A 57,671-nucleotide genomic window follows, 5' to 3' on the forward strand; every position below is an offset into this window, starting at 1 on the left:
CCTGCCAGTTAACAATCATTATTCTATGGGTGGCACTCATTTTTTGCAAACCGGTTATTTGTTACTTAACAGGAATGCTCCTTACTACTTTTTCCAAATAAATAAGATGATAAGAACTCTCTTCCAAATTCTTAGCTTTCATTATTAAGTACTTTCCAAATTGCTCTGTAATCGCTACCTGACATTCCTCGTTTATTTTCAGCGAATGCATCCCACTTATCCGATGATAATCCTTCAATCCATTGCCTGATTTCATAAGAAGACTGTTTGTAAACATTATCAAAGTCCTTTTTGTACTCAACTCCCATTTCTGCCGCCACACTTCTCGGCACATTATTCATACGCATCAAAATAGCTTCATCAGAATTAACTCCATAATAAATCATGGCCGGCAAATTAGCTGCCTTTTGCAATTCTTCTTCACTAAGACTGTCTTCATTAATACCTAACTTCTGAATCGTAGACAATCCCCATGTTGCGGAATTAACCAATTTACCATATATTGCTTGACAGCATTCAGTCATCGCATCTCTATCATCACCAAAATACTGACTCGCTAAGGTTTCTAGCTTTGTTCCATTTACCCAATCCGTTGTAAGACGTGCAATCATATCTCCTGATAAATTTCTATTTCCTTTTGCTATATCCTGCATATTTTTACTTATTTCGGGAATATTCATCATTATTCCAATTAAGTCTTTAAGTTGGCTATCATTACCAAACAAAGAAGACCCCTTTAAGTTATCTTGCCGAATTCCCAATTCCTTGATTCTATACGCAGTACGACCTAACGTCTCCATTGAAAATCCTGTTGAATCAGATAATTTTGCCAATCCCTTATTCTTATTTAACACCTCACCATATTCCTTAACAGCAGAAAGAAGTATTTTTTGTTTTCTTGGCTCAATATTGGAATATCCAAATGTCCTTCGCAAAAACAAATCTGTCTTTTCCTCAAACTCGCCTAAATCCTTACATTGATTAAACATATGCGTAATATACTGTAAAAATTGCGACCATTCTGGATTATAAAACTGATCTGTTAAAGAAAATTGTTCCCCAAACTCTATAGTTTTTTCTGCAATTTTTTGTAATTGAGAAACCAATTCTTCTGTTGACTTCTTTACATACCTAGTTAGTTTCGCCAACTCCTCCTGCTTTTGATTATCATTCCTAGCCCCAATTGTTATTCCAATCATTCCCACATCATTTTGTCCTGCCCTACCAGCTCTACCTACTAAATTCCAAAAATCACGTATTGGCATTTCTGACGTATATGGATATGCAATTGATGCCATTATAATTGTAGAAACAGGAAAATTTATTCCTTGAGCAATAGTCGTCGTAGCTACCAGTATATTTAGCTTACCTCTTTCCATCAGCCATTCTATTAGTACTCTCACTTCATCAGACAGTCCGGAATGATGCACAGCAATGCCCTTTGACAGTAACTTCACAAGTTCAAACTCTTCACCGTATTCCGCAGCCACATATTTCTTCACAAGTTCTACATCATTATCATTACATTCTAATTCTAACTCTTCATATAAAGCATGCGCAATATTCCAACAATCCTTTACATGCCCTCCAATAACTAAAACTCCTTTTCTATCAGCTAATCTTTTGGTTGAAGCTATAGCCAATTTCATTTTGTTTAAGTTACTTCTAGTCACGTCAATTAACGCTTCATCAGATAGAACCATCTTCTTTTCAAGCTGTATCTCTGCACTATTGGTTAATAACGTTTGATAAAATAATTTCCAATTTCTTCTATTACCCTCTGGATAAATGGCTCCTAATATTCTTTTATTCGGTTTCCAGTCTATTGCTAAACTAATTGACTTAGGGCTATCTGCATCCAACCATTTTGCTATTTCTTCACTATTTTTTATAAATGGAGTTAACAATAAGAAATTTGCCTTTGAACAATCATTTTTAATATTTGCCAAAAGGATTTCTAAATTGATTCCTCTACTCTCTTCTTCAATATTATGAGCCTCATCCACAACCGCTAAAGCTAATGGTCTTCCCATCTTAGTTTCAATGCCATCCCTAATCAACAAATTCATCTTTTCAGGTGTAACAACTAACACATCAAATCTATCTTCGCTATCAGTAAGCATATTACTCTCAAAAGAGTCTATTTCAATAGCCCCACTCATCTTTTCAACCTTTATTCCAATAGGTTCAAATTCTCTTTTCAGTTTTGCAGCCACTTGATTTACCAATGCTCGAGTAGGTGCAATATACACAACCCAACCATTATCCTCACTAAATTGATTTAACGCCTGGAGGATTCTAAATTGGGCAATTAAGGTTTTGCCACTAGAAGTAGGCATATTAACAACAATCGCTTTGTGTGCTGGATCCAATAACCCCTCTTCCAAAATAGCATGCTTTTGAGGATACATAAGTTCAAAGACTGCTTTGTCTTGTGTTGTTATATTTCTTACAAACTTTGTAACTCTAGAATTTACTCTTTGTGTAACCATCCACACAGAATTTGAAATCATCTTTTGAAGCATTCTTTGAAGCATTATCAGTATTAAATTAAGAGATACAATCCCTCCTTCTTCCGCTGCTTCAATAGCCTTTCCAAAATGCATTCCTATCTGCTCTCTAATATCCAGTATTTCTCCATTTATCATAAATGTAGCCATTATATCTACTATTTTTGCCAAATGGTACAAACTAATCAATTCATATGTAGCAAACATTTTATTACTAGGTGCTATAGAATTGATATAATACAATTCAAATTTTTTTTGGTCTTCTCTAAGTTCAGAAATCAATTGGCATGCCATTGTTAAATCCTTCCAATTTTCTTTCTTTACAAGTAAAAATAATGCATTACATATTTTTTTAAAAACACATATATTCCAATCATCTTTTTCTTCAACCAAAATATTTATATTATTTTCTATCAGATATCTTCTTCCACTTTCCCATTGTTCTCCAATATAAGAATACACTAATATTTTTAACACATGCTTTGCTTTCTCAATACTGTCTACTGGCATTGGCAAAGCAGACAATAACAAATAAATTTTTTGACTTACTTCGGCAACATCCTTCTCATTAACATCCTCTGACTTAAGAATATCCATTAAAGTCAGTTCTAAAATCTCCTGTACATGCTCTATTTTAGAATAATCGATTTCCTCTTCTTGATTTAGGACACAAGAAATAGACTTGCCATTTACCATATCAAATGCAAGTTCATATTCCTCTTGTGGTATTAAATTATATATCCAATTTTCAGACCAACTAGACATAAAATACCTCCTAAATCAACTTTTCCCATGCCCCATCTTTCATCTTATAGTTCGAATATACTGCCAATAACTGAACATTATGCTGACCGTTAATCCTTTTTTTCAAATCTATATATCGATTTTTTAAGTCCATCTCATTCGGATTTGTATCTCTTACCAAGACACCAATTAATTGTATGCTGCTTCTGTCTTTCACATAATGTTGCATCGCTTCTCTAATATACTTTTGTACCAACAAATCTTTATCTGAATTACACTTAATAAATATCCATTTCACCAAAGATTTTAGTTTATCAGAATTTGTCCCCAATTCTACTAATTGATCAATCATTCCAGTCGAACCATACATAACCCCTGGCGGATTTGTATGTTCCTCAGATGTTTTGACCTCTCCAAAAAGGAAATTAACTGCGCCATCTTCCATTTCAATGAATCCAACTAAGTCCGCACCTGTATTATTACTATTTGGATTTTTCAAATCTCTATCACTATTATATGTAAATTTTGCACTATATCTGCTCTCTACTATTTTTTCTGCTACTAATTCTCCAATTCTAAAGTTACTCACTTTAGGCATTGTGTCGAAAACAGCCTGCAAATTTTCCGAATCAAAGCCCGTCATATCAATAGCTACTTCTTTCATCTGAGCATTATAATCTTCATCTTTATATATCGGAGATATTGTTTGCTTCAAAAAAGCAGGAAATTTATCTTCCACAAACGAAATTCCTTCATACTCTAATTTTCCATTTTCATCTCGTTTTTCATACTCCAAATCTAATGAAATCTCGTTTGCTTCCACATTACCACCTCCATTTGAGCAAAAAATTTCTAATTTATTATACCATACTTTTCCCTAAATGCACCAAATAAATAGAAGCGCTACTTTTATTTACTATTAATTATTTGTGAATAAAACTTTACTCTACCAAAAAGTTATAAGCTATTTATTTCATATGCAAAAATGCACCCGTTTCCAGGTGCATCCTCTCATCTACTCATCTTCAGAATACAGCTCATCCAACATCTGCTCCAACGTTCCTTCCTTTGCATAAGGCAAAGCATCTAACTGTCTGAAATTATGCTTGATATCCTTTGTATCCGCATCAAAGCCCAATATGTAACTTGTCGCTATCTTATAGATAATTTCCGTCGGAGCTAATCCATACACCTGCTTTTCAAAGATGTGCTTCAAGCGTTCCTTATTGTCCGGGAATTGCTTTTTCATTTCGTCACTCTGATATAAACGCTTCACAATCTCTGTAATATACAGACCGGATTTCATATATAAATCAATAAACGTCTTATCCGGCATGTCAAAGCAGCCGGGATTCTCCTGCTCTAGCATGTCCACCATTTTCTTAACCATTGTCTTTGGTGTAAATATCTGATTGGTTTTCTGCGGTGGAATATAATCAAATATATCCTCTACGCTCTTTTCGTCAAAATAGTCAGCAAGCTTTTTCTTTAAGGCAAGAAATTCTTTTACAGAATCATCAAATACCACCGAATCAAATAGCTGTCCATCAAAGTGCTTGGTCTGTCCGGTTTCTTCCTCTACATAATCGCCACCATCACGCAGAAATTTGAACTGATCCAGTGTGATGCTTGTCACTTCAAGAAACACTTTATCTGGAATGATCGTATCAAAAGTCGCAAGTGTTACCGTATTATCTCCGTATGCCATAAGGAATGACGGGATTGTCCTTGAAAAACCACGCAGATGATCTCTGACACCATCTTCGATGGTTTCCTTTTCACGCTCCTTTTTCTTTGTTTCTATGGTCTTGACTGTTTCTTTTGTGGATTCTTTTGCAAAATCAGAAATAGCAGTTGTCAGTTCCTCATTGAATTTCTCCATAGCCACTTTCTGCTTCTGCTCAAATTCTTTATCAATCTGCTCTGATGTTTTACCGGTTTCATATCTTGCCTGCTGTTCAGCAACACGTTGATTTTCTATAACATTTCGCTCAATCTCATAATTGGTATGCAACTTATCAATCATCCGATCGGCTTCATGGTTCAATTTTGACTCAATCTGTCTTTTATCTGCTGCTTTCATATCAGAGCCATAAGTAGACTGCGCAGTATCCACAACAGCCTTGACTGCACTCTGTTTTACCGCTTCTTTCAGTTTGTCGATGGCTTTCTGCACCTTGTCCGGTGCCTGCTCCATCTGCGTCATTGTTTCCTGCACCTGAGATGTCACATCGTAAATTTTATCACCAAAAACATCTTTCGTTCTTCCAATCACAAATTCATCACTAAGAGCCACTTCCCCATTTTCATCCAGCGATAGGTCTTTCTGCTCTTCCTCCGTCAGATTTACCTTGCTCTTTGGTTCTTCTATTGGTTCAAACTTTGTGATAATATCAATGACTTCCTTTGGTGCCCCAAAGATGTTACTGATATTCTGAAACAGGAAATTGCTCATAAACCCACGCTTCACAACTTCAACAGAGCGGATTTTTCTTGGAATCGTCAGTACCTTTTCTGCATCCAGTTCTACCAATTCTCCCTGTTCATCCTCGCCGATTACTGGGAAGAAATTTAACAGTTCTTTCACATTTTCTTTGCGTTCCTCTGCGGTACCTCCACCTTTGGCAGTATTAGGATTCAGGTTATTGGCAAACTGCTCAAATATGGTAAGTGTTCTTGCCGGATCAAAGTCAAATACATAAGCATTTTCTTTTCTCTTGAAAGATGTCCCAACTTTAAACAGACAAGGATTCTGTGCCCGGAATGCCGCCTGCATATAAAGTGCCGGGGATCGCATATTACTAAGCATCAGCACTGCTGTCCATTCTGGAATTGTAATTCCTGTCGTAAGCTGTCCTACCGACAAAGTAATGGTCTTTTCATGCTGTGCAATAGCCGCAACCACTTTATCATAAGATTTCATTGTTTCCTCATCATCGTCTAGTTTGCCGTCGCCAGCAGCAAGAACAACTTCATATTCCTGGAATATTGGATGTTCCCTTAATTTTTTTGCCAGCGCCTTTGCACTGTCTACCCTATCGAGCAGCCAGAAGGTGTGCTTTAATTCATCTCGCAATTCTTCCGTAGAAAATGGAAATTTTGTCTGTCTTGTCAGGGCATCGAGAAATTTATCAACGGAAGATTCATGGTTAAACTTACCATTGGTAACCGCAAAAAACTCATTCAGATCAAATGCATATTCTTCTGTCTCTCCGTCAATTTCTATGCCCTGCTGAAGCTCATCCTTGATAATTTCTGACATCTGATAAGTATAGAGATTAAGTTGTGGCAATGTTGAATACGGATTTTCTTCCTCTGCTGAAACATCCCAGTCACGTTTTTTCTTCTGTTCATCTGCATAAGTCCAGTTATAGATAGCATCATCAGCAAATTTATTATTGGCAAGTGCTTTAAACGGTGTTCCCGACAAATGCAACGTAAATTTACGCTTAATACGATCAAATGCAACATCTGTTTTGTAGGTATCCACACCCTCATGTGCTTCGTCGATGACAAGGATATCCCACTCCATATTTGCGACCTCACCTAATTTATCATACTGACCTCCAAAATAAATGGAACCTTTCATATCCTGCAAGGATACAAATTCAATACATTTTACATTTTCACTGTCTTTTCCTAAGAGCAAATGTGTATATTCTTCTCTTGTCAATACCCCTCGTTTTCCTTTCAGTGCGTCAACTTCACTCACAAAAAGATAACCCGATTCACTGCCCAGAAATTTGGCATAATCTGAAAACCATGAATTTGCAATTGCCGGTCGGTTTGTCACGATCAGCACTTTTTCCGCTCCGGTTTTCTGCACAAAATCGTAGACAGATAATGTCTTTCCAAATCTAGGCTTGGCATTCCAAAGGAACTCTCCATCTTTATGAGTTGCCTGATAATCAACCGTCATTGTAACCGCACGCTGCTGTTCCTCACGCAATTTGTACGGAATCACTGCATCTGTGGTTTTTAGGATACCATGATCTTCCCTGAAATCACGAAACATCTGCTTTGATGTAGCACCATCCACATGAAACCACTCATTATTCTTGCCTTTTTCCTGCTCTATACCGGATTTCCGCAAATAAGCATGAAAGTCCTTATCTATAAATGTCTCTCCAGAACCATCATCAAAGGTAGCATTGCCTTTCCATTCAAGCTGCCATCTGATATCAGCAGTGTGTGTCTGTTGATTGATCCGGGTTTCTACATCCTGCTCTGTGTATCCTATCTTCGTCCAGCCATTATGTCGAACTACTTCCGGAGTGGAATAGCCATAAAGCATCGGAACTACCTGTTTGGTTGTTTGAATGTTAGGTTTATTCATGCTATTCCATCTCCTTTACATTAGTTTCGATAAATGCGATTTCCTCTTCGGAAAGCCCATATTTTTTATAGAGTTGCTTGTCAATGTTTGCTATGGATACAGACCAGTCGATATCGGATTTATCAGTGAAATCTTGACGAGGGACATATTTCCATACATCAGGCGTTAAATGCTGCGTAATTTTCAATACATTTAACATAGCTCTGGCAAACTTACTTTTTATATATTTCAACAGATTTGTTGCTTCAGCCTTGCTATCAAAGCATCCCACACTGATAAATGTTTCCGTAGATCCTATTCCCGGAATACCTAATACAGGTGCAGTAAGCGTTTCTCCAAAAACACCATTTCCATTTGCGCTTGGTAAAAAAATCTTATACTGAAACAAATTTTTAGGCTGATTAACATAATCGGAACGAATATACTTATATACTCTTTGAGAATTTTCTCTTCCCAAAATTCGAATATATTTATTACCGTCATTAGGTGCTTCATTAAAAAAGAACTGAGGAAGCCGATCAAATATATTCGTTGACATATCGTATGGATGTCCTTTGCTTAACTGATCCATCGCTTCCGTATGTTCTTGATGTAACTTTTCAGTTAAACGATAAGCGGTACGTGTAACTACAAGAGTATCCATCGGAACAAAATCAATCGTATTGTTTACTTTATGAAGAATATGATTGAGTGCTGGATATTTAGTAAATACAACAATGGGTTCATACTTAGCATCAGAAGTTCGATAAGTAATAGCTACTCCACCTTTAATATCCGTATTGGCAAATACCTTAGAAGCATCCTCCTCATAATGCATTACTTTAAAATGTGGATCATTTAGCATTTTTTCATTCCATGCCTTCGGAGTAGATCCAGCATTAAATAGAAATCTTGCCGGATGTATCATTTCCACAGAATCTGCTACCGCATAAGCCGCATCTAAAAATTTGTTATATACCGGTGGTGCATATGTATCATTTTCTCCTATGGCATTATCTTGATACGGCGGATTTCCAATCGCAAAATCAAACTTCATATCATCTACCTTCCTTCATGCTTTTGTATGTCAGTGACTTATCGCTACGCCAGTCATAGATCCGGCAGTACACTTCTTCCGGTTCTTCTGTATCCTGCTTTTCCGGCTCATCTGCTACCACAAAGTCAAATAAACTAAATTGATGGTATTCCTCTTTGGGCTTTCCAAAAGGGATTGTCCCGGATATTCCATCCATCTGCCACAGGTTCCAGACAATGACATTCACAATCTTTCGCAGTTCTGCATCTGTTGGAACTCTACCCCACCTGTCCTGCATATAGTCCACAAAAGTTATTAGCAGATTGATTCTTGCAATCAGAAGGCTGTCTCCCTGAAATTCATAACCATACACACTCTGATATGCCCGAAGCACCCATTTGAACCATTCTGTTTCATTGACTGTATTTTCATTTACCACACGTAGTTTTCTGTCTAAAATTCCTATCCGCTGCCTAATCTCAAGCAGTTCTCCGGTAGCTGCATCATAACGCGACACGATGTAGGGAGCTTCGCCACAGGTAATCTCAAGCCTTTTGGAATCGACATATTTTTTCCATCCATCCTCTGTGTCAAACCCCACTTTTTCTGTGTTTACTAGCCAACCCTGTTCCTGTTCAGTATTAAAAACATTCTTTCTTCCAAACCACTCCTCATCACAGTGGTTATTCATTTTGTTGCAAATCCATGAAGGCGTAAACACCTCTGCTTTGGCTTTGGTACGCTCCTGCTGTTGTTCCTTATTCTTTAGCACCCTCGGTTGTATCTCATACTGCGTAAATCCTTTTAAGATTTCCTCCGTCATTTGTTCCGTTTCCTTGATTGGAGTACCTTTGGAACTATATACCGAAGTTGCAAATATAATATTTTTCTTTGTTGTCTTATCCTTCAGCAATGCTTTAAGATTTTCACTGACCGGATAAGTATTCAGATTAATTAACTTATCCATTTTTATCCTCATTTCTAAAGCCAGCTATCCTTGATAGCCAGCTTGGAAAAAATGTATACTTTTTTTCATGAGAAAAATTTGGATTTGTAACTGTGAAATTTCACGAAGTTTTGACAGAAAATTACTGAATTTCGACTGATTTCGTGATACAATATGTAAGAATGGTTTTATGTATACGATTACTGGAAATGTATACCATTTCAGTTAGAACACATGAACTATTTAACTTGGATTTTTCATATTTTACTGCCTTGCTGTAAAACGTCTTAGGGCACATATTACAAGCCTTTGCTGCTTCTTCTATTGTGATTTTCCCTGCCCGCCAGTCTTTGTGCATCTGATAAAAGTTTTCTGGAATTGGTAATGGTGGTCTGCCGAACTTTACGCCCCTTGCTTTTGCCGCTGCAATTCCCTCCGCCTGTCTTTGCTTGATATTGGTACGTTCGTTTTCTGCGACATAGCTGAGCAATGCCAAAACAACATCGCTGATAAATGTTCCGAGCAGATTCTTTTCTCTGCGGGTATCTAGCAGTGGCATATCTATAACAACAATATCTGCTTTCTTCTCTTTCGTGATAATGCGCCATTGTTCATTCAATTCCCCGTAATTCCTGCCTAAGCGGTCAATCGACTTGATATACAGCACACTGTTTTCATTTAATTTTCGCAATAACCGCTTATATTGTGTTCTCTCAAAATCCTTACCCGACTGCTTATCCATATAAATGTTATTCTCAGGTACTCCCATCTCCGTTAATGCGATTTTCTGTCTATCCTCATTTTGCTCTTTGGATGACACTCGCATATATCCATAAATGTTTATTTCTTCCATGTATTTTTGCCTCCCATCCGCCAATTTTTCCTACTTAGGTCTAGTATTTGCATGCATATTGGTATATAACCAACAGAAAGCTGATTCGATAAAATCAACCTTCTGTTGTAGTGTGTAATCATCATTGTATTATTCTTGATAACCGCCATCTATCCCACCTCCTTATCCGTAGATAGCCCGTAGATTCGTTTCATAAAATACTGTGTACTGACACGTCCTTTTATTGTCACGAATCCATCACCCTCAAGTTCCGCATTCAGCCGTCGTATCAGTTTATAGGAATACGATAGTGATACTCCCAGCATTTCCATGACATCCTGTGCTGTCAAAAATCTCTTGTTCTCCATAAGTTAATACCTCCTCTCTTTTGTTTTTATTATTCAGTTCATTTCCGAACGGTTTTGATGCGTTTTATATTAGCAGTTCATTTTTGTACTGTCAATACTTTTCGGCAAAAAACATTTCATTTTTGCACTGTTAGTGATATAATGTACGCGAAGGCAAAGTGAGCATGGAGTTTGGACGATTGATATGCGAAGCATAAACAAGCGGCAAAGCACCATGAGAACGCGCCCGCGAACGAGGAAAACCGAAGGTTTTTCGAATTTTTGCCTTCGCAGAAAACATATTAAGTATTAATTTTATATGCATGTTTTGTACCTCGTGTCTTCGTGCATTCTACAACACTCATTCCACAAATAAGGAGCAGTTAAAATGGGCGAGAAATTCACCAGCCGAGTAGGCTATTTGATTCGAAATTTCAGAATTGCATCTGACATGACGCAAAAAGAATTAGCCGATAAATGTGGATTAAACGAATCCACTATCAGAAACTATGAACTTGGAAACAGATATCCGGATGAAGCCACTTTATTAAATATTGCAAACAATCTAGGTGTCAGCTTTTATGCGTTGTCCGACCCTGATGTAGCAAATATATTCAGTGCTCTTCATGTGCTGTTTGACATTGAATGGGCATACGGACTACGACCTACTATGAAAGATGGAGAAGTATGCTTCAAATTCGAAGAGCGGCTTCCAAGTGCCGGTCCCCGTCCACAGGAAGACCCTGTTAACTTCCGAAAGATGGTTGAGTATTGGGCACACTTACGAGACAAACTGGAAGATAACGAAATATCAGAAACGGAATATTACCTCAAAGAGGTGAAGTACCCAATGAACCCAACAGACCCAAATAAAGAGTATACTGTTTCGTTGAATCTTGACGATGACGACCAACTACTTGTTCAGAATATGGATGAAGATGACGATGCAGAAGAAACTGCTGAATTGTTAAAAGACCTATTTCCGGATTTCTCTTATGTGAAGAGGAAAAGGAAACCAAAGAGGGATTAAAAAACACATTTTATGGAGGTACTTATGGCAACAAATGATACGATATTAATTGACGGAATTTTAGATAATATAATTTCATCATACAATATGGAGAACACGCCTGAAAATCGCGGTAAAGCTTTTGAGGATTTTGCTATATCTGAACTTCTAAAGAATTATGATTTGACTCATGATCAAATTCTTGATGGCTTAGTTGATGGCGGAGACGACGGTGGAATTGATGGCCTTTATTTCTTTGTAAACGGCAACTATATAGCTGATAAATCAACCATTCTTCCTCGAACAAATGCCCATTTAGAAATATATGTTTTAACTTGCAAACATCATGATACCTATGAACTAAACCCTTTAGAAAGTGTCGACTCTTCTCTTTCCGAACTATTCGACATGACAATCAAAACAGATTCTCTAAATAGTAAATACAAGAGTGACATATTAGCTAAAAGAGAACTTCTGATATATTTATACAGGAAGCTTTCACCTGCGTTAATAAAAACAAACATATATATCCGTTATATTTCGAGAGGTACTTCTGAAAGTATTGCAGATAACATCAAATGCAAGGGAACAAAAATTGAAGCCACCTGCAATAAACTTTTTTCTATAACAACATCAGAAATGAAATTTATTGGTTCCAAGGAATTGCTTATATTATACCGCATTAAAAGAAATGGTACTGTTCAATTAAAAATCAAAAAAGGATTCCAAAGTGGAAAAGACTTTGTTGTTCTGGTTCAATTAGCGGATTATTACAATTTTATAACTGATAATGAACACCAGTTAAAACGCTACTTTTTTGAAGAAAATGTTCGTGATTACCTTGGAAACAACAGAACTAATACAGATATTATGAACACTTTAGAAGCGCAAGATGAGATTGATTTTTGGAATCTTAACAACGGAATAACTCTTCTGACTTCAAGCGCAACTCTATACGACGACACAATTGAAGCAGAAAACATACAGATAGTAAATGGATTACAAACTACCAATACTATATTCAACTATTTTTCGAATGGCGGAACCGATGGTGCAAAACGTTCAGTTTTAGTTAAAATAATTGTATCTACAGAACCAATAGTACGCAAAAACATTATACAAGCAACTAACAATCAATCAGTAATTCCTCTATACTCACTACATGCAACTGATAAAATACAAAAAGACATCGAAGAAATTTTATATAAACATAACATATATTATGAACGCAAAGATAAACTTTACCAAAATCGTGGAGTTCATATCGATGATATTGTAACTCCTCTATATCTCGCAGGAGGATATACAAGTTTAGTTTTAAAATTACCACATAGGGCTGTATCACTTAAATCAAAATTTATGAACAATCCAATTCAATATAACAAAATATTTAACGAACAGATTCCCATTTCTGTATGGATTAACATTGCCACAATCTTAAAAAGAGTAGATAAAATAACCCCTAACTACAAGGGAACCATTAAAACAAGCCAAGATAAATATTTAAGGTCTGTAAGACCAATTGTGTCTCTTATAGTAACTGCTAAAATAATTGGGAAATTAGGCTTTGGCACAAATGATATTATCAAGTTAAATCCGCAACTCATAACAAACGAACTCATAAGAGATGTAACACAGAACACTATAAAAGTCTTTAATAACAATAATTTAAAGTCTATTAGAAACTTGTCAAGCAGACAACAGACAAATTTAATAATTAAAGAATTAGCAACCCATTATCAACTTCCAGATTTTAATGCTATTGAAAGAAGAAGAGATTTCATATATGATGATTATCAAATTGATGAAGAATTTATTGAAACTGTAAAAGAAATGTTGCCTGCTCAACCTTGGCCAGTAGGAATACATAAAACTATTGCTTCTCAGCTTGGTTGCACAAATGCGAAAGTATCACGAACCATCGAAACACTCATAGATACTGGTGTTTTCAAAAAACAAATAAACGGACATGTTATAAGCAATGAACAAAATTTACCATAATAACTGCTCACCCAAACATTTCGAAATAATTATTGTCATTTGATTGTCACTCAACCAAAAACGAGCCAAGAAACGCCGTAAATTCGGCATTTCTTGGCTCATGTACATTATTCAAACTCTGCTCCCATTTCATATATCCACCATATTTTTCTACCATTTTTTATTTCTTTTTGCATGAAATTTATATCTTTTATCATCTTGTCTATATGGTTTCAAAACTTTTTAGAACCAGATTAGAACCACAATCATTCAGTAGAACCAGAGTTGATATCCGTTCAAGAATCTAATCTTCCAACATATCCAACAGCATCTGATAATGCCTCTGTCCAATATGTCGACCTGCTCTCTGCAAACCCGAAACACATTCCTTCACCTCATCCGAGGTAAGTTCATGTTCCTCATATACTGCCTGTGGTATAAGCACATTTTCAAATAGCTTTTTCAGCAAATCAAGTCTTTCTATTTTAAGCAATGATATTAATGGTGTTGTATCCGATACAACTATCATACCATTGCCCCCTTTTTCAGTTGGCGGTATGTTTCCAGTTCTGTATCCAGATCATCCATGGTCATATCAAAATAAGAATACCCCAGCTTATCGTAGATGTCGATAAGTTCTGATTTCCTTATCCCCAGAATTTCTGCTGCTCTTCCGTGGGAAATGGTCTGATTTGCTATATAAGGATATAATAAAAGTGCGTTTCTGGTGAGTTCTGTTTCTGTATTTGTATCAGCCAGGTACTTCTTCATTCCTGCCGGTACTCTAATGGTTATAGATTCCGTTGTTACCACGCAATCACATCCTTCCTGTCCCTATCTGTCAAAATCAATTTCAATTTTGTTACTTACACCTATATTATACTCATAAATCCCCTATTCATCAATCATTTTTCTGTTCTGGATAGAGTAAACTAACTGTCAGTTGGAGAGTCGCAGAAGATTCCCTGCTATGGACTTGCTCAGATCGCTTTTCCATAGTCTACTTCTCCTGCATCGTTTTTTGAAATACCTCCCATTTGCTCCCACATTGGTGCTGCTGGAAGCTATCAAGTCTGCACTTGACAAAGCGGAGGTAGAACTGGAATAAACTGGGATGTAGTAGTAAAGAAAGCCTCTCTGCCAAATTAATGGCAGAGAGGCTTTCTTTACTGCGCTAAACAAGACTCATTTATTCCTCTGTCGTAATTTCCACATTCACCAATTTCCAGTCTTTGATGCCTGAAATTTTACCAAATTCTTTTGCCTGAATTTTTATATTTTCCATGGTCACATGAGTTATTGGATGTTCCGGAAAAGCACTAACATCAAATGCTCTGGATATTCCTGCATAATCCGGTTCATTTTCAGATATGACGTTACGAATTATTAGATTCTTCACTTGTGGAATGCCTTTTTCTTCCGGCACAGGAATAGCCAGCCTACGCCAGTGTTCCGGGATTTCGCCTTGATAATCCTTTGGTATTTCACAATAACTGTATGATGGATTCCAGTCTAAACACATGCTGAAAGGATATTTAACATTAACCATTTTCAAATTTTCGACCAGGACATCTTCGATAACTCCCCCTCTGGTTCTAGCAGATTTTAGACGAAATCCACAGTCTGTTCCATGATATTTTAGATTTCTGATGGTGATATTTCTTGCCCCACCTGATGTTTCGCTTCCGATTGTCACTCCACTACCTGTAAGTATTTCACATTCCTGAATTAGTATATTCTGGCAGATTCTGTTCACTCTCAGGCCATCTGCATCACGACCTGATTTTACGCAGATACTGTCATCATTACAGGCAATTTTGCATCTCTCTACAACAACTCCGTCGCAGGAATCGATATCAATCCCATCCGTACTGGGTCCTTCATTGTCATAAATATGCAATTTTTCTACATGAATATTTTTCGAATAGCAAATATGAATATTCCAAAACCCAGACCGACGACTTTCAAAATCAGATAAATTCACATTCTTGCTTTCCATCACAACTAAATTGCGGCTTCTCCGGCAATCATAATCCACGCACCATCTTAATCCCTTTGCTTCGTAAACCTTTCTCATGCCGCCCTTCCGGTCTTCTCCCCAGTACTTATTCCACCAATACGGTCCCTGACCATCAATACAGCCTTTTCCTGTAATTTTTACATCTTCTTGACCATTAACATTTAAAATGCCAACAGTCCACTCCATTTCAACGCCTGCTACTCTTGTGTGCATAATGGGATACTGACTCTCATCTGTTGTCCCCAGCAGAATTGCCCCCTCTTCCATTCGAAATTCCATATGGCTTTTTAAGAACAGTGAACTGGTTAAGTATATGCCTTTCGATAGCACAACAATTGTTTTTGCACCGCGTTCTGCCGCTATCCCAGCCTCATCAATGGCTGCTTGAATTGCTTTTGTATCAAGAGTAATGCCATCTCCCAGAGCACCAAACTGCCTTGGATTAAAAATTCGTTCCATTCTTATTCCTCCTGTTGTGACTCTTTCATTTTTTCCACTTCAATCGCTGCCAACATAACAATCCCTGTTCCATGGGTATCATTCACATTCCATCCTAAATCATTTGCATAATATTCCTTACTAAAGGAATAACCTGATCCGCGGCATACACCATAAATATTACCTTTCCAGTCAACAGCAATTTTACAAAGTGCCCGCCATCCAAGTAATGCTGCTTTTGCATAATCATCACGATTCTTCAGCCATCCATACCTGACGCCTCTGGCAAATCCATAAATAAACATAGCCGTGCAGGAAGTTTCCTGAAAAGAATGAGGAAATGTCAAAACCTGATGCCACATTCCTTCTTTTCCCTGAAGTTTTAAATAACCTCCACAAAGTGTCTGGAAAATCTCAAGAATTTCTTCTCTTTCAGGATCATTATCCGGCATAACCGCCAAAAGTTCTGTAAGGGAAAATAACACCCATCCATTGCCTCTCCCCCAGGGAACCTTTGTCTGAACATGATAATGCGTATCATAAATATGGGACAAAATTTCTAAATCCGGCATAAAAAGATAACCAAAAATCTGTTTTATCTGTCTTACAGCATCTCTCAGATAGAATATATCCCCACTCAGTTCATAATATCGGCATAAAAACGGAATACTCATGTATAAATCATCAGCCCAAATAGTTTCATTCATAATGGGCAGATAAGAATGATTTCTATAAAATGTACCATCGGGCAGTCTCTGTTGCTTATTTCTCATATAATCAGCAACCATGTCTCCAACTTTTCTTCCTTCCGGAATTACATGATCCTTCATCACTTCAAGAAGCGTCGAAGCAATAGAACCGCAGTCATCCAGACTGTCTATCGTAGTCAGCTGATTATGAAAAGGAGCTGCCCCGTAAAAAGCTTTATCCCAAATACAATAATCGTAAAAATCAGTGCATTTTTTCATGTGACCTTCTACATAATCCTGAATTGCCTGATTATTCAAAAGACGTCCACACTGGATCATTCCATACAGTGTAACACCAAGTGGATAGTTCCACTCCCCATACAACACGCCTTCATTGAATGGACGAAGATACATATCCGGCATATCGGCTCTCCAAAAAGAAGCCCCTCCATCTATTTCAAACGGTTTCTGAAAAGACATCATATCTTTCATATTCAAAACCTGATTTTCTGTAAATGGTCCTGCATAAAGCCACGGCTCTTTTCTACCATCTGCCAACAGAACCGGACTTTCCAATTCCAACAAACTGCCTTCACATTGCACGTGCAGAGTGACAGTTTTACCTTCATATGCCAGAGTATGATATCCCCCACTTAATAAATACTCTGCTTTCCATTCTCCTTCAACGGAATCTGTTTCTTTTCCGTCTATCCATAATTTTCCTTTCCCTTCTGATTTTCCAACCAGAGAAACCACTCCGGCAAACGGACAAAAAAATCTTGAGGCACTTACCATTTTTCTATGGTCATCCTTCTCCATATTGAAAAGGCGTTCCGCCACAGTTTTTTGTTTTTCTCCCTGTTCCCAGGATACTTCCGGATACCAATGAATTCCTGTCTCTTCTTCTCCCTCACCAATAACCGGAACCCTTTCAATTGGTCGTTCAAATGCCTTGCTGTACACGAATCCACTCATTCCCTTATGTTCTCTATCCGGACTAAAAAACTGAATTCTTCTTCCTTTATAGGAACTGCTTCCGATATGGAAGCCACATCCCAAGGGAGTAGAAACACTTTGAAAGAAAAGGCTGTTTTCTCCTTCTTTCAGATTCAGACTGATATTGGAAATCTGATCTGCAAATCGTTCCTGCGTATGATTCGTACGATACGACAGCACTCCATTCACCCAAATACTCACAGGACCAAAAGCACTGAAGCGGAAATTAAACGGTCCGGCCTGAGGTACAGAAAGCTTTGCCCATGCATACACATACTGCTCGGGAACAAGCTCCGGCATTTTTTTGTGCAATGCTATCTCATCCATGTAATCTTCTGATATATGGAAATTCCTGCTGCTTCTCAAATAATATTTTACAGGAATTGGAGGATTATCCGCTATAAAGCGATTTGCAATTATCTGCAGAACCTGTTTTACACCGTTGCCAATTCTTACTCCAATTCCATTATCTTGCGGAAAATAATCATTCATAATTGTCTCCTATCTTCTATGGTTCAATGTTTACCAGCTTCTGACTATCATAATCAAAATACGTCCCATCCAGCATATTAGCCAGTGTATTTGTAACTGCTATTGTAATAATGTTTTCATCTTTCTGTAAAACATCCCGAGGACACTGCCAAACATATGGCGTATATGCTTTTACGCCAAGGCTTACTCCATTGATTCTGGTCTCAATACAGTCATAGGTTGGAACCTGAAATCCCAGTTTTATATCAAAACAGTTGACCTGCTGCTCTGTCACGGGTATCTCCAGCTTCATGCATGTCTCATATTCCATCGTACCGCTGTAATACGGAAATCCCTTACACCAATGTCTGTCTGGGCATCCTGTTTCTGGCTGTTTCGTCAGTAATGGTATTCCAGCTGTTTCGGTTACGCCGAAGGAACCCCACAGATACAATGGATCCCTTAATCCATCTTCATCCTTTTCAATATTCATCTGAATCTCAATGGAATTTTTACCTTCCTTCACCATGCTGTATATATTCAAGGCCTGATTATTTTTATCATTTACAAAAACATCGTACCAGTCCTTTTGATCTGCTTTTTTCCCGTTAATGAATAGCTGATAGGATCCCGCCATCGTTTCTCTATCCATAAAAATACATATATCTTCCGGAACTTCATTCATCTGGAATTCCACCCGATACCAACAAGCCAACGGATACGCTGGTGTAATCTTCTTTGGTGTTCCAAAAGCGCCTGAGAATCTTAACTGCTGTTTTTCCAATAATTTAGTAGAATCACACTGTTCAATAAATGTCTTTACTTCCACATTTTCCCACTCTATCCGGTTCAAAGACATATCAACGTATCCAAACCGGCAGAAATTTTTCCCTAAAGGTTTCATCTTCCATTCTGCATCAAGTGGAATCGTAATTTCAGGTCTTATGGAATTATGACTAATTTTGTTATCAGTGCCATTGTTTGAAATCTGAATCCATTGACTTTCAAAACTGCCAAGTCTGATAACAACAGCATTTTCTTCAACAGGAATATTACAGATTTTTCCTGTCTCCAAATCCAATCTGTAAACATTTTTATCGGCAATTGTCGTACATTTATAATCACATGTAAGTTCAACTGCAATGCGTTCTTTTCCCTGATTTGCCGCAAATACATACCAGTTTCCATTCTCATCATAGCGTACAGATACAATCGTATCTTTAGGATTTCCTGAAATTATGCGACAGTGTATATGCTCGTCAATCTGTTCCCTGCACAACTGAATGAGTTCATCATCTTTCATTTCTGTAAAGAAAAATGCCGATGGCTTTTCAAACAATAGCTTCCATCGCTCCTTCGTTTCTTCGTTATTTTCTCCACCATCAATGGCATAAGTAGGAATTTCTTCTATTCCAATAACAGTTCCCCCCTGAGCCGTAAATTCCTCCAGTTTATTTCTTGCATATGATTCCATACAATGACAAGGAGGCAAAATAACCACAGAATATGCCGCCTTTCCCAAATGAATCTTTCCATCTGAAATCTCCGCATCTTCCAGCATCTCGGCATCCAAATGATCGTAGTCCAGCTGATTGAATAACAATGTTTTACAGATATGAACCCATCTTTCTCTTAGATAATCGCATTTTTTCTGTTCCCTCTCGCTTTCACCCCGGTAGGGAAAACCGTGGAACGGATTTCCAAGTTTTGTCCACAAAGCAGCTACCGGATCCAACACAGCAATCTGAATATCCGCATCTGTATTTGTTACCATTACACCCATTCGGCCTACATAATCCGCAAGCTTTCGATAATATTTCCAGTAAGGATTCTGTAGAAACTGTGAAGGTGGTGCGTCGTGTTTTGTAATATCCTGAATGGTATAATAGAATGCATGAAAATTGTAAAGGTTAATCCCGCTGCTTCCCAATCGGTCAATCATCCACTTCGCATCCTGAAGAGTCATTGTCCAACCAACACTGTGAAAGCTCTCAATCATCGCATACTTTTTCCCCAGTTGTCTTGCCAGAGAGCTGACTGCCTTGGCATTACTCCTATAATTATGAATATATTCATCATAAATCCATTCCAGAGGTTTACCCAATTTCTCATGGGCCGTATCCCCCCCTACGATATCACTGTAACGTTGTGTACTGTGTCGCATGGAAGGCACTTCCGTAGCATATTGTAAATGATGCTCCCGACACCAGTCAGAAACCTGTTTATGATAGCTCGTCCGGAAAAGAATATGAGCTGTTTCATACAAGTCATATCTGACTTTCATGGCATTCTCAAACGAATCATCGTGCAGCGCCGGCATACAATCAAGAAGAGAATATCCGTTACGTTTTTCAAATTCTTCCGGGAGAAGCTTTGACCAAGGAATGGGGCTCAAAAGTCCAACTTCATCAGAGAACATTCCATGAACAGTAATACCAAACTGGTCTCCTACCGCTTTCTCGTAGCGTTCATGTGTTGTTTCTAAGAATGTACGCACTGCCTCCTTATTGCATGGATCAAAAAATCCTCCATAGTACTTAAAATCACCCATGGCCATTTCCATATAGAGTTCTATTCGCCATGTTCTCTCTGCGAGTTCCGGCAGAACAGTTTTCAGTATTTTGGATGGACCATACGAAAAAAATCGCTTATTATTGTATTTAGTAAGGCCTGTCTGCTGATAGATTTTTTCTTGCTGCAGATTTCCAATACAATCCTTTAAATCAACCGCTTCATCCCAGCAGGTATTCCCTCCTTTATCAACCGGATAAGCTTTTGCAAACAGGACACGACTCCAGCCTAAATTTACTTCAACCTCCCCTCCTCTCGATTTTTCTACTTTTTTATGCACTAATATCATATGTTCTGCTTCCGGATGCTCTAACAACACCTCTCCGCCACTCATACCGCTCGGATATGGATACTCATCATATAACCATGCTTCGAGACCATATCTTCTCGCCTCTGCGCACGCATACTCTACCATTTCGAACCATTCCTTCGAAAGATATGGAATCGTCATTCCCTGTCTGGCACAGATAAACATCCCCCCAAGTCCCTTATCTGCCATCTCCTTAATCTGATGACTTATTTCTTCTTTCGTAATATCTCCATTCCAAAACCAGAATGGCTTAATCCGGTACTCTACCGGCGGATTTTGAAATTCTTCTTTAAATATCATGTAACCGTCTCCTAAAATCAGAAAATGCAGGAACTGCACCGGACCTGCGCCCATTCTGCATCTCCTGCACTTTCTTTCTAAGTCTCTATTATTTTATTTTGCATAAACTGCATTTACTTCTTCAATAACCTTGTCTCCGCCACTCTTAGACCATAAATCCCACTGAGCCTTCAACTGTTCTTCATCAATCTGTCCTACAATAAACTGAATTCTTGCATCTTCAATGATTTTATCAAGCGCAACACCGTTTTTAGTATATTCTTCTGAATCACCCAAAATACCGGCAGTTGGATCAGATACTGCATACTGCTCATTGTTCTTAATTGTTTCCTGCTGCTTGTAATATATTTCCGTTTCATTTAAGGTCACATATGGATCTGTATTCGGAGCATACTCTGTATAAGAAACCAGCTGGTTCAATGCCTGATATTCCTGATTTAAGGTTGCATCATGGCTTCTTGTAAGTTTTCCGTCAGCTTCAAGTTTAAAATGCTTATCCTGCAAACCATAGTTTGCAAGAGTCATCATCTCCTCATCATTCATTTTGTCCAAGAAATCAAGACATTTACGTACATCATCCTCAGTCTTTGCTGCCTTTGTAATTACGAAAAATCCCTGACATCCCAGTGTAGCCATTGTTCTCGGCTCCGCATTTTCATCTGCTTTAACTGCTCCCACGAAATCCATCTCAGGACCTACAATTCCCTGATTTTCAAAGTAATCTGCTACACGACGTCCATCATCTATGGCATCTACAATCATTCCGGCTTTCTGCGTTTTCAAATCATCTGCCTTAGTTGCCGCATCTCTTGTGGGGAAATCTTTCTTGATCAGGCCTTCCTCGCATAATTTGCGCAGCCACTTTAAACATTCCAGATATTCCTCTGTCTGATGATCCGGTACTAATTTACCATCAACTTCGCCCCAGCCATTTGGAGCTCCAAACCATGTTTGAATGATATCTAACGGCACAGTATCCTTTGTAAGTGTAAGACCATATGTGTCATCCTGTCCGTTTCCATCCGGGTCACCATAAGTAAATGCATAAAGCATATTATAAATGTCTTCTACAGTTTCCGGTTTTTCCAAGCCCAACTTGTCTGCCCAGTCTTTTCTGTAAGTCATACCGTACCGTCCCAATGCACGTCCACGATAAATTCCATAAAGTTTTCCATCAATACGGATATTATCATTTACTACCGCCTTGGAATTTTTCAAATGAGGAAACTCCTGCAGCAATTCTTCTATATCCCACAATGCACCGGCTTTTGCTGCATTGATGATAGCAGGAGACTTTGTTTCTGTTGCAATAATCTGGGGCATATCCTCTCCACCACCAGCTAATATCAGGTTCAGCTTATCATTATAGTTATCCTTCGGTGTCCACATAACATCAAGATTCACACCTGTATAATCTTCCACTTTTTCTATAATCTCAGCACCTGTTTCACCCTTCATTGGATTGCCGGAATAATCATAGGTCATAACCTTTAAGTTGTACCTTCCGTTTGCATCAGTAGACGCCTGATTTTCACTTCCACCGCATCCCGTCAAACAGCCTGCAGCTGTTATTACCGCAAGTCCCATCGCAATGCTACGTTTCATTGTTCTTTTTTTCATGATAGATAACCTCCTAAATAATGTTGTTTGAATTCTATTTATTAGCCTTTTACTGCTCCAACCATAACACCCTGTTCAAAATATTTCTGAACAAACGGATATACACATAGAATCGGAATCGTTGCAACTACGGTCGCTGCCATTTTTACCACCTGCTCCGGCGGCGTACCACCCACTCCAAAGTCAACCGCACTACCATCTGCACTTGCTCCCTGCGCCAGTAAAACAATCTGTCGCAAAATGATCTGAACCGGGAATTTCTCAGTTGAATTTAAGTAAATCAGTGAGTTAAAGAAATCATTCCAGTGGGATACCGCATAAAACAATCCTACTGAAGCAAGTGCCGGTTTGGACAATGGAAGAATAATTTTTGCAAAAATCCCAACATCAGAACATCCATCTATTCTGGCAGCTTCTTCTAATTCATGAGGAAGTTCCTGAAAGAAGTTTTTCACAATAATCAAGTTAAATGCATTAACAGCACCCGGAAGCATTAATGCCCAATAACTATCTAATAGTCCCAATCCCTTTACCACCAGATAATTTGGAATCATACCTCCTGAAAACAGCATGGTAACTATAATTACATTTAGCACCACATTTCTTCCCTTCAAATTGCTTTTTGACAGTGGATATGCAAGAGTAGTGGTAAATGCCATATTGACGACTGTACCCGCTATCATGATAAAAAATGAATTAGCCAATCCTCTGAAGATACTTCCGTCTGCTATAATGTATTTGTAGGCATTTAAGGAGAACGTATGCGGAATGATGAAGAATGCTCGCTCTACCAACTCTTTTTCTGTCGCAAAGGAACCGGCTACTATATAGAGAAAAGGTACAATTGTGAGTATACCAGCCATAATGCAAATCAAATACACAACAGCCATTCCGACTCGTTCCACTGGATTCAATTTGATTCCCCTATGTTTCTTTTTTGCTGCAATTGTTAACATCTGTCGCTCCTTCCTTCCATTAGTATAAGCCTGTTTCGCCACATTTTTTACAAATCCAGTTTGTCGTCAAAACCATAACCGTCGCAACTACGGATTTAAACATTCCCACTGCCGTACTGTAAGAAAATGCGCCTTGCGTAATACCTAGTGTATACACATATGTATCAAATACTTCTGCCACCGAAGAATTCAGAGAGTTTTTCATCAAGAAAATCTGCTCAAATCCTGTATTCAGCAAAGTTCCTACCTTCATAATCAACATAATAATGATAGTACTTTTGATTGCCGGAAGTGTAACATGCCAAACCTGTCTTAGTTTGCCTGCACCATCTACCTGAGCCGCCTCATATAATTGAGTGTCTACACCGGCTAAAGCAGCCAGGAAAATAATCATTCCCCATCCTGTTTCTTTCCATATGTTTTGAATTACAATAATCCATCGGAAATATTTAGGATCAGACAGAAATTCCAGTTTATTCCCCGTCAATGAATATATAATCTGATTAATTACACCTGAATCTGTATTTAACAGTGTAAACGTAATACTTGCCACTATAACCATAGAAATGAAATGTGGAATATATATCATCGTCTGAATTGATTTCTTCATGAACTTATTCTTAATTTCATTCAAGAGCAATGCCAGAATAATCGGCATGGGAAAAAAGAAAACCAAGTTCAATATAGAAATCGAAAAGGTATTTACAAGAAGCATCTTAAAGTCAGGATTCATAAAAAATGTTTTAAAATGTTCAAGTCCTACCCATTCACTTCCCAAGATTCCCAAATAGGGGCTGTAATTTTGGAAAGATATAACCAACCCCGCCATTGGTACATATTTGAAAATCACAAAATAAATGATTCCAGGAAGCATCAACAGATACATCCATTTGTGCCGTTTCATATAGCTTAGCAGTGTTTCTTTCTTTCCATAAGAAACTGCTCCAGCACCGGCCGTTTTTACTCTCGCCATAAGCCAACCTCCCTTTTCTTAATATGGGTTCCTTTTCACTTTATCCTCCGGAAACTCCATGCATTGCTTTGTTTGCTTATGGCTTTATCTTACTGATTATATTCAAAATTTCAACAATCATTATATTTACACAATTATAGACATTTATTACAAACGCAATTTGTGTATATTGTACAATTACATATCAAAACGAACCGTTATTCACAAAAAATAATCAGATTATTGCATGATCTATGCTCATAACTACACATTTTGATTATTCTTATTGTTCTTATAATAGACAAAATGCTCTCTGCTTTGCGAAACAATTATCCCTTATTAATCCTTGCAAAAAAGAAGATAGATTCGCATTGCATGAATCCATCTTCTTGATGTTTTATTTATACTGTTTCCGATATTGTCCAGGAGTAATATCCATATGTTTTTTAAATAAGCGGATAAAGTTCTGCGCATTACTGTAGCTTAATCGTTCCGCAATTTCTGCAACAGAGAGATCCGTTTCTACCAACATCCTTTTTGCCATCTCCAGCTTTTGTCCTGCAACATAATCGGTAAATGTCATATCCTTGGTATTCTTCATAACACGCCAGATATAACTCGGATGACATCCAACCTTTTCAGCGCACTCACTTAAAGTCAGATCTCCACCATTCTTTTCTACCAGTTCTGTAATCTTATCCATGACCATTTCAGAACTGCTTTTTCTAAATTGGTTCATTCGATTAATTACCGGAACAATTACCTTTGTTTCGTAAAACATTTTGATACTTCGAGAATCATACAGCTGATTAAACTGTAAAAACAGATCTTCGTCCCCTTCCGGAAATAAATCATAAATCGGAATTCCCGCATCTGCAGGGACAGATAAAATTGCCAATAAAAATCGATGGAAATAGTAATGCTGCTCATACAACACAACACCGGACTTATTGACCTCTTTCATGAATTCATTGGTAATGGCAAAGGCACGCTTTTGGTCGCCGGAATCGATTGCCTCTTTGATCGCAGCATCTAATACCAGATTGTAATCACTTCCACCTGGGCTATGTCCAATCAAATCCCCATAATACGTGACGGAACTATCCTCCATAGATATACCTTCTATATTTTCATCACGATTTGAGTATTCATTTATCTTCAATGCCTCCAGACTTTCATTATATGCTCGACGAAAACCAGTTTCCTGTTCAAAGATACGGCTAACACCCATATCAATATACCCACCACAAATCTCTGCAATAAAACTTGAAAGACTGTTTCTGAGAGCAACTAATTTCTGTTCTGTCTCATCTCTGTTTTTCCCATCCACAATCATTACAATAGCTCGCGTGTAGATAAACGGCGGAAAAAGGAGCATCTTTTTTATTTCTTCCGGAAGATGATTCAATAATTCCAGATTCAGGGCATCTATTCCTGTCTGATCACGGTCTGTTTCGTACAGTGGACAAAATATCACCGATGTAACGCAAAGACATGAATCAAATTTCATTTGAAGTCTCTCTTTTATCCTTGTTATTTCTTCCTCTTTTATCCGTCCACGTACCAGACGTATGGCAAACAGTTCTTTTACCTGATTCTTCTGTCGGTCAATCACATCCTTCAGTTCTTCATTATGGCCAAGAAGAGAATGTATTCCTTCCTGAATCAGATTAAATTCATCCTCATCTTCTTTTTCCTCTTCCGGAATAACAGACTTCACCTGGTTCACTAGATTTTTCACCGGTTTATACACAAAAAAGCTACCAAAACCACTAATAATCCCTGTAACCATGAGGACAATCATAATAATTCCAATCATCGTAAACAATATTTCAAGAAACTGGCTGTCTGCCGCTGCTGAATTATATCCAGCCACATAAACCCAACCGCTAACCGATGCCTTACGCTTTACGATATCATAGACTCCTTCAGATGTATGAATCGTAGTTTCATTCATATTCTCCAAAAATTCCGGATGATTCTTGTAATAAGAATAAACGGCTTCATTTTCAGAATAGACCATCTCTCCATTCTGATCCATAACTAACAAACTACCATTACCCAAGCTATCGTGAAACAGATCTTCCATGGCACTTTGTTTCATATTCACTACTAATACAGCATCTGTATGCGCTGTATTAGTCGGCATTTTAACCACATACATAAGATATTGGTCATCGACATATTGGGAATCAATTGCATTTTCACCTTCATCATTCCCTATATGATTCACCCAGAAAATGCGCTGATATGCATCTGCCAACTCTTCCAGCCACTCATAGTTTGCAACTACATCCATGGAATTAAATCCCTTATTGCTTAGAACCCATTTCTTTTTATAATTAATAAAACTATACCCGTCTGCATAGTTAATGTAAGATTCGCCTCCGCTTATTTCATCAATAAAACTTCGAATCTGAGGATAGGGGATATCATCATACTCCTGATCAATTATCTCCTTCGTAGAACTTCGTCCAGCTATCATAAGAAAATCCTGCCGTACAGCGTCCAACACATTTTCAGTCCTATTCTCCACCTGCAACAACGCTGTCTCATTGGATTGGCGAATACTATCTCTTACCGCTGAAACAGCACTATGATAAGAATAAAAACCAAGAACCAAAAGTGGTACAATGGCAATTGCCATAAAATACAGAAAAATTCTCCGACGATATGTAGGTACTTTTCGCTTTCCAATCATCGAACCGCTCCTTAAAAATCATAAATCAACCTCTAATCACACAAAAGTATATCATGACAACGTAATTTTGGACAGCGTTCTTTTCATGTTTTTTACGGGAGTTTGACAGTTGTTGAATAATGAAAAAATAACTCACAGGTATTTATTTACGGGTATCACAAATAACTCTAATATTACTATTTCTGTTTGGTTACTTTTGTTTCCACAAGAGTTCCATTTGGATATTGCGTTGCGCTATATTTAGAATTTCCATTATCCGTTTGTACTTTAACTACTCGTCGGTTAGAATCAGTAATACGTGCTTCTAATCTGTCTCCCGGTTTATTTAAAATTCCCAGTTTGCTAACAATCTCTGAATTATCCATTTTCCCAAATATACTTAATAAATTTTTCATTTGCCCTTCCTATTCTGCCAAGCCTAAATCTATTGATTTTACTGGCTTTGACGATATTTAGTGTCTGCTGATCAAACCGTTTCCGGTTCAAAATCAGCAGACACTACGTACCTATTTAAAACAATTATACTCACCAGAACGTGAAGAAGTATTAAGAAATAATGCTGGACGTATAAGTTTTTCAGAACCATTTTTTTAAATCCTATATAAGAATGCTAAACGCTCAACAATCATAAACAGGTATCAAAAAGGTATCACACCACCAAAAGCCATACGACAGAGTCTCTATAAATGTCTTGGTTATCTATTCATATCTCTTAAGAATATTGATTTTACAAGGTTTTTCCTACATTGAATGAAGAAAAAAATAGACCTTGGAATGTAAGTACGTAATCATCGGTACCTTGTATTTTAATAAATGCCGCCCATTGGGCGGCACATTTTATTTCTTCTCTTTAGTTCGAAATCCTTCCGGTAATTCATCTGACCATGGCAGAAGCCGATTTAGGTCATCCGGTTTTGGAAAAGGACCCATTTTACGAAGCTCGTCTAACACATAGGTAAGATATATATACGGCTTCAGTCCATTCAGCAGGGCAGTTTCAGCGATACTGTAAACAACTGCGCTGGCATCTGTGCCACGGATACTCTTGGCAAACAGCCAATTCCGGCGGCCGACCGCAAAATTTTTGATGGCGCGCTCCGCACTATTATTATCAATGCTCAGATGTCCGTCATCCAGATATCGTCTGAGATAGTTTTCCTGATTCAGCGTATATAAAATGGCATCACCAATAAGGGAAGATCTGTCTGCAGAATCTTCCATCGAATGCAGCCATTCAAACAGGGCATCCACCACTGGACGTGACTGTTTCTGACGTTCCTGATACCGTTCTTCCGCCGTCTTATCTTTGATCAGTTCCTCCACTTTATACAGGATTCCGATCCTCGTCATTGCCTGATATGCAATGGTTTCTTTCAGCTGCTCTTTGGTAAAATCTTTTTTTAATGCCGTAAGCGCAGCATCAAAACGGCGTCTGGCATGGGTAAAGCATCCTGTTACGGTGATGGAATCGTTCAGTCCATGATACGCCTGATACCCATCGCAGGTCAGATATCCATGAAATGTATCTCCAAGGAAGTTTACCGGGTGATATCCGGCACGCGTTCTCTCATAATCAAAGAGAACCATCTGTGGGGCTTCACTGTAACGGTCTGTCAGGTATACCCACATCCAGTTTTGAGATGATCCTTTCTGATCCGGTTCATCAATCACCTGGATCCTGGTTTCATCGCAATGGATGTATCTGCTCTTTAGGAATTCTTCCTTCATCTGACCATAAAGCAGTCCCAGATACCGGTCTGCACAGCTGATGATCCAGTTTGCCATTGTTTTTGTCGATAGGTTTAAGTCATACCTTGCGAATTCACGTTCCTGTCTTGCCAGCGGCATACCATTGACATACTTTGCATTCATGATTCCGGCAACCAGTGAAGGAGTAGCAATGCTTCCCTTGATCAGCGGAAACTCTCTTTCCGGCCGGATCATAGCACCACATTTTGGGCAACTGTATACATAGGTCACTTCTTCTTCAACTTCAAAAGTGGATGGAATGAATTTCAGCCGTTTTACAACTTCTTTTGTGACGACTTTATACTTTGTTCCACAGTCCGGACAATAGCGGTCTTCGCCGGTCAGTTTATATTCGATTGTTTCTGTCACTTCGAAATTAGAAAGATCTTCTTCCTTTTTGCCGGTGCGTTTTTTCCGTTTGTGCGATGGAATCACGATTTCCTCTTCAATCTCAGCAGCATCCGTATCTGCATTGGCTTCAGCCTCATTAAACAGATCCATCTGTTCATATCCATCTGCGTATTTTTCACTGGAAGAACCGAAACGTCTTCTCTGTGCGAGAGCAAGACGATCTGAAAGCATTGCATTCATAAATTCCAGTTCTTTCTGCTTGTCTTTCAGAAGCTGTACCTCGGTCTCTTTTTTTCGAACCTGATTCTGCATGATTCTCATAACTTCCATCATGTTTTCGCGGCTCATGTTATTCAGCTGTTCTTCTGTAAAAAACGGATCCATCCGGTAATCTCCAAACTCTTATATGATAATTCCAGTATAGCATAGAAAGTCCGGCTGTTCGAGAAAAATCAACGTTTTACTGTGTAGGAATATATACCGATATCCACGAGTATTTCGTGCTTTTTGCGAATTGACAAATCCGTTCTTTATACAACAATCTTTGGATGTCTTTCTTCAAAAGCTCCCTTCGGAGTAAGTGAAAGACCATCACAAAGCCAATGCATTTCTTTCAGGGTTACTTTCTGTAATTCATCCGGAGTATCCGGCCAGTGAAAGGAATCCCTGTCAAGCCTCTTCATCAGAATCCAGAAACCGGATCCGTCCCATTGCAGAATCTTAATAGAAGTCCGCCTGCGGTTGCAGAACGCAAACATGCAGCGCGAATAGGGATCGAGTTTGAATTTCAGCTTGATAATTGCAGCAAGTCCGTGATAGCTTTTTCTTAAATCGGTAGCTCCACAGGCAAGGTAAACGGTTGTGCCACCTGCCAGATCAAGCATGGTCTTTTAATCCCTGAATCAGAACACGAAAAAGCTCTGAAGGGCACTCTGGCATCACTTCAATCCGAATGCTGTTAGTGATAAAAATACGGACTGGAGACAGACTGGTGTTCAAAGTCTCATTCGTCGAAATTTCTTTTTCTGTTGGCATTTTTGCAAAAATCATATCTGTATCCGATTGTTCGTCCAATGTTTTCAGCTTGCACATCCAGTAACTCATTGTAGAGACTGGAACGTGATGTTCCTGACACCATGTTTTGCAAGTCTGCCCACTGGATTGGAATGCGCGGATTCTTTCAGACCACAGCGTGATTTTTTCATCTGTTTTCATAGTGATACAGTTTCCTTCCTTTGTTATGAAAAGAGTGTATCAGAAAAATATAGTTGCGGACAGATACGGATGATTACGTACTTACGTTTCGATAGTCATACTTGGAATAACCTAATTCCTCATCCAGTTCCTCATCCAAAGCACCTTCCAAAAGGACAGACATCATGTCACGCATGATACTGTTTACATCGGTGCCGTCTTTGATACTGATATCATTATTCTTCAGATAATCACGCATCATTTCTCGCATTGCTGCTTTTTGTGGGCTGTCTTTTCTTCTTGCCATAAAAATAACCTCCAAACTGAGTAATTTTATCTTACATCAGTTTGGAGGTTTACACAAACTTTGGGATACTCCCGCGGGTTCCAAGACTTGTGGCTTTTATTCAAACTCGCAGAGTCTGGTTTGATTCAGGTTATTTAAATATGGCTATCTATACTGTTTTGTATTGATAACCCATGTCTTTTCCACACATTATTTTTCGTTTAACATATTTTTAGTACCAATCCAGTACCATTGCATTTTTTCATTATTGTGTGTAGTTTTGGTGGCTTGCAGGTTCGTTTACTATTCGCAAAATAATTTTCTGCTGGCTTGCTTGTCCACCTATGAAAATTATAATCTCCAGTCGATATTCCTGCAAGAAGAAGTTTTGTGGTACTAATGGTTAGTACCACGATTGTTTTCTATGTACTGAGCGAAATCAATTACCTTTGCTGGCTTTCTCTTAGTAGCAATCCCTAGTCGTTCCATGTCTAATTTAAAAGGTTCGTTCGGATATCCATACGCATCAAATCCCTCTGGCTGGCAAATATCTCTGTTCAGATACTCACTAAGTTCCCACTGATACTTTGCTTCTTTCTCCAGCTTCTTACCAAAATACTGTGCATCCATTACCATTCTGTTAATGCCACCAACCGATTTCCTACCATGAGTTTTGGTTATAGTTGTATCGCCTGACATTTTAAAATACTGCTCTATCTGCTCCTCGGAATATCCCATTTCCTGCATCATGCCATGAATTACACGGATAATATACATTGCATAGTAATTCCAGTTTCTTGGTTCAATATCTGTCATTGCTATTGTATAACGATTACTGGCATTTACAATAAACAAGACATTTCTTCCTTTTATTTTCGTCAAATGTGTGTCCCAGCAGAACACAAGTGAAGCACCTTTGCTTTCTTCAATCTTTGTTGTTTTTAGTCGGTCTTGAACTGCTTTTGTTGCACCAATCTCCATATGTATCACCTGCTCATCTCAAGTATTCTCTTCACTTCCAACTGTAATTCATCACTAAAGTCTGATAAATCACCATATGCAATTACTTTCAATCTAATAAGACGAACAATATCCCATATCACCTCTGACTTACTCATCTCCATGATAACACCCAGATGACGCTTATCTTCTTTTATCCGTTTTTCAAGTTCCCAGAATTTCTCTGATGCAGGCTTTTTATCATCATTCAGAAAATTTACATACTCTTTAACAAGACCTTCCATATAATTTTCCTGCCAGCCTGATAATCTTTCTCGAAATAATTTCCAATCCTTTTTGCTTATGTCCATGATTTTGAACCTCCTCAGTCTCATGTTAGTCTCAACAAACAACTTCAAAAATGAGACTGACCTGAGACTACAACTTTATAATTCACCTGCAACTACCGATTTTATCGCATTTTGCTATATCATAGAGTCTCACTCAGTCTCAAATCTAGTGAGACTTCGTTGAGACTAACTTCGGAATATTCTTGAGTAAAAGTTTGGGTGTCACATTGAGTGCCATATTTACTGTCATTTACTTACCTAATTTTCCATCTTCCACCATTATCTGGACCTTTTCGTTCTATGATACCTTTATCCTTTAATTCTGATATATATCTAGCAATTGTTCTATCTGTGACATCTAATGCTATTCTTAATTCATCAATAGAAATATTCGGGTTTTCCGAAATCATTTTCAGAATCTCATATGCTTTAGCAAGCTTCTTCTTAGAATACTCTGGCATTAACTTCTTAATTTTTTCTTCCGAAATTTCTATGACATTTTCTATGACATTTTCTATGACATTTTCATTCACCTGTGTTGCATAATTAGTGCCATAATTCAGATTATACAAAGTCAATGTAAAATCATCATTATCTGCATCAAAGACAGGCATCTTGGACTCATCAAATTCAACCTGTCCCTCGTAGTCTGCCAATATTTTCTTAAATCCACTACCTCTACGCTCCATGTACTTCAAGCGGCTGAATATATCAGCTAATATCGGATTTCTTCGCTTTGATGGAATTTTTAATAAATCTTTTCCCTCAAGAGATATTCCACTTACCATTCCACCGGGTGAATATATTTCGATTCTGTCATCGAACATATCTATATGAACTTCACTGCCTATCTCCATATAGTTTCTATGAATTAATGCATTTACCACACCTTCAAGCACTGCCCGATCCGGATAATCCGGCATTTCAATTCTGCCGTCCCCAACCTTACGCCATGCCTTCTTAGAGTTATTTCTTACAAAATCTGTTCCATCTTGTAATAATGTGACAAGACTGCCAGTATATTCCTTATCATCAAGTGCATCTACAATTCCAGATGCCTTCGTAAGTCCATTCCATCTTGTACAAAATAATCTGGAATGACGAACCGGAGATTCATCTGCCAGAAGTGCTCCTGCATTCGTCAGATTGCCTTTCTCATCAATCAAACCAAAAGATTCATAATCTGTATCTTCAAATGCATTTCCTGTTCTTTGCTTATATACCGATTTTAATTTTGTGAAAGACATATTGCTAAAATCATATCTTGACTTCAGACTATCATAACTTTCACCACTTCCACGAAGTACCAACTCTCTTAACTGTGAAGGTGTTGCTGGAACACTTTCATTTCCAATACGCATAAACGCAATAAGTTGTCCATCGCCTTCATAATAGTATGGTGTCTGCTGCCCTTTCATAACTTCTACAATAACAAACGTCTTGTCTTTATCTTTTTCAAATGAAAGCTCAAACTCTGGTATTGGATTAAGATGTGTTTTAATTATCTCACTAATTTTCTCTGCATCTCCTTCAGCATCCGAAAGACCAACCAACGCATCATCGTTTGCCACACCAAATACCAGCCTACCACCATAACAATTTGCAAATGCACTTATACTCTTACACCAGCTTTTGGGTTTCTTTGTCTCAAGTGCAACCTTTTTATCGTAATCTGTAGCTTCGCCGATTAGCTGCTTTATGTCCATAAATTCACTTCCTTTTATTAATTCTCATAATCTTCTGGGGCCTTGCCATCATTATTTCTAAATGTAATCTCCATCAATTCACCTGCTATCCCTTTACTCCTTACTCTCATAATACTATCATCAACCTTATCTTTCGCTAGCAGATTAATATTTCCATACCAGACTACTTCCTGATCAATAACAGCAAATCGATCACAATATTCTTCTACTGTTCTAATATAAAACCCAGCTCTACGCATATCTTCATGTAACTGCATCCAGTATGCAGCATCACCAAATCCATAGGAATCTGGAGTCCACGTGACTATTGTGACCTGAACTCCTGACATCTGTTTTTCCTTTAGCATATTGATTAACTCATAAACTTTTGATCCGCTGATTACGGGGCTGGAAATAATTATATTCTTATTAGAATCAAGCAAATCTTTATGATAATTTTCACTATAATTATTTCCATCATATATTGCATTAACCGTCTGTTTAACAGTTTGCAAACCATCGCCAAACTCATATCCGATCTGTTTATATGCTTTCAGCCGCTTCATATACATATTATTAAACATTGGAATATGATTATCCACATAATCATATATTATCACATTTTCTTTACCTGCATAATCACGATTCAGTCTTCCTGCATACTGTTCCACTACACCGCGAAATGATACAGGTGTTGCCATAAAAAGTGTATCCAGTCTTGGAAAATCAAAGCCTTCTCCTACAAGAGAACCTGTAGCTATCAGTATAAGTGATTCATTCTTATCAACCTGATGCATCTGCTCAAGAATCTTCCTGTGTTCTTTCTTAGAGTTGTTACCTGTCATAAGAAATACATGATCTGCATAGCTTTTTAACCGTTCATAGAATTTTTCAGAATGATCCTTGTATCGTGACAAAACAACCGGTGTCCGGCCTGCTGCTACGCAATTCTTCACATCCTCAATAATCTGCTCATCCCTGACGTCATTATTATGAATAATCTCATATGCTTCATTTGGATGCATCTTATCGGTAATTACACCTCTAGGCGGTACAGTCCTGGTAAAACGCGGGTACACAAGATGCTGTATTCCCTGCTCCTTTGCTTTTTCCTTGGCCGTATAGCTATATCTTATAGGTCCGATAAGCATATAGTTGATTTTTTCCAGTCCATCTCCTCTTTTGGGAGTTGCTGTCACACCATATACATACTTTGCTTTCACTTCTTTTAAAACATTGGCTATTGTTTCTGAGGCAGAATGATGACACTCATCAATCAACACGAGTCCATATTCATTCATCATCTTATGATACTTACCCTTTTTGCACAATGAACCTGCCATTGCAATGTCTATGATTCCTGTCATTGAATCATGTGCTCCCTGTAATGTTCCAATCAGGCTTTTTCTTTTCCTTACTCTTCCTGTCTTAGTCTCATAAGTTGGAAGTCCCTCATTGATATTTAAGAATTTTTCCAATGCCTCTTTCCACTGCTCTATAAGTGCAGAAGATTCAAGAATAATCAATGTATTTATTTTCTTTTGTGCAATTATTGCACTACTGACCACCGTTTTGCCAAATGCTGTTGCTGCATGAAGTATTCCATTATCATACTTGATCAGTTCTTTTAATGCCTTATCCTGTTCGGGACGCAATTCACCTTTAAAATCCACATTAATTTTTCTGCCCTGCTGGCGCTCATCTTCCATTTCGTAATCAATATCTGCCTGTTTTATGTTTTCCCAAAGTTCGTCCTGCAGTCCCCGTGGTATCTGTATATATCCGCTCAGATGATCTTTCCCAAGATAAATCCATCTTGCTGTATCATAATTTGATGTTCCTATTGCCTGATTCTTATAGAAAACCGGATTACTGATTGCCGCCATTCTCCGGATTCTATTCTGCATAGCCGCTTTTAAATTCGTATTGTCTACATATATTCCATTCGACAAGATAATATGTAATTTTCCTTCTACGTCATTTTTATTAAAATGCTGCATTCTGTTCCATGGTTTTTCCCTGTCACTTTCAGCAGCATTTGCTGCAATATCATCAATAATATTTGACCATTCTTTTATTTTCTCTTCCAAAAATTCCTGCGATAATCTTGGTTTATTAAATAAAGTTTCCCATTGATTAGGATATGCATTCCAATTACCATCAATAAATGCACTGTTCCCATCTTGCAAAGCTTTTCCCTGCAATGGCAATGCAATCAGATTGCCAACAGCACTATCCTCCGGTAATGAATCCTGTGCAGGCAACATTCTATCATAGTATTTAAAAGATTTTAAGTTAATCTGTTCCGCACCCTTGTCCAGCAGAGCAAATCCAAATTTTCTTACAAATGAAGCATCTATCGGCTTATCAAAGAATATCCATACATGTGCACCTCTGCCAGATCTTGAGCGTTCTACTAACGGCTCTATTCCGTTTAATACACAAATTTCTCTCATTGACTCAACTTCTTCCACCCATGTATCATCAGAATTTGCAAAGTCTTTCTCTTCTGCATCCTTATCATGATTATCAAAGTCAAATACCATAAATCGACATGTTCCATTACTAAGAAGAGGATAAACGCCTATTACATCCGATGCATTATATGCATTTCCCTGCAAATGATTTAATATATCTTTCTTCGTTATTGTTTTATAAGAACGGTTCTTGCAGTCCTTACAGTTAATCCCATCCTTTATCTTCTTATGACACACATTTGTCCAGAAATTATTACACTGTGGATAGTATGCAGCCTTTCCTGTTTCTTTATTAACACTACGCTTTGCATAGACATCCTGTCTTCCCCAGAACATACTAAAAAACTGATTTGCCATATTTTCTGTTATTGCCTGTGGATGAATGATTCTTTTACCCTGTTCTGGATCAAAAGCTTCTTTACTACCACTTTGTCTTAATTTTGATAATTCCTTATGGTATGACAATCCTGCTTTGTCCAATATATTTTTCAATATCTGATTTTCCAACTGCAGGTCATTCAACTTTTTCTGAAGTTGTGATATGTTCTCTATTGAATCACGCATCTTGACATACCTCCCATTGCAATGCCTAAAATCACAGCTCCTCTGCCAGTGTTATTCTATAGTTATCAAACTTAAGCACTTTAAAACTCTTATCAGATACATTGAGTCCATCACAATTTTGTAAGAAAAGCATATACTGATTTGATAATTCAAAATTAATGAATCTCCTAACATCATCATTAATCAAACAATCTGCATTATCTATCACAATAAAATTATTGCGGCACTGTTTTATTGCTTCTAAAAAGTCATCTGATTTGTAATTAATAATTTGATAGCATTGTATTCCTCTGTAAGTCTTATATCTTTCAACAATCCATAAAGAAATGTCTTACCTGTACCACTATCTCCACCAACAAGAGTAATTCTATCATCAAATTCCAAATTGTATGAAAATGGATCTGCTTTAAATATAATACCTTTATAAATCATATACATCCCCTTTCATACTCTATCGGACACTATAATCTTATGCCGTAACAACTACATCAGATTTATTAAATCAACTTTATGCATCATCTGTGATATTAGAAATCTCAGTATACACATTTTAATAATATTATGAGTAAAATCAAAAATTATATTATTATCATAACATATTCTTTAAATAATTTCTCAAACTATCTTTTTTACACAAAGTTTATCCATTCAGCTGGTTATCAAGAATAATGTCTATCATGTCTTGCTTTCCATGAGTGTATGCCACTCTATTATCTGCATACTTACTTTCCAGTTCTTCCTTTACCTTCTGATACTGCAAAGCCATATTCTCATTATCATTTAGATAATCTCTGAAATGAATATAATTTTTCCACTCAGTTCCGTTCCATTTCACAATATGAATATGGTGCGTTCTTGTATCATTTTCCATATCGCCCATTACATAAAGAAGCTGACGTTCCACATCTGAACCGCGATAAAATATTCCCACTTGTCGTAATTGCTCATTATGTAACATTACTTTATCAAAATCAGTTACCCCAACGACAATATCAATAATCGGTTTTGCTTTAATTGCCGGTATTGCTGTACTTCCAATATGCTGTATATCAATAGCATCATCTCCTAATATAGATTTAAGTATTTTGATTGTTTGAATGGCAGCCTCATCCCACCGTTTATCATGTGGTTCAAGCTGCACTATTCCTCTTTTTAATCCTAATGACATAGCAATCTCCTTCATATTACATCACAATTTCACTGTCGAAATATTGTTCCTGAAAATGAATCTGTCTCCTGATTTCTTCCTTTGAAAAAGTTACTCCGTCAGGCACAACTACCCACTTTTCTTCTATATCATCTTTTCTATAAACAATGGCAATAATTTTACCTGTAAACTTGCAAACTGGTTCATTTACACCCAATATATAAGCGTCCTGCTCTTCTCCATCTGGTGCCATAACTCCTTCAATGTAACCATAATTTATTGGATAATACATATCCTTATATTCAGGATGATAACTTCCTAATGGTCTATCGACTGTGAAAGTTACTGTTGCTCCAATTATAGAATTATTTTTACCTGTAAATACTTCTCTATCAATTTCGGCTGTATCAACGGATATGTCCAGTTCTCAGGCAAATCATCCATAAGCACAACTTTCTCCATTTCGCTATGTAATTCTTTCGCAAACTCTGTTATCTCTGCAAAGCAAAGCAGTCCAAATGTTTCTTCACCAGTATCATTTACTCTAGTCTTACCTGTCACCGAATATACGCATATTGGTTTTATCTCAAATTTGATAGCCTCAGTCTCTTCCTGCAACTCCCTTTTAGCTGTTTCAAAAATATCCTCCCCAGCTTCTCGATGCCCTCCCGGCACTTCATAGGTATCTCTTTCTTTATGCTTACAGAATACCCACTTGCCGTTGCTCTGTGAGATTATTACTGCAAACTTCAATAGTTCATCATTAACTGTATCATAAAATTTTACTTCCATCACATTTTCCCTTCCCATTCTATCATAAACTCATTAAGAAATTCCTGCATTACAGCCTGTCTGTGTTCTGCCAGTTTCTTTCCCTCAGTCGTATTCATCATGTCTTTCAACAAAAGCAACTTTTCATAGAAATGATTGATGCTTGTAGAATCTTGATTATTCCGATACTCTTCTTTGTTCATTCCCATTTTAGGTTTTATTTCCGGATCATAAATCTTTCTTCCCCTACTACCACCATATGCAAGTGTTCTGGCAATTCCAATAGCTCCTATAGCATCAAGTCTGTCTGCATCCTGCACACATTTTCCTTCTATGGTATCAGGTACGACGGAATCAGTTCCTGCAAATGAAACCTCATCTATAATTTTACATACAACCTTTATTATTTCCTCATCTACCTTATTTGCCATCATAAAATCAACTGCATTTTTCTTGGCAGCATAAGTGTCCGGAGAAAGCTTAATATCGTCCACATCGTGTAACAGAGCTGCCAACTGCACTGTTTTAACATCTGCATTTTCCTGTTTTGCGATTTTAGTAGCCAGTTTATATACTCGTATCGTATGATAATAGTCATGACCACTACTGTCTCCCGAAAATATACTTTTTATAAATCTCTTTTCATTATCTGTCATCTTTTCTCCTAATCAACCTAGCAAAGCAATATATTGATTTACGAAAGTCATTACTTCACCCACAAATAGAGCCATTTGATAAAACAAATGCCGGAAACCCGCATAAATACAGGTTTTCGGCATTTTAATCCGTTATTCAAACTCGGCAAGTTGATGCTTTAACTTAAACTATTTTGTTTAGGTTTCGTTTAAAATCTGCCGATATTTTACCTCATTTGCACATTTTATTTTGGCTTACTGATTTTCTGTTGCCAAAGTGTTGCTATGAAGATATTATAGCATAGGACGTGATAAAATCAATCGACATTTCAATAAATGCAACTTAATCTAAAACCTTATCTCTCTTTTAGCAAAACATGGTTAACCAGCCCAAATGTCCCATATCCACTTAAAACACCAACCATATTAAGAATTATATCATCTATATCAAAACTTCCCAATCGTGTCATATACTGAAAGATTTCTATAAACAATACTGCAAACATTCCTACTAAAAATACTTTGAAAAATGCTTTAATTCGGGGATATGCAATAGGCAAAAGAAAACCAAAAGGAATAAATGGCAACAGATTTCCCAAAAGATTTTTTAATGCCCACCAAATCACTTTTTCTACTTGATTTTTATTCATAGTAATTTCTCCCGAAAAATCACATTCTATTTTTCAAGTAGCATTGCGCAAGTGCCTCTAACAGATTGTCATCAGCGTATATCTTATCATAATCGCTAATAGAAAGAGTCGTAATCTGCTCTCCACTCCAGAGACTCGCCTCACTTTTCTCATAAGTTTGGCGGTCCACCTTTTCTCCAATAATCTCTTTTACATAACCTGTGTTTTCATCTCGTATAATATCCGAAACATTGACATAATACTCAACATTAAATGTGGCGTCTGCATACTCTTCCTCAACATAATTATAAATAGCATGTAACATTTCAATATTAGCATTCGACGAGGTACAGGTCAAGGTATCCAAATCCCATACATCCATTTTAGACATGTGATCATTTACATTATCAATCATATCTGTCTCGCTATTATATGTTGTAAAATCATATATATAATAATAATCGCAATAAACCATACCCTTTCGTTCTACATAGCTAAAAGGTTTATTATATCCGTAGAAATCATCTATCGTTTCTGCACCCGGCGTCAGAAGTACCGCTTCTCCATTTTTATAAGTGTATAAGTAATTTCGCAAATTACATCTATCATCATAATCCAAATCAGTACATCCGTGACTAAATAACATTTCTGGAATTTCATCATCATTCAGATATATAAAACAGACATTTGCATAGTAACGTTCGGGATTTTCATAATAGGTACTATTTTCTCTATAATACTCCCTCAAAATATCCTCATAAGCTTTTAACCATTGCTGGGATAAGATTTCATCATCTACTTTTACATCGGAATCCAAGGTTATAATTCTTTCTCTTTCCACATATTCTATATAAGGCCAATCACTTCTTATCCCACGCTCTATCTCATCCTCTATTCTTTGTCTACAATAATCAACTTTTATTTGAAAATCAATTAGCTCTAAAAGCTGTTCATCGCTCAATTCATCATTCGGAAAATAAAAAGTACAATTATTAACACAAAACGCTATATCTTCCCCACTATATTCACTCTCCTTTTGAATGATAGGCATTGTGTTCTCCGGCTGCTTTTCTCCGCTTTTATAAAGCATTTTCAGAACTTTTCTTCTTCCCAATTCATCAAAGGATAACTCTCTATTGTAAAAGCTAGTCTCCGTATTGGCAGAACTATAATTTATGTATAATTCATCAACCTCCTGCATGGTCATTTGTTCTAAAGCATTCAAATAGTACAAAGGGTTGCTCGCTTTCACATATGCCTCATAATCAACATATCGTCCCAGCAGATTAAATACCACAAGCTGAAGGATTTCTTCGTCCGTCATTTCCTGCATAGGAAGGTTTAAGATACCCTCTTCTTTAGAAAACGCAATTCCCTCTCCATTGTATTCATCTTTTGAAGAAATAACAGCAACTTCTCCCTCCGGCTCTGCCATATCTCTACAATACAAATCATATAATTCGCTAAAACGTCTCTCCTCATCTGCAGACATAGATCTGGACATATATTTACTATCATACTGGAAGATATTCTCATACAAATCAATAACTTCTTCAGCTTCCATGTTTCTTATTTTTTCTAAATGACTTATATAGGCTTTTACAGATAAAAAAGTACCACCCGATAACAATACAACTGCCCCGAATACAACTGCAATTTTAGCAAGAGCATTCACATTTTTCCATTTAGAAATTTTCACAATATTTTTATCTGTTTCTTTTTCCATTTTAATTTGTTTAATAGCATTCTGATATCCTTCCCATACAACATCAGGCACCTGCACATTATCACTAATTTTTTTGTATTCATCTATTTTCATAAGCAAACCTCCAACTAATCCATTGCTCTTACCGTAAGAATCTGTTCCAGTTGCTTCCGCCCTCTGACCATTCTACTACGGACATTCACTTCTGTTATATGTAGCATCCTTGCAATTTCTTTGGTAGAAAACCCATCCACATAATACAGTTCCATAACAATCTGGTACTTTCCATTTAAATTACTTAATATTTTTCTCCATTCATTGGTAAAGTAATGATCCTCATGTATAAGTTCCGGAAACTCTTCAAGTGGAACAACCTTTTTTCTTTCTTTCAAAATATCTTTGCATTGATTTATTAGTATTCTAGTGAGCCACGTTCCAAAATACTCTTCGCTTTTCAGTTGTCCAATTTTTTGCCAGCATTTAAGAACCGTTTTCTGTATTGCATCTGCAGCATCTTCTTCATTATGCAGCATAGAAATTGCGACACGATACATTCTTTGTAATTGTGGCTGTATAAGCTGTTCAAACGCATCCGGATTCTTATTTTTAGCATCTTCAATAAGACTCATCGCCCTCTCCTTTCCAAACTTGATAAGCACTAAAATATAATTCATATCAAGTTCTTTGTTTCTGTCTATTAGACACTTGAAACATGCATTATGTGACAAATAAATCAATTTATAATTACCAAAATTTTCAACAAATAAATTTTCACTACTTTATCCCTTATCAGCAGAGTTTTTCCACCTCAAAGCAGATTTTTTATATTTTTAAGTAACCAGACATGATATCGTTTGCAGTTATAATGGTAAATCAAATCACTAATTTGTAAAATATTCTCTCATGGACTTTTTTCGTCAAAACATATTCTCTGACGGACTTTTTTTCTTTAAGTACAATTAATCCATACTTAAACCAATAAATATGTCTCTACAAACACTGTCGGCGTCATCAGGTAACATTGTGGCAATACTGGCACATTGTGTGTTAAAAACTTTCTGTGCGATTAATTCTATAACCAACCCACAAATTACGGAAGTAACACCACTGGTGTATTTTCACTAATTTGCACCAGTTTTTGGTGCTTCATATAATTGGGATAATTTTTGAAAATAAAAAGAAATGTGATAATAGAAAATACCTATGACACTTCTGTTTAGTACTTATTAATATCTGTGGTACTATCAAAACAGGTATCATATAGGTATCACGATAAAAGAAAAAGCCCCATAAATGGCTTGTTTACGCCATTTATGAAGCTCTGTTTACTATTCAAACTCGGCAAGTTGTTTATTTAACTTAAATTGTTTTGTTTAAGTTTTATTCAAAATCTGCCGGTATTTTACTTTATTTACAAATTTTATTTTGGCTTACTGATTTTCTGTTGCCAAAGTGTTGCCATGACTTATTATACCAAGTTTGTCAAATAAAGCAACTCTCTCTAACAAGAAATCAAGCAGACACACCAGAAACTGATTCTTTATGTCAATCAATCGTTTTCATTCCAATAACTATTGTCCCTGACAAACTATCTGCACTATTACTGCTTAAGAAACTCTTGGAAACCTGCTCATATGTAATATGCTGATCATTCGTAAGCACTATAAATTGTGTACCATGCGCTGCGTTGGGATCCTTTCCTGTCAAGACAATGTAATACTCAAAAAACATATCACCATCGACAACATATCCTCCGTCAACTTCTTCATACACCACACCCAGATTTTCATCTTCTTTTGAAATTCCCGGAGCCATTCGACTTTGTGAATCTGTATTATTATGTTGCAAATCGTCTACAATACCACTGCTTTGTACAATTGTTATAGCACTGCCATTTGTTTCATATGATCGAATGATATTTATGTTCTCATCTGTCATCTCAGTCAATTCTACCTCCAATCTCAAGGGATTTTCCCTAATGGCGGAGGTAACTACAAATGGTAATTTCCCAGCAACCATATCTGCCGAAATTCTCTCCTGCAATGTTTCAACATATGCCCTTGATGGTGTTTCATTTGATTGTGTGAATTCCATGATAGTCTTCAATTCCATATACCCTGTATCGTAGCCACAATCAAGGATGCACTCCCGCCATAGAGGTGCATCATCATATGCATAAACATAGGTAAATAAAAACTTTCCATCCGATGTCGGTTCTAAAACAGGCTGTCCATCCGGTGCACCTGAATAAAACCAGGGAACATATGCAAAGTTCCAATGATCCTCTCCTTCTTTTTTATCATTCAGGAGTAAACCAAAAGCGCCATATTCTGCGCTCATAATACCATAGACTTCATATTCATCAGTATCATCGTTTGCCATTTTTATTAATACATCCGCATCCTCCTTAAATTCCACAGTATTATTCCAGGAATATGCATTTTCCAAACCGACTCTGCTAACAACTTCTGATAAAACATTATGGTAAATCGAATTTGTTTCTTCAAATATTGTATGGTATGACGACTGAATATCCATCGCATATCCCAGTTCCCCAATTGTTGTATCGTTTACCAGACAATAAAACTTGATATCACCATCTTTTTCATATGGAGCACGCTTTCCGTCAAAAACAACTTGATCTGAATACTTATCCCTATATAAGTCATAACCATCCAAATTGTACGGTTCCCTCCACATCTGATTATCCGCCACAGAATAAACATACATCATATTACTAGATACCGGACTTAATAAAACCTTTGAGCCATCTTCTGTGGCAACTATTTCACATGCATTATCACCTTGCGTATCATTGCACCCTATAGGAGCCAAATCAACACTTCGAATGATTTGGCTTTTTGTTACATCATATACAAACAAACCATAGTAACCGCCAAAGATGAACATACTTTCATCTGCATAATACATAGTACTTCCATCTGCTCCGGTAGTAGCTGACAAATCGATGGTCGGTACACTTACCTCTATTATATCCTGCAAAGGCGCAATTTCCGCAGTAGTGTCCTTATCTGCTGCAATTCGAACCTCCACATCTTTTACAGTCACATGAACTGTTTTTTCTTCTGCTGTATCATTACTTGCATAAATACCTACTTGAAACCATCCTCCTTTCTCAACCTCCATTTTGGCAGGCATTCCCGGCGTCGCATACACAGGCTCATCATAGGCATTTTCTTCCTTTACCTCAACACCCTTCAGTTGGATTGCGGTATCTCCGACATCCTGTCCTACTAAAAAGGAAACAGTTTTCCCTTTCGGCGATATCTCCTCATCTGCAAAAACAAGTGCCCCTTCACACTCTGCCGGAATATGAAATGTTATTTCATATGTATTATTTTGAGGGTTTGTTAAAAATAATACAGAAGTCACCAAAATTGAAATGACCGCTACTGCAATAATCCAAAATGTAGGTTTTTTATAATTCAAAATAGATTTTATTCTTTCTTTTACTCCTACTTCACCAAAAGCAAGCGGACACGCCAATACATGTTTTTCTGATTCACTAAACGAAAGAAGAACTTTGGAATAAATCTTCTTCTGCTTTGCATCCATATCTTTAATCACTTTCTCATCACATGCCAGTTCTATATCTCTGCAAAAAAGAATATATGCCAGCCAGCATAGCGGATTAAACCAGTACCCTGAAAGTAAGCCAAAACCAAACGGCTTCCAAAAATGATCCAAGCGTTTTAAATGTGCTCGCTCATGGGCTATTACACTTTCCTTTTGTTCTTCATTCATTCGGGAAGGTAAATATATACGTGGCTTGATTATTCCAAAAATAAAAGGAGAATCTATCCGGTCACAGATATATATGTTTTCCGTTGTACGTATAGACAGTTTCACTCTTCTCCATATCTTCAAGCAGCTTCCCAAAGCGTATACCGCCAGGATAACAACGCCACCCAACCAAATGATTGAAAAAATATGGAGAGGATCCGTGTTTTTCTTTTCTACTGTTACCACTTCATGATCATAGCTTTCCGCATATCCCTTTACATAACGATCAGAACCCGTCGTTTTCGATAGAACATTTGGCATTCCTACATAGTTATCCATGCTCACAACTTCTGCATCCGGAGCCAGACTAAATTTGCTTTCAATAGAAAACGGACATACAAGCCTTATTGCTACCAACGCCCATAAGAGGCATTTGATCGACTTTGGAGATTTATTAAGTATAAAGCGAAGCAACAAAACTACAGTTATAAGAATTGATGCCTGAATACTTAAATTAAGCAATTTTATAAATATACCTTCCATACCTACTCCTCCTCAAAGGAATCTATCATCTGCCTGATTTCATCTATTTCAGCTTTGCTTAGTTTTTTACGTGTAGTAAACGCTGCTAAAAAGGCTGGCAAGGAACCCTCAAATGTGTCTTCCACAAATTTCTCACTTTGAGCGGCACCAAACTCAGCTTTTGTCATAAGTGATGATACGATTCCATTTTCATTCTTAAAGATTCCACGTTCACATAGACGCTTAAGCATTGTATACGTAGTTGATTTTTTCCACTCCAACTCTTTTTCACATATCTTAACAAGTTCGCCGGATGGAATGGGTTCATGGTTCCATATAATATCGGCAAACTGTGATTCAACATTTCCAAGCTTCAATTCTACCATAGCAACCTCCTTTGATCTAACAGTATTAGACCGCTTATTGATATAAGTCTAATATCGTTAGACCATATTGTCAAGTATAATTTCATCATTGTCTTATTTATAATCAAATTGTTCAAATCATATTTTTTAAAAACAGTTTAGTCTATTCGCTATAACAAAGCTTCTTTCGGAAGAAATTGGTGTTTACCCTGCCAGATACAGTCAGATAACCAAGTTTCTGCAATTCTGTATTCAGCTCTCTTACAACCTTATAGGCATAAGACTTTGATACGCCCAGTTCATTTGCAACTTCTTCCACCGTCATAAATGATTTGTTCTCCATACAACCTCCTCCTTTCGTCATTATTTGTTGTTCGCCGTTCTCCCTCACTGGTTCCTAACAGGTTGCCTTGCGTGGTACTTTGTCGTGTTTCCATCCCTTCGTACGCTCGCTTTCGGTCATCGCATATTTTTCCGGATGGTATCTGCTCGGACGGTCATTCAGTTTTAACTTAACTTAATTTGTTTAAGTTTCTGTTTGTATGATACTAAACATTTTCCGTTAAGTCAAGTGGTTTGCAGAAAAACCTTAAACATTTTTATTTAAGTTCTTCTTGCTATCCTCATTAACACATGTTATACTCTACTTAAACATTTCTGTTTTACCTAACAGATAAATGGCAACAACATGACAGGAGGCAATGCCTCTGCTCCAGCAATGGCAGTCGCATTTTCCTTCGGAAAACAAGGAGGCATTACTATGGCAATCGGGCAACGAATTCGATTTTTTCGTAACAGAAAAGGCATGACACAAAAGCAGCTTGGAGAAGTCCTCGGCTTTCTTGGCAAAACTTCTGATGTCCGTATGGCGCAATACGAATCAGAAGCAAGAGTACCCAAGCATGACCTTGTAAAAGAAATGGCTGGTATCTTTGATGTTAGCACTCATGCACTTACCGTACCGGATATAGATACCTACATCGGTCTTATGCACACCTTTTTCGCATTGGAAGATATGTATGGACTGAAAATTGACGAAATGGATGGAGAAGTAGTCTTACGTCTGGATAAGTCCGACTATTCTACCTATTCCTCAATGGATAAAATGCTCCGTGCATGGCTCACCGAAGCTAAGAAGCTGGAGACTGGCGAAAGCACCAAAGAAGAATATGATGACTGGCGTTACAAATATCCTGAACTGGATACACACCAAATCTGGGCTAAGGTTCCTTCACAAGAACTTTTTGATATGTTAGAGAAAGAACTCAAGAATACTAAAAAAGGAGAACAGACATGAAAATTAATATTCCTAACACAGTTCCATCAAAACCATTACCACAAGCATCTTCATCTGATGATAACAACGCTCCTTGGGAACATGACACAACCCGTCAGGAACGGGATCATGTAATAATTGATGAAAAATTAGATACGGAACTTGACTTAGATTAATTTCCACAAAATAAGCATGAAAAAACCTTACCAATTTTCAGTTGTCATATCTGAAAATCAGTAAGGTTTTCTTATGCTCATAAAGTAATCTTATTCATTGAATAAGGAAAAACTGTTGCCAAATCGTTGCCAACACTTAAACATTTTTGTTTGGAAGCCGCATAAATACTGGGTTCTTTTGGCACTCCACCTTATTCAAACTCAATCGTCCCGGGCGGCTTACTGGTAATATCATACATTACCCGGTTCACATGGCTCACCTCATTGATGATCCTGCTGGTCACCTTCTGTAATACTTCATAAGGGATCTGTGCGCTCTCTGCGGTCATGAAGTCGATCGTCTTCACGGCTCTCAGTGCGATGGCGTAATCATAGGTTCTCTCATCACCCATAACGCCTACGGATCTCATATTGGTCAGGGCTGCGAAGTACTGGTTGATCTCGCGGTCCAGACCTGCGTTGGCGATCTCCTCGCGGTAGATGGCATCTGCATCCTGTACGATCTTAACCTTCTCAGCGGTCACTTCGCCGATGATACGGATACCCAGTCCGGGGCCGGGGAACGGCTGACGGAATACCAGGTGCTCCGGGATACCAAGCTCCAGTCCTACCTTACGGACCTCATCCTTGAACAGATTGCGCAGAGGCTCGATGATCTCCTTGAAATCTACATAGTCGGGCAGACCGCCTACGTTGTGGTGGGACTTGATCACTGCGGATTCGCCGCCCAGTCCACTCTCTACCACGTCGGGATAAATGGTTCCCTGTACCAGGAAATCCACGGCACCGATCTTCTTCGCCTCTTCCTCGAAAACGCGGATGAACTCTTCGCCGATGATCTTTCTCTTATGCTCCGGCTCGGATACTCCGGCCAGCTTGCTATAGAAACGCTCCTGCGCATTCACACGGATAAAGTGCAGGTCATAATTACCGTTGGGACCGAAGACTGCTTCTACCTCGTCGCCCTCGTTCTTACGGAGCAGGCCGTGATCTACAAAGACACAGGTCAACTGCTCGCCGACTGCCTTGGATAACAGTACTGCTGCCACGGAGGAATCCACACCACCGGACAATGCGCACAGGACTTTACCATTGCCGACTTTCTCGCGGATCGCCTTGATGGACTCTTCCACGAAGGAATCCATCTTCCAGTCACCGCAGCATCCACAGATGTTGCGTACGAAATTATACAGCATCTTGGAGCCTTCCACGGTGTGAAGTACTTCCGGATGGAACTGGATTGCATACAGTCCGCGCTCTACACACTCTGCTGCTGCCACGGGGCAGTTGGCTGTGGTAGCCACGGCACGGAAGCCGGGAGCCAGCTTGGAGATATAGTCGAAATGGCTCATCCAGCAGATCGTATTCTCGGATACATCGGAAAACAGCTTGGAACTGCGGTCTACCTTCACCTCAGTCTTACCGTATTCCCGAACGGCTGCACGCTCTACCTTACCCCCCAGCACATGGGTCATCAGCTGTGCGCCGTAGCAGAGTCCCAATACAGGAACTCCTAAGTTAAACAGATCCTCGGAGCAGGTAGCTGCACCGGGTTCATAGCAGCTTGCAGGGCCGCCGGTCAGGATGATTCCCTTGGGATTCATCGCTTTTATCTTATTCAAGTCTGTCTTGTAAGAGTAGATCTCGCAATAGACATTGCATTCTCTGACTCTTCTGGCGACCAGCTGATTGTACTGTCCGCCAAAATCAATGACAACTACCAGTTCTTTTTCCATGGTTGTCCTCCAGTATATTTTTCTGTCCTCTATTATAGGGTATGGTGCAGGGGAAGTCAAACCCTACTGCACCAGTTCTTCCAATTTTCCGAAGGTATAACCCATTTCTTCCCATTTTGTGAGAAGTTCATCCAGAATCTCCCCATTGGTCTTCGAGGTATTATGTAACAGCACCACCGCTCCGGGATGGATCCTGTCTATCAGTTTGGAAAAAGCTTCCTCGTGGCTGGGCTGGGCATCCACATTCCAGTCCACATAAGCCAGACTCCAGAAAAAGGTGGAATACCCCAGATCTTTTGCCATCTGCAGATTGGTCTCACTGTATTTTCCCTGAGGAGGGCGGTAATACATGGCCATTTCCGTGCCGGTGGTCTCCTGAAAAAGAGTTCTCACGTCGTCCATCTCTTTCTGAAAAACTGCCGGATCTGAAATCTTTGACATATCATAATGATGGTAGGTATGATTTCCTACAGTATGCCCCTCCTCCACCATGCGTTTCACCATCTCCGGTGCTGACTCCAGAAAATGTCCCACCACGAAAAAAGTAGCCGGTGCGTCATGTTTTTTCAATGCATCCAATATTTGGCTTGTATTACCATTTTCATATCCGCAATCAAACGTGAGATATATCTTTTTCTCCCCGGCACCTCCTACATAATAGGCATTATATTCCTTTAATTTGTCCGAGGAAGCCGTACCGCTGGGCTGCGTTCCTTCCGAGCCGAATCCCAGTCCCCAGTTCTCCGCGGAGAGCAGTGCCTGAGTATTCTCCAATGCACTCCCCGCCGTCTCCCGGATGCTCATCTCCCGCTGAAGATGCAGTCCGAAAGCAATGGCCCCAATGCTTCTCCCGAGGAAAAACATTGCCAGCAAAAAAACACACAGCATCAACCCGTTCTTACAATGCTTCTTCACCATTGCCGCTCCATCTTTTCCGAATTCCCATACTTTTGTGAAAATAGACTGTTCCCACATCGTACGATCCCCTACCGGTATTTCTACCTTCTTTTTCCTGATATTCACAATATTCTATGTGATACAGCTTTTCCCTTATGCCACGGATCAGTTCTGTGGAAATGCACGGAGAGATCACCTGTTGTATATATTATAAAAATGAATTCTTCGGAGCACCGCCCATGGACTGCAAGGAAATGATCCTGTCAGAGGACACTTATGACATTATCACAGACTTTTCCGCATCGGAATTTCTGGGAGATGACAATGATTGTTATGAACGCATCGGAGAAGATTTTTTGATTTTGTATCTGGGCAATCTGGGAATCCGCAATCCGAAAATTGATTTTTTCCCCTATCACAATATGCCGAAGCTTTATGGGCTCATGCAGTTATCTCCCTCCGGTGAGACGCCACCCGGTGTCGCTCCCTTTGATCCGGCAGACCTGATCGCCAGTGGAATCACCCAGGTACAGCGTCCGCCCCTAAGTCTCACGGGACAGGGCGTGATCCTGTGTTTTATCGATACCGGGATTGATTATCAAAATCCTGTGTTTCTGGACGAGAACGGCAACAGCCGCATCCTGGCGATCTGGGATCAGACGGTTCAGACCGGGATACCACCTGAGGGGTTTAAATATGGTTCTGAATACCGCAGAGAGGATATTAACCTGGCGCTGCGCTCCGAGGATCCTTATTCCATCGTTCCCTCCCGGGACGAAAACGGACACGGCAGTATCCTCGCCGGAGTCGCAGCCGGCAGTGTCGTCAGACAAGGCAATCCTTATATCGGTGCTGCACCGGGTGCCGACATCGTCGTGGTGAAGCTCAAGGAATGTAAGCAATATCTGCGCAGCTTTTATCTGGTGCCCGAGGGTGTTCCCGCCTATCAGGAAAATGATATTATGCTGGGCATCAAATACGCGGAATCCTTCGTGCAGCTCTTCGAGCGTCCGGTAGTCATCTGTCTGGGGTTGGGCACGAATCAGGGGGATCACGCAGGAAGCTCCGCTCTGTCCCGGTATCTCTCCTCCCTCGCCGTCCGCAGGAGCCGCGCCGCCATCGTCTGTGGTGGAAATGAAGGAAATGCCTCCCACCATTATCATGGCATGTTAAGCAGCCAGACTCCGGAGGGAACCGCCCGGGATGTGGAGATCCGGGTCAGTGAAGGCTGTATCGGTTTCTGGCTGGAGCTTTGGGGCGCTCTGCCGGATGCTTTTAATCTGAGCATCCGCACTCCCGGTGGGGAAAATATTCCCGAACTGCGCCTTGGGTTGCAGCAAAGCGTGACCTATTCCTTTATCTACGAAAAAAGCAGAGTCACTATCGACTCTGCTCTTGTGGAAGAAAATTCCGGTGAAGAACTGATCCTTGTACGCATCCAGGATCCTACCCCCGGTATCTGGACCTTTCGTGTCTCTGCTTCCGGTAATTTATATAACGGTAATTTTCACATGTGGCTGCCTATCACAGAATTTCTGTCTACTCCGGTATATTTTCTCAATCCGGATCCCGACATGACTCTGACGGAGCCCTCGATGGCTCCGGAGGTTCTGAGCGTTTCTACTTACAACGCGGAAAACAACAGTTTTTACGCAGAATCCGGCAGAGGCTTTGGGCGCACCGGGCAGATCCGTCCGGACTTATCCGCTCCCGGAGTCAATATCTCCACCATCGACGGACGCCGTACGGGAAGCAGCATGGCTGCCGCTATCACTGCCGGAGCTGTGGCTCAGTTTTTCCAATGGTCAGTCATTGAAGGCAATAACCGGCTGGCGGAAAGCCGGGAGATCCGCAGTTATTTCATACGCGGTGCCGTGCGTACACAGGGTCTGAACTACCCCAACCGGGAATGGGGCTACGGCAGGCTGAATTTAGAGGAGACCTTCAATGCCCTGCTCCGGGTATGACTATATGATCTCCTGCAGGGCATAGACCGGCTGCACACTGCAGACACCGTTAATCTTACGCACGCCGCGCTCCAGTTTTTCCAGTTCCTTTTCCGAGGTCACATCCGCTTTTACGAGGAAATCATATTCCCCCTCTACCTGATAGCAGGATGTGACTTCCGGTTGCTGTCGCATTCTTTCCATAAATCCCGCATGATATTTTTTATGCTGTACCGTTACCTCTAAAAATACCTCCATAAGCCACCTCTCTTCTCAAATCTTTTACTTGATCACCGAATAAAAAACGCTTGATGATGTATCTTCGTCAAATACAGCCTCCTGTGCAGGCACAAATCCGTGTTTGACTCATTGTATACATAAAAAGAGGAAAGACACCGTACACACGATATCTTTCCTCTTTGAAAGTGATTGCATCATACCATATTCTTTCTATACTTACAAGTCGTCTGATAAATCTTATCAGAATTTTAATATTTCGGACAATACTTTCTGCCGATTTGTACGCTATAAGCCTATTTTACATCCGCTTTGGAAAAAATTCTGGCATATCCATAAGACAACGGACGGTCCGTCATATCCGCAAATCGCAAAGGAAAATTCTCTTTTTCCTCCATGCGATTCGGGCAGTCTCTCCTGCCGCACCCCAGACAGATTCCGGCACATTTGGTAAAAGCATCCTTTGTCAGTTCCGCATAAAATACCACACTTTTCTTCGGAATCATGCAGTAAGCTTCATTACAGGTAACGGGCATCTGCAATTCCCACAAAAGTACGGGCAGATTTTCCAACTGCAACCGGTCATTTAATTTTTTTTCCGAGCTTCCGGATTCCCCGGCTACTGATCCTAGAAAATACAATCTCGCCACATGCAGTTCTCTGTGGTCAGCAACCCATTTCGTATAGGCCTGATAGCTTTCTAATAATAATTCACTGGACAGTACTTCGATCATATAACTCTCTGTCAGAAATCCGTTCTGCAAATACTTTTCCTGCAGTTCATCGATCCCTTTTCCCAGAGTAATACCTACAGCCAAAAAAGACTGATCCCTCCCGGGAAAAGTCTCTTGGATTTCTCTGTCCTGCCATCCCGCTTCTGTCTCCAGGCAGGGGATCATCTCACCTGCCAGCCTCTTCAGATTGGGGTATTCTTCCGGATCATAATGATATTTTTCCATCACACTGTGCAGAAATTGTTCGTTCCTGCACAGTGCTGTAATTTCTGAAAAAAAAGTCTGCATGTCCACCTGTTCTCCCGGAATACCGGTGATCTCATGACGCAGGCATATTTTGCCTGCATCCGGTTAATTGTTTTTAATGCGCAGGCATCTGATGGCATTGAGCACAGCCAGTACCATAACTCCTACGTCTGCGAAGATAGCAACCCACATGTTGGCGATACCCAGCGCACCCAGGATCAGGCAGATGGCCTTAACTGCCAGCGCAAATACGATGTTCTCGTAAACGATGCGCAGACATTTCCGGGAAATCCGCATAGCCAGAGCGATCTTGGCAGGATTGTCATCCATCAGAACCACATCCGCTGCCTCAATGGCCGCATCTGAGCCAAGGGCTCCCATGGCGATACCGATATCCGCACGGGAAAGTACCGGTGCATCGTTGATACCGTCACCCACGAATGCCAGTTTTTCCTTCTCGCTCTTGTCCTGCAACAGCTTCTCCACGCAGCTTACCTTGTCTGCGGGAAGCAGTTCACTGTGTACCTCATCCAATTTTAACTCACCGGCCACATGTTCTGCAACTGTTTTGCTGTCACCGGTCAGCATGACGCATTTCTTCACACCGGAATTCTTCAGAGATGCAATGGCTTCCTTCGCACCATCCTTGATCACATCAGAGATCAGGATGTATCCGGCATATTTTCCGTCTACCGCTACATGTACCACTGTACCGACACCGGTATTTTCCGTATAGGACAGATTCAGGCTCTTCATCAGTTTCGCATTACCGGCCGCTACCTGCTTGCCATTTACTTTGGCAGTAACGCCGTGTCCGCTGATTTCTTCCACATCACTGACGTTGGACGCCTCCAGCTCCTTGCCGTAAGAAATCTTCAGGCTCTTGCTGATGGGATGGTTGGAATAGCTCTCCGCATATGCAGCATACTCAAGCAGTTCATCCTCTGTGAAATCCCTGCCGGGGTAAATACCCGTCACATCGAATACACCCTTGGTCAGGGTACCGGTCTTGTCAAATACCACATATTTGGTCTCAGACAGCGCTTCCAGATAATTGGACCCCTTCACCAGAATACCACAGGCACTTGCTGCTCCGATTCCTCCGAAGAAAGAAAGGGGAATGGAAATGACCAGTGCACAAGGGCAGCTGATTACCAGGAAAGTCAGGGCACGAATGATCCACGTGCTCCAGGCTGCCGGATTGCCCATGATCAGGTTGATCACAGGAGGCAGGATGGCCAGTGCCAGAGCACTGTAGCAGACTGCCGGGGTATAATATCTTGCGAACTTCGTAATAAAGTTCTCAGACTTGGACTTCTTCATACTGGAATTCTCTACCAGATCCAGAATCTTGGATACGGTGGATTCTCCAAATTCCTTGGTGGTACGGATCTTAAGTAATCCGGTCAGGTTCACACAGCCGCTGATCACATCCTGATCCACTGTGATCTCTCTGGGGACGCTTTCACCGGTCAGGGCACTGGTATTCAGTGTGGATGTACCTTCCACTACCACACCATCGATAGGAACCTTTTCACCGGGACGTACCACAATCACGGTTCCGATCTCTACATCATCGGGATCTACCTGCTCTAAGCTGCCGTCCTCTGCCTCAATGTTGGCATAATCCGGGCGGATATCCATCAGGGCGCTGATGTTCTGACGGCTCTTGCCCACAGCTACCGCCTGGAACAGTTCACCGATCTGGTAGAACAGCATAACGGCCACGCCTTCGGAATACTCTCCCAGTCCCATGGCACCTACGGTAGCTACCGCCATCAGGAAATTCTCATCAAACACTTCACCGTGCATAATGCCCAGAACGGCTTTTCTGAGAATATCATAGCCGATCACCGCATAGGGAATCAGGTACAGCAGTCCCAGCCAGATCCCTTCCAGAGGTACAAAATGCAAAATAATTAACAGTACTGCCGCCACAATGATGCGGACCAGTACTTTTTTCTGTTTCTTTGTCATAGCTTCCTCTTTTCCGAGAGCATCCTATAAATAGATCTCGCAGTCATCCTCTACTCTCTTGCAGGCTTTTACCACGTTCTCCATAACGGCCTTCTCATCGCTGCCATCGGCAAATTCCACCTTCATCTTCTGGGTCATGAAGCTGACGGTTGCATCGGTAACACCCTCTACCTTCTTCGCTGCATCCTCCATCTTCAGAGCACAAGCTGCACAGTCTACTTCGATCTTGTAAGTTTTCTTCATGGTAATATCCTCCTCTTTCTCCATTCGCATTTTTTGTTTAGTTGCTAATGATTTGCATTTAGTTTTAATATTCATTCATATGAACCACTGTTCATATGTTTATATTACCATATGCCTGGAAAAAGTCAATACTGTTTTTAAATGTTTTGTAAATTGAGAGTTAGTGAAATAATCCCGTAGCCCTTGGCAGGGTATAAGAAACGCGGCACGCTCGTACTTTAGTACGATGCGCTCCTGTCGCAGAGCGTAGCGGTACATAAGCGGTCACAATACGACCGCAATGCGTCCCTTGGGACGCTATGGTACCGACGTCTGCTTACGGCACTGCTTATTCTTATACCCAGCCGGGGCTACTGGTTTTTGAAAGCTTTCCAAAACGCAGAACTCCCGGAGTATGCGGTGCCATGTCGAAGATGTTTGTCGGAGGATGTTGATATTTTCTAGAAAAGTGCTGAAAGACAGGGGGAAAGCGGACACGATGTCCGCGTCAGCCGATTGTCGACATGGATGTCGACTGTAGGCGGCCCCGTCATGACGAGAACCACTCATCACTTTTCGTAGAAAATTCACATCTGGAGACCTTACATCGAGACATGTGTATCGCATGCTCCGGGAGTTCGTGGATTTTGCCAATGTATTTCACTAACTCTCAATTTATTTCTCTTCCACCGGAATCTGCTTCAGATTCTCCACGGGTTCCAGGATCTCATTACTGCGGATGTCGATGATGGGGCCGCCGGTTCCTTCAATGTACTCTCTGGTAATGGTAACCCTTCCGATGTTATCATCCTTCGGGATCTCATACATGATATCCAGCATGAAGTCCTCGATGATGGAGCGCAGGGCTCTGGCACCGGTATCACGCTTCATTGCCTTCTCGGCAATGGCATCCAGGGCATCGTCTGTGAACTCCAGTTTTACCTCATCCAGCTCCAACAGCTTCTGGTACTGCTTAAGAATCGCATTCTTCGGCTCTTTCAGGATCTTCACCAACATATCCTTTGACAATCCCTGTAAAGTACAAATGATCGGCAGACGACCGATAAATTCCGGAATCATACCAAACTTGCGGATATCTTCCACAGTAACCTTGGATAAAATATCGGTATCTTTATCGTATTTATCCTTCAGTTCCGAGTTGAAACCGATGGATGCGGTCTTGGTCAGGCGCTCCTTGATGATCTCGTCCAGATCAGGGAACGCACCACCGCAGATAAACAGAATGTTACGGGTGTTCACCGTTGCCAGAGGTACCATGGCATTTTTGCTGTTGGCACCTACCGGCACCTCCACTTCCGCACCTTCCAGAAGCTTCAACATACCCTGCTGTACACTCTCTCCGCTGAC

General features: G+C 39.3%; 47 protein-coding genes and 1 pseudogene (1 of these 48 running past the window's edge). 5 read left to right on the plus strand and 43 right to left on the minus strand.

Translation table 11 applies throughout. From position 1 onward, the window contains the following. Positions 1-131 precede the first annotated feature (131 nt). The 7 genes from OCV96_RS02750 to OCV96_RS02780 all read right to left on the minus strand — a co-directional run bounded on the left by OCV96_RS02750 (position 132) and on the right by OCV96_RS02780 (position 10,751). Entirely contained in the window at positions 132-3,275 is a 3,144-nt protein-coding gene (locus tag OCV96_RS02750) for a DEAD/DEAH box helicase (RefSeq protein WP_262593427.1), read from the minus strand. Between the two features lie 10 nt (positions 3,276-3,285). After that, positions 3,286-4,077, minus strand: a complete 792-nt coding sequence (locus tag OCV96_RS02755; protein ID WP_262593428.1) for a Hachiman antiphage defense system protein HamA — start codon at positions 4,075-4,077, stop codon at positions 3,286-3,288. 192 nt (positions 4,078-4,269) lie between these two features. Beyond that, positions 4,270-7,590, minus strand: coding sequence for a DEAD/DEAH box helicase family protein (locus tag OCV96_RS02760; protein ID WP_262593429.1), 3,321 nt, complete (start codon positions 7,588-7,590; stop codon positions 4,270-4,272). Between the two features lies 1 nt (position 7,591). Continuing rightward, positions 7,592-8,626, minus strand: coding sequence for an Eco57I restriction-modification methylase domain-containing protein (locus OCV96_RS02765; RefSeq protein ID WP_262593431.1), 1,035 nt, complete (start codon positions 8,624-8,626; stop codon positions 7,592-7,594). A 1-nt stretch (position 8,627) separates the two neighbouring features. Further along, entirely contained in the window at positions 8,628-9,572 is a 945-nt protein-coding gene (locus tag OCV96_RS02770) for a restriction endonuclease subunit M (RefSeq protein ID WP_172594803.1), read from the minus strand. Positions 9,573-9,693: 121 nt separating this feature from the next. Next, the gene (locus OCV96_RS02775; protein ID WP_330672111.1) at positions 9,694-10,404 is read right to left on the minus strand and encodes a recombinase family protein; all 711 of its coding nucleotides are present in this window, start codon (positions 10,402-10,404) and stop codon (positions 9,694-9,696) included. Between the two features lie 149 nt (positions 10,405-10,553). Next, a complete protein-coding gene (locus OCV96_RS02780; protein ID WP_118693826.1) occupies positions 10,554-10,751 on the minus strand; it encodes a DNA-binding protein in 198 nt (65 codons plus the stop codon). Between the two features lie 367 nt (positions 10,752-11,118). Here OCV96_RS02780 and OCV96_RS02785 point away from each other — a divergent pair, with 367 nt between their 5' ends. Both OCV96_RS02785 and OCV96_RS02790 read left to right on the plus strand, forming a co-directional pair. Beyond that, positions 11,119-11,760, plus strand: a complete 642-nt coding sequence (locus tag OCV96_RS02785; protein WP_262593433.1) for a helix-turn-helix domain-containing protein — start codon at positions 11,119-11,121, stop codon at positions 11,758-11,760. 24 nt (positions 11,761-11,784) lie between these two features. Beyond that, the gene (locus OCV96_RS02790; protein WP_262593435.1) at positions 11,785-13,740 is read left to right on the plus strand and encodes an AIPR family protein; all 1,956 of its coding nucleotides are present in this window, start codon (positions 11,785-11,787) and stop codon (positions 13,738-13,740) included. Positions 13,741-14,023: 283 nt separating this feature from the next. Here the strand turns inward: OCV96_RS02790 and OCV96_RS02795 are convergent, their stop codons facing one another. The 29 genes and pseudogenes from OCV96_RS02795 to OCV96_RS02935 form a co-directional block, all read right to left on the minus strand. Continuing rightward, entirely contained in the window at positions 14,024-14,248 is a 225-nt protein-coding gene (locus tag OCV96_RS02795; protein ID WP_117467112.1) for a PIN domain-containing protein, read from the minus strand. Then, on the minus strand, positions 14,245-14,532 hold the full coding sequence (locus OCV96_RS02800) for a hypothetical protein (RefSeq protein WP_117467114.1): 288 nt from the start codon (positions 14,530-14,532) through the stop codon (positions 14,245-14,247). The genes OCV96_RS02795 and OCV96_RS02800 overlap by 4 nt, the downstream gene beginning before the upstream one ends. 376 nt (positions 14,533-14,908) lie before the next feature. Further along, positions 14,909-16,198, minus strand: coding sequence for a glycoside hydrolase family 28 protein (locus tag OCV96_RS02805; RefSeq protein ID WP_117467116.1), 1,290 nt, complete (start codon positions 16,196-16,198; stop codon positions 14,909-14,911). A 2-nt stretch (positions 16,199-16,200) separates the two neighbouring features. After that, positions 16,201-18,354: a glycoside hydrolase family 88/105 protein gene (locus OCV96_RS02810; protein WP_262593436.1), complete on the minus strand. Its 2,154-nt coding sequence runs from the start codon at positions 18,352-18,354 to the stop codon at positions 16,201-16,203. A 16-nt stretch (positions 18,355-18,370) separates the two neighbouring features. Further along, complete coding sequence (locus tag OCV96_RS02815) at positions 18,371-21,514, minus strand: glycosyl hydrolase (protein ID WP_262593437.1); 3,144 nt, start codon at positions 21,512-21,514, stop codon at positions 18,371-18,373. Between the two features lie 93 nt (positions 21,515-21,607). Further along, positions 21,608-23,134, minus strand: coding sequence for an extracellular solute-binding protein (locus OCV96_RS02820; RefSeq protein WP_117467122.1), 1,527 nt, complete (start codon positions 23,132-23,134; stop codon positions 21,608-21,610). A gap of 41 nt (positions 23,135-23,175) precedes the next feature. Then, entirely contained in the window at positions 23,176-24,090 is a 915-nt protein-coding gene (locus OCV96_RS02825) for a carbohydrate ABC transporter permease (protein WP_181969184.1), read from the minus strand. A 19-nt stretch (positions 24,091-24,109) separates the two neighbouring features. Beyond that, positions 24,110-25,063: an ABC transporter permease gene (locus tag OCV96_RS02830; RefSeq protein ID WP_117467125.1), complete on the minus strand. Its 954-nt coding sequence runs from the start codon at positions 25,061-25,063 to the stop codon at positions 24,110-24,112. Positions 25,064-25,439: 376 nt separating this feature from the next. Beyond that, positions 25,440-27,743: a helix-turn-helix domain-containing protein gene (locus tag OCV96_RS02835; protein ID WP_117569199.1), complete on the minus strand. Its 2,304-nt coding sequence runs from the start codon at positions 27,741-27,743 to the stop codon at positions 25,440-25,442. A gap of 176 nt (positions 27,744-27,919) precedes the next feature. After that, on the minus strand, positions 27,920-28,138 hold the full coding sequence (locus tag OCV96_RS02840; RefSeq protein WP_117467131.1) for a hypothetical protein: 219 nt from the start codon (positions 28,136-28,138) through the stop codon (positions 27,920-27,922). A gap of 442 nt (positions 28,139-28,580) precedes the next feature. Continuing rightward, positions 28,581-30,227, minus strand: a complete 1,647-nt coding sequence (tnpC, locus tag OCV96_RS02845) for an IS66 family transposase (protein WP_227061615.1) — start codon at positions 30,225-30,227, stop codon at positions 28,581-28,583. 146 nt (positions 30,228-30,373) lie between these two features. Continuing rightward, positions 30,374-30,727, minus strand: coding sequence for an IS66 family insertion sequence element accessory protein TnpB (gene tnpB, locus OCV96_RS02850; RefSeq protein ID WP_138347361.1), 354 nt, complete (start codon positions 30,725-30,727; stop codon positions 30,374-30,376). Next, positions 30,720-31,058 carry an IS66 family insertion sequence element accessory protein TnpA gene (gene tnpA / locus OCV96_RS02855; RefSeq protein ID WP_227061613.1) on the minus strand — a complete coding sequence of 113 codons (339 nt, stop codon included), beginning with the start codon at positions 31,056-31,058 and terminating at the stop codon, positions 30,720-30,722. The genes tnpB and tnpA overlap by 8 nt, the downstream gene beginning before the upstream one ends. A 76-nt stretch (positions 31,059-31,134) precedes the next feature. Beyond that, positions 31,135-31,344: pseudogene (locus tag OCV96_RS02860) on the minus strand (IS256 family transposase); the annotation flags it as partial. A gap of 375 nt (positions 31,345-31,719) precedes the next feature. Continuing rightward, entirely contained in the window at positions 31,720-32,304 is a 585-nt protein-coding gene (locus tag OCV96_RS02865) for a DUF6933 domain-containing protein (protein WP_262593439.1), read from the minus strand. Positions 32,305-32,309: 5 nt separating this feature from the next. Continuing rightward, positions 32,310-32,633, minus strand: a complete 324-nt coding sequence (locus OCV96_RS02870) for a hypothetical protein (protein WP_262593440.1) — start codon at positions 32,631-32,633, stop codon at positions 32,310-32,312. Positions 32,634-32,866: 233 nt separating this feature from the next. After that, a complete protein-coding gene (locus OCV96_RS02875) occupies positions 32,867-34,318 on the minus strand; it encodes an ATP-binding protein (RefSeq protein WP_262593441.1) in 1,452 nt (483 codons plus the stop codon). A 17-nt stretch (positions 34,319-34,335) separates the two neighbouring features. Then, on the minus strand, positions 34,336-37,338 hold the full coding sequence (locus OCV96_RS02880; protein WP_262593442.1) for a TOTE conflict system archaeo-eukaryotic primase domain-containing protein: 3,003 nt from the start codon (positions 37,336-37,338) through the stop codon (positions 34,336-34,338). Positions 37,339-37,578: 240 nt separating this feature from the next. Beyond that, positions 37,579-37,770 carry an ATP-binding protein gene (locus OCV96_RS02885; RefSeq protein WP_262593443.1) on the minus strand — a complete coding sequence of 64 codons (192 nt, stop codon included), beginning with the start codon at positions 37,768-37,770 and terminating at the stop codon, positions 37,579-37,581. Between the two features lie 208 nt (positions 37,771-37,978). Then, entirely contained in the window at positions 37,979-38,506 is a 528-nt protein-coding gene (locus OCV96_RS02890; RefSeq protein WP_262593444.1) for a GrpB family protein, read from the minus strand. A gap of 16 nt (positions 38,507-38,522) precedes the next feature. Further along, a complete protein-coding gene (locus OCV96_RS02895; RefSeq protein WP_262593445.1) occupies positions 38,523-38,777 on the minus strand; it encodes an inorganic diphosphatase in 255 nt (84 codons plus the stop codon). Between the two features lie 65 nt (positions 38,778-38,842). Then, a complete protein-coding gene (locus tag OCV96_RS02900; protein ID WP_262593446.1) occupies positions 38,843-39,277 on the minus strand; it encodes an NUDIX hydrolase in 435 nt (144 codons plus the stop codon). Beyond that, on the minus strand, positions 39,277-39,912 hold the full coding sequence (locus OCV96_RS02905) for an HD domain-containing protein (RefSeq protein ID WP_262593447.1): 636 nt from the start codon (positions 39,910-39,912) through the stop codon (positions 39,277-39,279). Before OCV96_RS02905 ends, OCV96_RS02900 begins: the two co-directional genes overlap by 1 nt. 335 nt (positions 39,913-40,247) lie before the next feature. Continuing rightward, positions 40,248-40,541 (minus strand): VanZ family protein, encoded by a 294-nt coding sequence (locus OCV96_RS02910; RefSeq protein ID WP_022152819.1) that lies wholly within the window; start codon positions 40,539-40,541, stop codon positions 40,248-40,250. A gap of 19 nt (positions 40,542-40,560) precedes the next feature. After that, positions 40,561-42,339: a hypothetical protein gene (locus OCV96_RS02915; protein ID WP_118731123.1), complete on the minus strand. Its 1,779-nt coding sequence runs from the start codon at positions 42,337-42,339 to the stop codon at positions 40,561-40,563. A gap of 14 nt (positions 42,340-42,353) precedes the next feature. Next, positions 42,354-42,899 (minus strand): RNA polymerase sigma factor, encoded by a 546-nt coding sequence (locus OCV96_RS02920; RefSeq protein WP_262593450.1) that lies wholly within the window; start codon positions 42,897-42,899, stop codon positions 42,354-42,356. A gap of 871 nt (positions 42,900-43,770) precedes the next feature. Further along, positions 43,771-46,512: a M56 family metallopeptidase gene (locus OCV96_RS02925; protein WP_262593451.1), complete on the minus strand. Its 2,742-nt coding sequence runs from the start codon at positions 46,510-46,512 to the stop codon at positions 43,771-43,773. Positions 46,513-46,514: 2 nt separating this feature from the next. Beyond that, positions 46,515-46,877, minus strand: coding sequence for a BlaI/MecI/CopY family transcriptional regulator (locus OCV96_RS02930; protein ID WP_118550078.1), 363 nt, complete (start codon positions 46,875-46,877; stop codon positions 46,515-46,517). A 142-nt stretch (positions 46,878-47,019) separates the two neighbouring features. Beyond that, complete coding sequence (locus tag OCV96_RS02935; protein ID WP_118550084.1) at positions 47,020-47,199, minus strand: MerR family transcriptional regulator; 180 nt, start codon at positions 47,197-47,199, stop codon at positions 47,020-47,022. Positions 47,200-47,616: 417 nt separating this feature from the next. Between OCV96_RS02935 and OCV96_RS02940 the strand changes: the two genes are divergently transcribed. Further along, entirely contained in the window at positions 47,617-48,153 is a 537-nt protein-coding gene (locus OCV96_RS02940; protein ID WP_118550190.1) for a helix-turn-helix domain-containing protein, read from the plus strand. After that, entirely contained in the window at positions 48,150-48,308 is a 159-nt protein-coding gene (locus tag OCV96_RS02945; protein ID WP_182430305.1) for a hypothetical protein, read from the plus strand. The genes OCV96_RS02940 and OCV96_RS02945 overlap by 4 nt, the downstream gene beginning before the upstream one ends. A 191-nt stretch (positions 48,309-48,499) precedes the next feature. Here the strand turns inward: OCV96_RS02945 and guaA are convergent, their stop codons facing one another. Beyond that, positions 48,500-50,044 carry a glutamine-hydrolyzing GMP synthase gene (gene guaA / locus OCV96_RS02950; RefSeq protein WP_227064791.1) on the minus strand — a complete coding sequence of 515 codons (1,545 nt, stop codon included), beginning with the start codon at positions 50,042-50,044 and terminating at the stop codon, positions 48,500-48,502. Between the two features lie 63 nt (positions 50,045-50,107). Then, positions 50,108-50,962, minus strand: coding sequence for a polysaccharide deacetylase family protein (locus OCV96_RS02955; protein WP_425609802.1), 855 nt, complete (start codon positions 50,960-50,962; stop codon positions 50,108-50,110). Between the two features lie 134 nt (positions 50,963-51,096). Here OCV96_RS02955 and OCV96_RS02960 point away from each other — a divergent pair, with 134 nt between their 5' ends. Continuing rightward, positions 51,097-52,908: a S8 family peptidase gene (locus tag OCV96_RS02960; RefSeq protein ID WP_262593453.1), complete on the plus strand. Its 1,812-nt coding sequence runs from the start codon at positions 51,097-51,099 to the stop codon at positions 52,906-52,908. On the opposite strand, the gene OCV96_RS02965 is transcribed toward OCV96_RS02960, so the two are convergent. The 5 genes from OCV96_RS02965 to clpX all read right to left on the minus strand — a co-directional run. After that, entirely contained in the window at positions 52,909-53,145 is a 237-nt protein-coding gene (locus OCV96_RS02965) for an Lrp/AsnC family transcriptional regulator (RefSeq protein ID WP_117467568.1), read from the minus strand. A gap of 275 nt (positions 53,146-53,420) precedes the next feature. Next, positions 53,421-54,146, minus strand: coding sequence for a hypothetical protein (locus OCV96_RS02970; RefSeq protein ID WP_262593454.1), 726 nt, complete (start codon positions 54,144-54,146; stop codon positions 53,421-53,423). A 63-nt stretch (positions 54,147-54,209) separates the two neighbouring features. Then, complete coding sequence (locus OCV96_RS02975; RefSeq protein ID WP_117467564.1) at positions 54,210-56,081, minus strand: heavy metal translocating P-type ATPase; 1,872 nt, start codon at positions 56,079-56,081, stop codon at positions 54,210-54,212. Positions 56,082-56,105: 24 nt separating this feature from the next. Next, on the minus strand, positions 56,106-56,324 hold the full coding sequence (locus tag OCV96_RS02980) for a cation transporter (protein ID WP_117467562.1): 219 nt from the start codon (positions 56,322-56,324) through the stop codon (positions 56,106-56,108). Positions 56,325-56,978: 654 nt separating this feature from the next. After that, positions 56,979-57,671, minus strand: the 3' portion of a protein-coding gene (clpX, locus tag OCV96_RS02985; protein WP_262593455.1) for an ATP-dependent Clp protease ATP-binding subunit ClpX. 891 nt of this gene lie beyond the right edge of the window; 693 of the gene's 1,584 nt are visible here — the last part of the coding sequence; its start codon lies beyond the right edge, outside the window; the stop codon is at positions 56,979-56,981.

The organism is Waltera acetigignens, assembly GCF_025567015.1.
GTDB classification, from domain to species: domain Bacteria; phylum Bacillota; class Clostridia; order Lachnospirales; family Lachnospiraceae; genus Acetatifactor; species Acetatifactor acetigignens.

Coding starts and splice junctions, on each gene's coding strand:
- tnpC (WP_227061615.1), bottom strand. CDS start 30,227: ATGGATCCGTTTTTTACAGAAGAACAGCTGAATAACATGAGCCGCGAA.
- OCV96_RS02820 (WP_117467122.1), bottom strand. CDS start 23,134: ATGAAAAAAAGAACAATGAAACGTAGCATTGCGATGGGACTTGCGGTA.
- OCV96_RS02835 (WP_117569199.1), bottom strand. CDS start 27,743: ATGATTGGAAAGCGAAAAGTACCTACATATCGTCGGAGAATTTTTCTG.
- OCV96_RS02815 (WP_262593437.1), bottom strand. CDS start 21,514: ATGATATTTAAAGAAGAATTTCAAAATCCGCCGGTAGAGTACCGGATT.
- OCV96_RS02875 (WP_262593441.1), bottom strand. CDS start 34,318: ATGGACATAAAGCAGCTAATCGGCGAAGCTACAGATTACGATAAAAAG.
- OCV96_RS02925 (WP_262593451.1), bottom strand. CDS start 46,512: ATGGAAGGTATATTTATAAAATTGCTTAATTTAAGTATTCAGGCATCA.
- tnpB (WP_138347361.1), bottom strand. CDS start 30,727: ATGCTTGATCTGGCAGGTGGCACAACCGTTTACCTTGCCTGTGGAGCT.
- OCV96_RS02935 (WP_118550084.1), bottom strand. CDS start 47,199: ATGGAGAACAAATCATTTATGACGGTGGAAGAAGTTGCAAATGAACTG.
- OCV96_RS02960 (WP_262593453.1), top strand. CDS start 51,097: ATGCCACGGATCAGTTCTGTGGAAATGCACGGAGAGATCACCTGTTGT.
- OCV96_RS02785 (WP_262593433.1), top strand. CDS start 11,119: ATGGGCGAGAAATTCACCAGCCGAGTAGGCTATTTGATTCGAAATTTC.
- OCV96_RS02965 (WP_117467568.1), bottom strand. CDS start 53,145: ATGGAGGTATTTTTAGAGGTAACGGTACAGCATAAAAAATATCATGCG.
- OCV96_RS02780 (WP_118693826.1), bottom strand. CDS start 10,751: ATGGAGAACAAGAGATTTTTGACAGCACAGGATGTCATGGAAATGCTG.
- OCV96_RS02970 (WP_262593454.1), bottom strand. CDS start 54,146: ATGCAGACTTTTTTTTCAGAAATTACAGCACTGTGCAGGAACGAACAA.
- OCV96_RS02830 (WP_117467125.1), bottom strand. CDS start 25,063: ATGGCGAGAGTAAAAACGGCCGGTGCTGGAGCAGTTTCTTATGGAAAG.
- OCV96_RS02920 (WP_262593450.1), bottom strand. CDS start 42,899: ATGAATTATATTTTAGTGCTTATCAAGTTTGGAAAGGAGAGGGCGATG.
- OCV96_RS02980 (WP_117467562.1), bottom strand. CDS start 56,324: ATGAAGAAAACTTACAAGATCGAAGTAGACTGTGCAGCTTGTGCTCTG.
- OCV96_RS02810 (WP_262593436.1), bottom strand. CDS start 18,354: ATGAATGATTATTTTCCGCAAGATAATGGAATTGGAGTAAGAATTGGC.
- OCV96_RS02790 (WP_262593435.1), top strand. CDS start 11,785: ATGGCAACAAATGATACGATATTAATTGACGGAATTTTAGATAATATA.
- OCV96_RS02915 (WP_118731123.1), bottom strand. CDS start 42,339: ATGAAAATAGATGAATACAAAAAAATTAGTGATAATGTGCAGGTGCCT.
- OCV96_RS02880 (WP_262593442.1), bottom strand. CDS start 37,338: ATGCGTGATTCAATAGAGAACATATCACAACTTCAGAAAAAGTTGAAT.
- OCV96_RS02865 (WP_262593439.1), bottom strand. CDS start 32,304: ATGGAGATTGGTGCAACAAAAGCAGTTCAAGACCGACTAAAAACAACA.
- OCV96_RS02945 (WP_182430305.1), top strand. CDS start 48,150: ATGAAAATTAATATTCCTAACACAGTTCCATCAAAACCATTACCACAA.
- guaA (WP_227064791.1), bottom strand. CDS start 50,044: ATGGAAAAAGAACTGGTAGTTGTCATTGATTTTGGCGGACAGTACAAT.
- OCV96_RS02870 (WP_262593440.1), bottom strand. CDS start 32,633: ATGGACATAAGCAAAAAGGATTGGAAATTATTTCGAGAAAGATTATCA.
- OCV96_RS02770 (WP_172594803.1), bottom strand. CDS start 9,572: ATGGATAAGTTAATTAATCTGAATACTTATCCGGTCAGTGAAAATCTT.
- OCV96_RS02805 (WP_117467116.1), bottom strand. CDS start 16,198: ATGGAACGAATTTTTAATCCAAGGCAGTTTGGTGCTCTGGGAGATGGC.
- tnpA (WP_227061613.1), bottom strand. CDS start 31,058: ATGAAAACAGATGAAAAAATCACGCTGTGGTCTGAAAGAATCCGCGCA.
- OCV96_RS02895 (WP_262593445.1), bottom strand. CDS start 38,777: ATGTATTATCCAATAAATTATGGTTACATTGAAGGAGTTATGGCACCA.
- OCV96_RS02775 (WP_330672111.1), bottom strand. CDS start 10,404: ATGGAAGAAATAAACATTTATGGATATATGCGAGTGTCATCCAAAGAG.
- OCV96_RS02750 (WP_262593427.1), bottom strand. CDS start 3,275: ATGTCTAGTTGGTCTGAAAATTGGATATATAATTTAATACCACAAGAG.
- OCV96_RS02795 (WP_117467112.1), bottom strand. CDS start 14,248: ATGATAGTTGTATCGGATACAACACCATTAATATCATTGCTTAAAATA.
- OCV96_RS02940 (WP_118550190.1), top strand. CDS start 47,617: ATGGCAATCGGGCAACGAATTCGATTTTTTCGTAACAGAAAAGGCATG.
- OCV96_RS02975 (WP_117467564.1), bottom strand. CDS start 56,081: ATGACAAAGAAACAGAAAAAAGTACTGGTCCGCATCATTGTGGCGGCA.
- OCV96_RS02760 (WP_262593429.1), bottom strand. CDS start 7,590: ATGAATAAACCTAACATTCAAACAACCAAACAGGTAGTTCCGATGCTT.
- OCV96_RS02840 (WP_117467131.1), bottom strand. CDS start 28,138: ATGAAAAATTTATTAAGTATATTTGGGAAAATGGATAATTCAGAGATT.
- OCV96_RS02910 (WP_022152819.1), bottom strand. CDS start 40,541: ATGAATAAAAATCAAGTAGAAAAAGTGATTTGGTGGGCATTAAAAAAT.
- OCV96_RS02825 (WP_181969184.1), bottom strand. CDS start 24,090: ATGTTAACAATTGCAGCAAAAAAGAAACATAGGGGAATCAAATTGAAT.
- OCV96_RS02900 (WP_262593446.1), bottom strand. CDS start 39,277: ATGGAAGTAAAATTTTATGATACAGTTAATGATGAACTATTGAAGTTT.
- OCV96_RS02890 (WP_262593444.1), bottom strand. CDS start 38,506: ATGTCATTAGGATTAAAAAGAGGAATAGTGCAGCTTGAACCACATGAT.
- OCV96_RS02765 (WP_262593431.1), bottom strand. CDS start 8,626: ATGAAGTTTGATTTTGCGATTGGAAATCCGCCGTATCAAGATAATGCC.
- OCV96_RS02885 (WP_262593443.1), bottom strand. CDS start 37,770: ATGATTTATAAAGGTATTATATTTAAAGCAGATCCATTTTCATACAAT.
- OCV96_RS02930 (WP_118550078.1), bottom strand. CDS start 46,877: ATGGTAGAATTGAAGCTTGGAAATGTTGAATCACAGTTTGCCGATATT.
- OCV96_RS02905 (WP_262593447.1), bottom strand. CDS start 39,912: ATGACAGATAATGAAAAGAGATTTATAAAAAGTATATTTTCGGGAGAC.
- OCV96_RS02955 (WP_425609802.1), bottom strand. CDS start 50,962: ATGGTGAAGAAGCATTGTAAGAACGGGTTGATGCTGTGTGTTTTTTTG.